51 protein-coding genes, 1 tRNA gene and 1 pseudogene (1 of these 53 running past the window's edge) are annotated in these 56,431 nt (G+C 67.1%); 32 read left to right on the forward strand and 21 right to left on the reverse strand.

What is annotated here, in order from left to right; all coding sequences use genetic code 11:
* Positions 1–129 carry the 5' end (the start) of a DUF6665 family protein gene (locus tag JHW45_RS05520; protein ID WP_272859934.1) on the reverse strand. Its footprint begins 207 nt before the window's first position, so only the first 129 of its 336 coding nucleotides appear in the window; its start codon is at positions 127–129; the stop codon falls past the left edge of the window.
* Between the two features lie 82 nt (positions 130–211).
* Positions 212–796, reverse strand: a complete 585-nt coding sequence (locus JHW45_RS05525) for a sulfotransferase family 2 domain-containing protein (RefSeq protein ID WP_272859935.1) — start codon at positions 794–796, stop codon at positions 212–214.
* Positions 797–1,041: 245 nt separating this feature from the next.
* Here JHW45_RS05525 and recA point away from each other — a divergent pair, with 245 nt between their 5' ends.
* From recA to JHW45_RS05540, 3 genes are all read left to right on the forward strand, one after another.
* The gene (recA, locus tag JHW45_RS05530) at positions 1,042–2,112 is read left to right on the forward strand and encodes a recombinase RecA (RefSeq protein ID WP_272859936.1); all 1,071 of its coding nucleotides are present in this window, start codon (positions 1,042–1,044) and stop codon (positions 2,110–2,112) included.
* A gap of 258 nt (positions 2,113–2,370) precedes the next feature.
* Positions 2,371–5,028, forward strand: coding sequence for an alanine--tRNA ligase (gene alaS, locus JHW45_RS05535; RefSeq protein WP_272859937.1), 2,658 nt, complete (start codon positions 2,371–2,373; stop codon positions 5,026–5,028).
* Positions 5,025–5,318: a DUF1330 domain-containing protein gene (locus JHW45_RS05540; RefSeq protein WP_272859938.1), complete on the forward strand. Its 294-nt coding sequence runs from the start codon at positions 5,025–5,027 to the stop codon at positions 5,316–5,318. The genes alaS and JHW45_RS05540 overlap by 4 nt, the downstream gene beginning before the upstream one ends.
* A gap of 26 nt (positions 5,319–5,344) precedes the next feature.
* Here the strand turns inward: JHW45_RS05540 and JHW45_RS05545 are convergent.
* Both JHW45_RS05545 and JHW45_RS05550 read right to left on the reverse strand, forming a co-directional pair.
* Positions 5,345–5,429 (reverse strand) — tRNA-Leu (locus JHW45_RS05545).
* A complete protein-coding gene (locus tag JHW45_RS05550; RefSeq protein ID WP_336385805.1) occupies positions 5,408–7,108 on the reverse strand; it encodes an NAD(P)H-hydrate dehydratase in 1,701 nt (566 codons plus the stop codon). Before JHW45_RS05550 ends, JHW45_RS05545 begins: the two co-directional genes overlap by 22 nt.
* Before the next feature lie 158 nt (positions 7,109–7,266).
* On the opposite strand from JHW45_RS05550, the gene JHW45_RS05555 reads away from it, so the two are divergent.
* From JHW45_RS05555 to JHW45_RS05595, 9 genes are all read left to right on the forward strand, one after another.
* Complete coding sequence (locus tag JHW45_RS05555) at positions 7,267–7,605, forward strand: P-II family nitrogen regulator (protein WP_272859939.1); 339 nt, start codon at positions 7,267–7,269, stop codon at positions 7,603–7,605.
* Positions 7,606–7,671: 66 nt separating this feature from the next.
* Positions 7,672–9,078 (forward strand): type I glutamate--ammonia ligase, encoded by a 1,407-nt coding sequence (gene glnA / locus JHW45_RS05560; RefSeq protein WP_272859940.1) that lies wholly within the window; start codon positions 7,672–7,674, stop codon positions 9,076–9,078.
* Positions 9,079–9,259: 181 nt separating this feature from the next.
* Positions 9,260–11,779, forward strand: a complete 2,520-nt coding sequence (locus JHW45_RS05565; RefSeq protein ID WP_272859941.1) for a cation:proton antiporter — start codon at positions 9,260–9,262, stop codon at positions 11,777–11,779.
* A 58-nt stretch (positions 11,780–11,837) separates the two neighbouring features.
* The gene (locus JHW45_RS05570; RefSeq protein WP_272859942.1) at positions 11,838–14,156 is read left to right on the forward strand and encodes a Tex family protein; all 2,319 of its coding nucleotides are present in this window, start codon (positions 11,838–11,840) and stop codon (positions 14,154–14,156) included.
* A gap of 14 nt (positions 14,157–14,170) precedes the next feature.
* Positions 14,171–15,430, forward strand: a complete 1,260-nt coding sequence (locus tag JHW45_RS05575; RefSeq protein WP_272859943.1) for an AGE family epimerase/isomerase — start codon at positions 14,171–14,173, stop codon at positions 15,428–15,430.
* A 112-nt stretch (positions 15,431–15,542) separates the two neighbouring features.
* A complete protein-coding gene (locus JHW45_RS05580; RefSeq protein WP_272859944.1) occupies positions 15,543–16,331 on the forward strand; it encodes a transglutaminase-like domain-containing protein in 789 nt (262 codons plus the stop codon).
* 111 nt (positions 16,332–16,442) lie between these two features.
* Entirely contained in the window at positions 16,443–17,435 is a 993-nt protein-coding gene (locus JHW45_RS05585) for a Bug family tripartite tricarboxylate transporter substrate binding protein (RefSeq protein ID WP_272859945.1), read from the forward strand.
* A 6-nt stretch (positions 17,436–17,441) separates the two neighbouring features.
* Positions 17,442–17,885, forward strand: coding sequence for a tripartite tricarboxylate transporter TctB family protein (locus JHW45_RS05590; RefSeq protein ID WP_272859946.1), 444 nt, complete (start codon positions 17,442–17,444; stop codon positions 17,883–17,885).
* A 1-nt stretch (position 17,886) separates the two neighbouring features.
* The gene (locus JHW45_RS05595) at positions 17,887–19,386 is read left to right on the forward strand and encodes a tripartite tricarboxylate transporter permease (RefSeq protein ID WP_272859947.1); all 1,500 of its coding nucleotides are present in this window, start codon (positions 17,887–17,889) and stop codon (positions 19,384–19,386) included.
* Here the strand turns inward: JHW45_RS05595 and cbiB are convergent.
* Positions 19,364–20,269 (reverse strand): adenosylcobinamide-phosphate synthase CbiB, encoded by a 906-nt coding sequence (gene cbiB, locus JHW45_RS05600; protein WP_272859948.1) that lies wholly within the window; start codon positions 20,267–20,269, stop codon positions 19,364–19,366. The two genes, JHW45_RS05595 and cbiB, sit on opposite strands and share 23 nt — an antisense overlap.
* Entirely contained in the window at positions 20,266–20,808 is a 543-nt protein-coding gene (locus tag JHW45_RS05605; protein ID WP_272859949.1) for a histidine phosphatase family protein, read from the reverse strand. Before JHW45_RS05605 ends, cbiB begins: the two co-directional genes overlap by 4 nt.
* 183 nt (positions 20,809–20,991) lie before the next feature.
* Here JHW45_RS05605 and JHW45_RS05610 point away from each other — a divergent pair, with 183 nt between their 5' ends.
* From JHW45_RS05610 to JHW45_RS05645, 8 genes are all read left to right on the forward strand, one after another.
* A complete protein-coding gene (locus JHW45_RS05610) occupies positions 20,992–22,152 on the forward strand; it encodes an isovaleryl-CoA dehydrogenase (protein WP_272859950.1) in 1,161 nt (386 codons plus the stop codon).
* Between the two features lie 137 nt (positions 22,153–22,289).
* Positions 22,290–23,816, forward strand: coding sequence for an AMP-binding protein (locus tag JHW45_RS05615; RefSeq protein ID WP_272859951.1), 1,527 nt, complete (start codon positions 22,290–22,292; stop codon positions 23,814–23,816).
* Positions 23,813–24,283 carry a lysozyme inhibitor LprI family protein gene (locus JHW45_RS05620; protein WP_272859952.1) on the forward strand — a complete coding sequence of 157 codons (471 nt, stop codon included), beginning with the start codon at positions 23,813–23,815 and terminating at the stop codon, positions 24,281–24,283. Before JHW45_RS05615 ends, JHW45_RS05620 begins: the two co-directional genes overlap by 4 nt.
* Positions 24,284–24,410: 127 nt before the next feature.
* Entirely contained in the window at positions 24,411–26,015 is a 1,605-nt protein-coding gene (locus JHW45_RS05625; RefSeq protein WP_272859953.1) for a carboxyl transferase domain-containing protein, read from the forward strand.
* A gap of 61 nt (positions 26,016–26,076) precedes the next feature.
* Positions 26,077–26,562 (forward strand): O-acetyl-ADP-ribose deacetylase, encoded by a 486-nt coding sequence (locus tag JHW45_RS05630; RefSeq protein WP_272860555.1) that lies wholly within the window; start codon positions 26,077–26,079, stop codon positions 26,560–26,562.
* A gap of 79 nt (positions 26,563–26,641) precedes the next feature.
* Positions 26,642–28,576: an acetyl-CoA carboxylase biotin carboxylase subunit gene (locus JHW45_RS05635; RefSeq protein ID WP_272859954.1), complete on the forward strand. Its 1,935-nt coding sequence runs from the start codon at positions 26,642–26,644 to the stop codon at positions 28,574–28,576.
* 84 nt (positions 28,577–28,660) lie between these two features.
* Positions 28,661–29,512 (forward strand): hydroxymethylglutaryl-CoA lyase, encoded by an 852-nt coding sequence (locus JHW45_RS05640; RefSeq protein WP_272859955.1) that lies wholly within the window; start codon positions 28,661–28,663, stop codon positions 29,510–29,512.
* 39 nt (positions 29,513–29,551) lie between these two features.
* Positions 29,552–30,334 carry a crotonase/enoyl-CoA hydratase family protein gene (locus JHW45_RS05645; RefSeq protein WP_272860556.1) on the forward strand — a complete coding sequence of 261 codons (783 nt, stop codon included), beginning with the start codon at positions 29,552–29,554 and terminating at the stop codon, positions 30,332–30,334.
* 4 nt (positions 30,335–30,338) lie between these two features.
* Here the strand turns inward: JHW45_RS05645 and JHW45_RS05650 are convergent, their stop codons facing one another.
* Together JHW45_RS05650 and glyA are read right to left on the reverse strand one after the other, a co-directional pair.
* Positions 30,339–31,232, reverse strand: coding sequence for a DMT family transporter (locus tag JHW45_RS05650; RefSeq protein WP_272859956.1), 894 nt, complete (start codon positions 31,230–31,232; stop codon positions 30,339–30,341).
* Between the two features lie 155 nt (positions 31,233–31,387).
* Positions 31,388–32,683 carry a serine hydroxymethyltransferase gene (gene glyA / locus JHW45_RS05655; RefSeq protein ID WP_272859957.1) on the reverse strand — a complete coding sequence of 432 codons (1,296 nt, stop codon included), beginning with the start codon at positions 32,681–32,683 and terminating at the stop codon, positions 31,388–31,390.
* A gap of 174 nt (positions 32,684–32,857) precedes the next feature.
* Between glyA and JHW45_RS05660 the strand changes: the two genes are divergently transcribed.
* Both JHW45_RS05660 and JHW45_RS05665 read left to right on the forward strand, forming a co-directional pair.
* Complete coding sequence (locus JHW45_RS05660; protein WP_272859958.1) at positions 32,858–33,619, forward strand: NAD kinase; 762 nt, start codon at positions 32,858–32,860, stop codon at positions 33,617–33,619.
* Between the two features lie 400 nt (positions 33,620–34,019).
* The gene (locus tag JHW45_RS05665) at positions 34,020–34,817 is read left to right on the forward strand and encodes a hypothetical protein (protein ID WP_272859959.1); all 798 of its coding nucleotides are present in this window, start codon (positions 34,020–34,022) and stop codon (positions 34,815–34,817) included.
* On the opposite strand, the gene JHW45_RS05670 is transcribed toward JHW45_RS05665, so the two are convergent.
* The 4 genes from JHW45_RS05670 to JHW45_RS05685 form a co-directional block, all read right to left on the reverse strand.
* The gene (locus tag JHW45_RS05670; RefSeq protein WP_272859960.1) at positions 34,808–36,262 is read right to left on the reverse strand and encodes an amidase; all 1,455 of its coding nucleotides are present in this window, start codon (positions 36,260–36,262) and stop codon (positions 34,808–34,810) included. The two genes, JHW45_RS05665 and JHW45_RS05670, sit on opposite strands and share 10 nt — an antisense overlap.
* A gap of 35 nt (positions 36,263–36,297) precedes the next feature.
* Positions 36,298–37,320, reverse strand: coding sequence for a hypothetical protein (locus tag JHW45_RS05675; protein ID WP_272859961.1), 1,023 nt, complete (start codon positions 37,318–37,320; stop codon positions 36,298–36,300).
* Positions 37,321–37,404: 84 nt separating this feature from the next.
* On the reverse strand, positions 37,405–38,313 hold the full coding sequence (rpoH, locus tag JHW45_RS05680) for an RNA polymerase sigma factor RpoH (protein ID WP_272859962.1): 909 nt from the start codon (positions 38,311–38,313) through the stop codon (positions 37,405–37,407).
* A 150-nt stretch (positions 38,314–38,463) separates the two neighbouring features.
* Positions 38,464–39,489 carry an RluA family pseudouridine synthase gene (locus tag JHW45_RS05685; protein WP_272859963.1) on the reverse strand — a complete coding sequence of 342 codons (1,026 nt, stop codon included), beginning with the start codon at positions 39,487–39,489 and terminating at the stop codon, positions 38,464–38,466.
* Between JHW45_RS05685 and JHW45_RS05690 the strand changes: the two genes are divergently transcribed.
* Entirely contained in the window at positions 39,488–39,799 is a 312-nt protein-coding gene (locus JHW45_RS05690) for a DUF6476 family protein (RefSeq protein WP_272859964.1), read from the forward strand. The genes JHW45_RS05685 and JHW45_RS05690 overlap by 2 nt on opposite strands.
* Here JHW45_RS05690 and JHW45_RS05695 read toward each other — a convergent pair whose 3' ends face one another.
* Positions 39,800–40,051, reverse strand: a complete 252-nt coding sequence (locus tag JHW45_RS05695) for an accessory factor UbiK family protein (protein WP_272859965.1) — start codon at positions 40,049–40,051, stop codon at positions 39,800–39,802.
* A gap of 209 nt (positions 40,052–40,260) precedes the next feature.
* On the opposite strand from JHW45_RS05695, the gene lgt reads away from it, so the two are divergent.
* Genes lgt through pgeF form a run of 3 tightly spaced genes read left to right on the forward strand, consistent with a single transcriptional unit; the run spans position 40,261 to position 42,951 of the window.
* Positions 40,261–41,148 carry a prolipoprotein diacylglyceryl transferase gene (gene lgt, locus JHW45_RS05700; protein WP_272859966.1) on the forward strand — a complete coding sequence of 296 codons (888 nt, stop codon included), beginning with the start codon at positions 40,261–40,263 and terminating at the stop codon, positions 41,146–41,148.
* Positions 41,145–42,203 (forward strand): class I SAM-dependent methyltransferase, encoded by a 1,059-nt coding sequence (locus JHW45_RS05705; protein ID WP_272859967.1) that lies wholly within the window; start codon positions 41,145–41,147, stop codon positions 42,201–42,203. The genes lgt and JHW45_RS05705 overlap by 4 nt, the downstream gene beginning before the upstream one ends.
* On the forward strand, positions 42,187–42,951 hold the full coding sequence (pgeF, locus tag JHW45_RS05710; protein ID WP_272859968.1) for a peptidoglycan editing factor PgeF: 765 nt from the start codon (positions 42,187–42,189) through the stop codon (positions 42,949–42,951). Before JHW45_RS05705 ends, pgeF begins: the two co-directional genes overlap by 17 nt.
* 199 nt (positions 42,952–43,150) lie before the next feature.
* Here the strand turns inward: pgeF and JHW45_RS05715 are convergent, their stop codons facing one another.
* Positions 43,151–44,239 carry a DUF4062 domain-containing protein gene (locus JHW45_RS05715; RefSeq protein WP_272859969.1) on the reverse strand — a complete coding sequence of 363 codons (1,089 nt, stop codon included), beginning with the start codon at positions 44,237–44,239 and terminating at the stop codon, positions 43,151–43,153.
* 16 nt (positions 44,240–44,255) lie between these two features.
* The gene (locus tag JHW45_RS05720) at positions 44,256–44,756 is read right to left on the reverse strand and encodes an Lrp/AsnC family transcriptional regulator (RefSeq protein WP_272859970.1); all 501 of its coding nucleotides are present in this window, start codon (positions 44,754–44,756) and stop codon (positions 44,256–44,258) included.
* A 149-nt stretch (positions 44,757–44,905) separates the two neighbouring features.
* Between JHW45_RS05720 and trxB the strand changes: the two genes are divergently transcribed.
* Together trxB and JHW45_RS05730 are read left to right on the forward strand one after the other, a co-directional pair.
* Positions 44,906–45,904 (forward strand): thioredoxin-disulfide reductase, encoded by a 999-nt coding sequence (gene trxB, locus JHW45_RS05725; RefSeq protein ID WP_272859971.1) that lies wholly within the window; start codon positions 44,906–44,908, stop codon positions 45,902–45,904.
* 201 nt (positions 45,905–46,105) lie between these two features.
* Positions 46,106–47,815, forward strand: coding sequence for a bifunctional sulfate adenylyltransferase/adenylylsulfate kinase (locus JHW45_RS05730; protein ID WP_272859972.1), 1,710 nt, complete (start codon positions 46,106–46,108; stop codon positions 47,813–47,815).
* 127 nt (positions 47,816–47,942) lie between these two features.
* Here the strand turns inward: JHW45_RS05730 and JHW45_RS05735 are convergent, their stop codons facing one another.
* Both JHW45_RS05735 and JHW45_RS05740 read right to left on the reverse strand, forming a co-directional pair.
* Positions 47,943–48,170 (reverse strand): DUF1150 family protein, encoded by a 228-nt coding sequence (locus tag JHW45_RS05735; RefSeq protein WP_272859973.1) that lies wholly within the window; start codon positions 48,168–48,170, stop codon positions 47,943–47,945.
* Between the two features lie 10 nt (positions 48,171–48,180).
* Entirely contained in the window at positions 48,181–48,591 is a 411-nt protein-coding gene (locus JHW45_RS05740; RefSeq protein ID WP_272859974.1) for an Hsp20 family protein, read from the reverse strand.
* Between the two features lie 232 nt (positions 48,592–48,823).
* Between JHW45_RS05740 and JHW45_RS05745 the strand changes: the two genes are divergently transcribed.
* Genes JHW45_RS05745 through JHW45_RS05755 form a run of 3 tightly spaced genes read left to right on the forward strand, consistent with a single transcriptional unit; the run spans position 48,824 to position 50,617 of the window.
* Positions 48,824–49,042 carry a YdcH family protein gene (locus tag JHW45_RS05745; RefSeq protein WP_272859975.1) on the forward strand — a complete coding sequence of 73 codons (219 nt, stop codon included), beginning with the start codon at positions 48,824–48,826 and terminating at the stop codon, positions 49,040–49,042.
* A 59-nt stretch (positions 49,043–49,101) separates the two neighbouring features.
* A complete protein-coding gene (gene purE / locus JHW45_RS05750; protein ID WP_272859976.1) occupies positions 49,102–49,587 on the forward strand; it encodes a 5-(carboxyamino)imidazole ribonucleotide mutase in 486 nt (161 codons plus the stop codon).
* On the forward strand, positions 49,580–50,617 hold the full coding sequence (locus JHW45_RS05755; RefSeq protein ID WP_272859977.1) for a 5-(carboxyamino)imidazole ribonucleotide synthase: 1,038 nt from the start codon (positions 49,580–49,582) through the stop codon (positions 50,615–50,617). Before purE ends, JHW45_RS05755 begins: the two co-directional genes overlap by 8 nt.
* A gap of 107 nt (positions 50,618–50,724) precedes the next feature.
* Here JHW45_RS05755 and purF read toward each other — a convergent pair whose 3' ends face one another.
* From purF to JHW45_RS05775, 4 genes are all read right to left on the reverse strand, one after another.
* Positions 50,725–52,215 (reverse strand): amidophosphoribosyltransferase, encoded by a 1,491-nt coding sequence (gene purF / locus JHW45_RS05760; protein ID WP_272859978.1) that lies wholly within the window; start codon positions 52,213–52,215, stop codon positions 50,725–50,727.
* A gap of 166 nt (positions 52,216–52,381) precedes the next feature.
* Positions 52,382–52,981 carry a CvpA family protein gene (locus JHW45_RS05765; protein WP_272859979.1) on the reverse strand — a complete coding sequence of 200 codons (600 nt, stop codon included), beginning with the start codon at positions 52,979–52,981 and terminating at the stop codon, positions 52,382–52,384.
* Between the two features lie 42 nt (positions 52,982–53,023).
* Positions 53,024–54,388, reverse strand: a complete 1,365-nt coding sequence (gene radA / locus JHW45_RS05770; RefSeq protein WP_272859980.1) for a DNA repair protein RadA — start codon at positions 54,386–54,388, stop codon at positions 53,024–53,026.
* 69 nt (positions 54,389–54,457) lie between these two features.
* Positions 54,458–54,937 (reverse strand): Lrp/AsnC family transcriptional regulator, encoded by a 480-nt coding sequence (locus JHW45_RS05775; RefSeq protein WP_272859981.1) that lies wholly within the window; start codon positions 54,935–54,937, stop codon positions 54,458–54,460.
* A 246-nt stretch (positions 54,938–55,183) separates the two neighbouring features.
* Between JHW45_RS05775 and JHW45_RS05780 the strand changes: the two are divergent.
* Positions 55,184–56,176, forward strand: a pseudogene (locus tag JHW45_RS05780) (TRAP transporter substrate-binding protein); the annotation flags it as partial.
* Between the last annotated feature and the right edge of the window lie 255 nt (positions 56,177–56,431).

Below are 56,431 nucleotides of genomic sequence, written 5' to 3' on the forward strand. Positions count from 1 at the left end.
GCGTTCCAGCCGCCGCCCGGCCAGCCCCAGTGCCGAGGCGCGTTCGGCCTGCAATTCGTGCTGCAGCGCCTCGTCGCCCCCTTGCGCCAGCGCGGTGGCCCACTCGATGCGGCTGTGAAACCCCTTCATCCGGTCGCCTCCTGTCCAGAGGCGACCAGTCTAACGCGCGGCGGGACGTGGGTGAAGCGCGGGATGCCGGCTGCGCCGCGTCCTACAGCGTGGCGTAAAGCGCCGCGTCGGCCGCCATGCCGGTGCGCAGCCGGGCTTCCTGATCCGCCGCCAGATCGACATCGACCGAGGGCGGGACGTTGATGCGCGGCAGCTCGATCGCGCAGTCCAGCCGGTCTTCCAGAAACTCCACGAAGGCGGCGATATCCTCGTAGCGAAAGATCCGGTCCACCTGCGTCGCGCCATCGGTCAGAAAGCCCGACTGGGTCCCGACCATCAGCCGGGACGGCCCGTCGGGCGTCATGTAATCGTCCGCGAATCGCGAAAAGCTGACCCCCTCCATCCGGTGCAGCGGGTCCTCGTGATCGTCGCGCAGCTTGAAGCGATACCAGCTGCGCAGCCAGTCCACCGGTTCGCGCATCAACGCCATGGTGGTGAAATCCTCGCCGGTGCTGGCGCGCAGCCAGGGACCGACATGCCGGCGATAGGCGGCGATATCGGTGTGCTTCAGGGTCGGCGGGCGCTGGATCGAGACCGAGGCCAGCGGCTCCAGCGCCGCGGCGATGGCCGTTGAGCCGGCCTTCGGCGTGGCCAGGAACACCAGTCTCTGGTCCCAGAATATCAGCATGCGCGGCCGTGTCCCCGTGTCGTGATCGTCAGGCGGGGCCCCGATACCCATGTGGTCGGGCGATGTAAACGCTTTCTTAATCGGTTCGGCCGGATGATGCGTGACAGAAACACCGGCGAATCGCGCGGTTCGGGCTTGAAAACCTGCGTCGGATGGCGCATTGATGTGAAGAACAAGAAGTGAACACATTTCCGGTCCAACAGATTGCCCCGTCCCGAGGGCTGTGAAATAACAATGAGGACGACATGGCACAGGCGAGCATTTTCGACATGAAGGACAAACGCAGCGCGGACAGGCAGAAGGCGCTGGACAGTGCGCTGGCGCAGATCGAGCGTCAATTCGGCAAGGGCTCGATCATGAAGCTGGGCAAGGACAACCCGGTGACCGAGATCGAGTCGACCTCGACCGGCTCGCTGGGGCTGGACATCGCGCTGGGCATCGGCGGATTGCCCAAGGGCCGGATCATCGAGATCTATGGTCCCGAAAGCAGCGGCAAGACGACGCTGACGCTGCACGCCGTGGCCGAGGAACAGAAGAAGGGCGGTGTCTGCGCCTTCGTCGACGCCGAACACGCGTTGGACCCGCAATATGCGCGCAAGCTGGGCGTCAATCTGGATGAATTGCTGATCAGCCAGCCCGATACCGGCGAACAGGCGCTGGAAATCGTCGATACGCTGGTGCGGTCGGGGGCGGTCAGCATGGTCGTCATCGATTCGGTCGCCGCGCTGACGCCCAAGGCCGAGATCGAGGGCGACATGGGCGATCACCAGGTCGGCGCCCAGGCCCGGCTGATGAGCCAGGCGATGCGCAAGCTGACCGCCAGCATCGGCCGGTCGAACTGCATGGTGATCTTCATCAACCAGATCCGCATGAAGATCGGCGTGATGTTCGGCAGCCCCGAAACCACCAGCGGCGGCAACGCGCTGAAATTCTATGCCTCGGTGCGTCTGGACATCCGCCGCACCGGCTCGATCAAGGATCGCGACGAGGTGGTCGGCAACTCGACCCGCGTCAAGGTGGTCAAGAACAAGGTCGCGCCTCCGTTCCGGCAGGTCGAGTTCGACATCATGTATGGCGAAGGCATCAGCAAGATGGGCGAGTTGGTCGATTTGGGCGTGAAGGCCGGCGTGGTCGAAAAGTCCGGCGCCTGGTATTCCTATGGCGACGAGCGGATCGGACAGGGGCGCGAAAACGCCAAGCAGTATCTGCGCGAACATCCGGACCTGGCCTATGCGATCGAGGACAAGATCCGCGCCAGCCACGGCCTGGATTTCGGCGTCTCCGGCGGCGAGGAAGAGGCGCTGACCGAGGAGTGAAGCCGGGATGGCCTGCTGCCGCGTCCGGCACTACGGCTGCCGGCTGACCCTGCGGAGCGCCGGGGCGATGCCCCGGCGCGCGGTTTTTCCTCCGGGGGGCTTTGCCCCGTCCGGCGCGGCGCGCCGGACCCTCCAAGGTATTTGCCAAAGAGCGCGAGGGGCGGGGCGCGGGATTGCTGGACAGCGCCAGGCGCCAAGGTTAGACCGGCGGCAGCCCGGCCCGCGGCCGGACGGCATGCTTTGCGATGAAGGCCCCCGATGCCCAGTCTGAACGATATCCGATCGACCTTTCTCGGCTTTTTCGAGAAGAACGGACACCGCGTGGTGGACAGCAGCCCGCTGGTGCCGCGCAACGATCCGACGCTGATGTTCACCAATTCCGGCATGGTTCAGTTCAAGAACCTGTTCACCGGCGTCGAGACGCGCGATTACACGCGCGCCACCTCGGCGCAGAAATGCGTGCGCGCCGGCGGCAAGCACAACGATCTGGACAATGTCGGCTATACCGCCCGCCACCACACGTTTTTCGAGATGCTGGGGAATTTCAGCTTCGGCGATTATTTCAAGTCCGAGGCCATCGCGTTCGCGTGGGAATTGCTGACCCGGGATTTCGGCATCCCCAGGGACAGGCTGCTGGTCACGATCTATCACACCGACGATGAGGCCGCCCGAATCTGGAAACAGGTCGCGGGCCTGCCGGACGACCGGATCATCCGCATCGCCACCGCCGACAATTTCTGGCAGATGGGTCCGACCGGCCCCTGCGGCCCCTGCACCGAGATCTTCTTCGACCACGGCGAGGATATCTGGGGCGGTCCGCCGGGCAGCGCCGAGGAAGACGGCGACCGATTCATCGAGATCTGGAACCTCGTCTTCATGCAGAACGAGCAGTTCGAGGACGGCAGCATGCGGGCCCTGGACATGCAGTCCATCGACACCGGCATGGGGCTGGAACGGATCGGCGCGCTGTTGCAGGGCAAGCACGACAATTACGACACCGACCTGATGCGCAGCTTGATCGAGGCCAGCGCCCACGCCACCAGCAGCGAACCCGACGGTCCGGGCAAGGTGCATCACCGCGTGATCGCCGATCACCTGCGCTCGACCGGTTTTCTGATCGCCGACGGGGTGATGCCGTCGAACGAAGGCCGCGGCTATGTGCTGCGCCGGATCATGCGGCGCGCGATGCGGCATGCGCATATGCTGGGCGCGCAGGACCCGGTGATGCACCGGCTGGTGCCGGAACTGGTGCGGCAGATGGGCGACGCCTATCCCGAGCTGAACCGCGCCCGGCCGCTGATCGAGGAGACGCTGCGCAGCGAGGAGACGCGGTTCCGCCAGACGCTGGATCGCGGGCTGCGCCTGCTGGACGACGAGCTGGCCAAGCTGCCCGACGGCGCGGCGCTGCCGGGCGAGGCGGCGTTCAAGCTGTATGACACCTATGGTTTTCCTTTGGACCTGACGCAGGATGCGCTGCGCGAGAAGGGCCGGGCGGTCGATAGCGCGGGCTTCGACGCGGCGATGGCCGAACAGAAGGCCAAGGCGCGGGCGGCGTGGGCCGGCAGCGGCGAAACCGCGGATGCGGCGATCTGGTACGATCTGGCGGACCGGCACGGCGCGACCGAATTTCTGGGCCACGACACCGAAGAGGCCGAGGGTCAGATCCTGGCGCTGGTCGCCCAGGGCTGCGAAGCCGAACAGGCTGAAACGGGCGAGGCGGTCCAGATCGTGGTGAACCAGTCGCCGTTCTATGCCGAATCGGGCGGGCAGGTCGGGGATACCGGGCTGATCCGCACCGAAACCGGCGCCGCGCGCGTCACCGACACCAGAAAGATCGCCGGCGTCTTCGTCCACATGGCCGAGGTCACGATGGGCACGATCCATCGCGGACAGGGCGCGCAGCTGTCGGTCGATCACGCCCGCCGCAGCACGATCCGTGCCAACCATTCCGCCACCCATCTGCTGCACGAGGCGTTGCGGCGCATCCTGGGCGAACACGTGGCGCAGCGCGGTAGCCTGAACGCGCCCGACCGGCTGCGTTTCGATTTCAGCCACAACCATGCGGTGACGCCCGAGGAAATGGCCAAGATCGAGGCCGAGGTGAATGAGTTCATCCGCCAGAACTCTCCGGTCGAAACCCGGATCATGACCCCCGACGATGCCCGCGCCCTTGGCGCGCAGGCCCTGTTCGGCGAGAAATACGGCGATGAGGTGCGGGTCGTGTCGATGGGCCGGCAGGGCAATTCCGGCAAGGGCGCCGACGGCCAGACCTACTCGATCGAGCTGTGCGGCGGCACCCATGTCGGGCGGACGGGCGATATCGGCGCATTCGCGGTGCTGGGCGACAGCGCCTCCAGCGCCGGGGTCAGGCGGATCGAGGCGTTGACTGGACAGGCCGCGCTGGATCATCTGCGCGACGCGGATCGCCAGTTGGGCGAGATCGCGGGGTTGCTGAAGGCGCAGTCGAAGGACGTGGTTAACCGCGTCCGCGCCCTTGCCGACGAACGCAAGGCGCTGGCAAACGAGGTGGCGCAGCTGAAACGCCAGCTGGCGATGGGCGGCGGCAACGCGGCCGAGGCGAAAGAGATCGGCGGCGTCAAGTTCGTGGCGCGCAAGGTCGAAGGCGTCGGCGGCAAGGAGCTTGGGCCCCTGATCGACGAGATGAAGGCGCAGCTTGGCAGCGGCGCGGTGCTGGTTCTGGCCGAGGCCGACGGCAAGGCCACGGTCGCGGCCGGCGTGACGCCGGATTTGACCGACCGGCTCAGCGCCGTGACGCTGGTGCAGACCGCCACCGCGGCCCTTGGCGGCAAGGGCGGCGGCGGGCGTCCCGACCGCGCCCAGGGCGGCGCGCCCAGTCTGGACGCGGCCGACGCGGCCTTTGCCGAGGTCGAGAAACTGATCGGAGAGTCCGCATGACCGCGCTTTGGATCGCCCATGTTCATGTCACCGACGCGGATGCCTATGGCCGCTATGCCAAGGCGGCGGGTCCGGCCATCGCGGCACATGGCGGCGAGTTTCTGGCCCGGGGCGGGCGATACCGGCAGATGGAGGGCACCGACCGGCCCCGCAATGTGGTCGCCCGCTTTCCCAGTTTCGAGGCGGCCGTGGCCTGCTATGAAAGCGAGGCATACCAGGCCGCGTTACAGCACGCGAAAGGCGCGTCCGAGCGCGATCTGGTGATCGTCGAGGAAACGCCCCCGACCTGATGGCTGCGCCCCGATTCTGTGTCTGATGGTGCGGGTGGAGGGACTTGAACCCCCACGCCTTGCGGCGCCAGAACCTAAATCTGGTGCGTCTACCAGTTCCGCCACACCCGCAACGGCCGCGCTTCTAGCAAAGCTGCGGGCCGGGTGCGAGGGGAATCTCGGCGCGGCAGATCGCGCAGCACAGCGGCCAGCGATTGCGGCAGATCGTCCGCCGTCAGGCCCGGCCCGAAACGACGCGCGGCGCGCGCGTGCATCAGGACGCCGATACTGGCCGCGTCGCAGGGGGGCAGGCCGCGGGCCAGCAGACCGGCGATGATTCCGGTCAGCACGTCGCCCGCGCCGGCGGTGGCCAGCCAGGGGATATCCGTGGCGGAATGGATCACCGCCTGACCCTGCGCGTCCGGCTCGTCGCGCGGCGGTCGCGCGATCACCGTGTCGGCACCTTTCAGCAGGACCGTGGCACCCGAACGCGCGGCGGCCGCGCGCACGGCATCAAGGCGCGACCATGCCGGGCCGGATTGAGGCACCGTCTCAAGCTGTCGGGCCAGATCGGGGAACAGCCGCGCAAATTCCCCCGCATGAGGGGTCAGCACGCAGTTGCCGTGCAGCCCCTTGAACCCGCGCGCGGCCAAGGCTGTCAGCGCATCGGCGTCCAGCACGCAGGGGCGTCCGGAGTCCAGCACCGCCGGCAGCAGATCGCCCGCGCGATCCACGCCGCAGCCCGGCCCCAGGCCAACCGCGCCGATCCGCCGGTCCTGCAACAGATCGGCCAATGCATTCGCGTCCTCGACGGGGCGCCGCATCAGCGCATCGGGCGGGCCGAGATGTTCGATCAGCGCCGATTTCGGCGGGCAGATCGTGACCAGCCCGGCCCCGATCCGCAGGGCCGCGCGCGCCGCCAGCCGCGCCGCCCCGCCCTGGCCCAGCCCGCCGGCCAGGATCAGCGCGTGACCGTGATGGAACTTGTGGCCCTCGACGCTGTGACGTTTGGTCAGCCAGGCGTTGCGGTCGCGCGTCGCGTCCGGCGGTCGTCGCCCGTCTTCGATGTCGAATTCGGGCCAGATCGCGGACAGATCGGCCGGGCGCCGCCCGTCCTTCGTGCCGATTCCGGTGCGCCACGGGTGCAGCCCGATATCCGCGATCACCAGCCTGCCGCAGCAATCGGGTCCGCGTTCCAGCAGATGTCCGGGTTTGGGGCTGTCGAAGGCGACCGTCAGGGCGACCCGCAGATCGTCAGGGTGCGGGCCGCGCGGACGGCCCAGAAAGGCGCCGCTGTCCATGCACAGGCCACTGGGACAATCGACGGCAACCAGCCGGGACCGATAGAACGCGCCGTCGCCGTCGGACCCGCCCATGTGGCGCAGCAGCGCGTCAATCTCGCCCTGAACCGGGCGCGTCAGCCCGGTGCCGAAGATCGCGTCCACGAACACATCGCTGTCGCGGGCGCGGTGCAGGTCCGACAGGCTCAGCGGCAGGATCGGGCCGATTTCGCGCCAGCGCCGCTTCATTTCGGCGGCGTCCGCGCCCGGGGTGCTGTCCATGCCCAGAACCCGCACGCGCCAGCCTGCGCGCGCCAGATGGCCCGCGATCACGAACCCGTCGCCGCCATTGTTGCCCGGACCGCATAATACCGTCGCCGTACCCGCGCGCGGCCAGCGCAGGCGGATCTGGCCGGCCACCGCCGCGCCCGCACGCTCCATCAGGTCCAGCCCGGACACCGTGCCGCTGTCGATGGCGGCGGCCTCGATCGCGCGCATCCGGGCGGTTGTCAGGATTTCGGTGCCGATCAACCTATCATCTGCCTGAATTCTGAACATCGTGCCTGTTTTTCATGCAGAACGCCGGGGTCGCGTCCGTTCCCCGCGCGATCCGCAGCCTGCGTCATTTACCCTGCCAAGGAAAGCCGCCAATCAGACCGCAGGCAAGCCGCGAAGAAGGATCAATTGCGATGAAGAAGGTCGAGGCGATCATCAAGCCGTTCAAGCTGGACGATGTGAAAGAGGCCTTGCAGGAGGTCGGCGTGCAGGGATTGTCCGTCACCGAGGTCAAGGGTTTCGGCCGTCAGAAGGGGCATACCGAACTGTATCGCGGCGCGGAATATGTCGTCGATTTCCTGCCCAAGGTGAAGATCGAGATGGTGCTGCCCGACGATCAGGTCGAAGCCGCCATCGACGCCATCATCGGCGCCGCCCGCACCGAGAAGATCGGCGACGGCAAGATCTTTGTGTCGCCGGTGGAACAGGCGATCCGCATCCGGACCGGCGAAACCGGCGACGACGCGCTTTAGGCAGGCGACGCGCACCCGGCCCCCGGGCGGGTGCCGCGCGACAAGGGACAGGAAGAAAGGAAAGACATGGAAATCAATGACGTCTTGAAGCTGATGCAGGAAGAGGAGGTCGCCTATGTCGATGTCCGCTTTACCGACCCCAACGGCAAGCTTCAGCATGTGACGCTGGACGTGGATCTGGTGGACGAGGAGTTTTTCGAAGAAGGGTTCATGTTCGACGGCAGCTCGATCGCGGGCTGGAAAACCATCGACCAGTCGGACATGAAGCTGATCGCGGACACGTCCTCGGTCTATATCGACCCGTTCTATGCCGAAAAGACCCTGTGCGTGCATTGCAACGTCGCCGAACCGGACACGGGCGAACCCTACAGCCGCGATCCGCGCGGCACCGCCGTCAAGGCCGAGGCGTATCTGAAATCCTCGGGGATCGGGGATGCGGCCTATTTCGGCCCCGAGGCCGAGTTCTTCCTGTTCGATGACGTGCGCTATTCGATCACCCCGCAGAAAGTGGCGTTCCAGATCGACGCGGTCGATGCCGCCTGGAACACCGACACCGAATACGAGATGGGCAACCAGGGCCATCGCGCCGGTCACAAGGGCGGCTATTTCCCGGTCAATCCCATCGACACCGGCCAGGATATCCGCGGCGAGATGCTGTCCACGATGAAGCGGATGGGCATGAAGGTGGACAAGCACCACCACGAGGTCGCCAGCGCGCAGCACGAGCTGGGCCTGATCTTCGGCAGCCTGACCGAGCAGGCCGACAACATGCAGAAATACAAATACGTCATCCACAACGTCGCCGCCGCCTATGGCAAGTCGGTCACGTTCATGCCCAAGCCGATGAAGGGCGACAACGGCAGCGGCATGCATGTCAACATGTCGATCTGGAAAGAGGGCAAGCCGCTGTTTGCCGGCGACAAATACGCCGATCTCAGCCAGGAGGCGCTGTGGTTCATCGGCGGCATCCTGAAACATGCCAAGGCGCTGAACGCGCTGACCAACCCCTCGACCAACAGCTACAAGCGGCTGATCCCCGGTTTCGAGGCACCGGTGCTGCGCGCCTATTCGGCGCGCAACCGGTCTGGCTGCGTGCGCATCCCGTGGACGGAAAGCCCCAAGGCCAAGCGGGTCGAGGCGCGCTTTCCCGACCCCTCGGCCAACCCCTATCTGTGCTTTGCGGCGCTGCTGATGGCGGGTCTGGATGGCATCCGCAACAAGATCGACCCCGGCCCCGCCTCGGACAAGGATCTTTACGATCTGCCGCCCGAGGAACTGGCCGAGATCCCGACCGTCTGCGGCAGCCTGCGCGAGGCGCTGGAAGAGCTGGAAAAGGACATGGATTTCCTGCTTCAGGGCGATGTCTTCACCCGCGACCAGCTGGAGGGATACATGGCTCTGAAATGGGAAGAGGTCTACGCCTACGAACACACGCCCCATCCGGTCGAATACCAGATGTATTACAGCTGCTGACGGGCGGGCCGAAAGGCCGGTGAACCGACAGGACGGGCGCCCCGGGGCGCCCGTTTTTCATGCGGCGCGTCGGCCTGCTGCGCGCCGCGCGCAAGGCCCGGTTCGCGGAATTCGCGAAAATGCGTCGCAGAATGATGCGGGCAATATTCCCTGACGATGTTTTTCCAGCTATCGCAAGCCCATGGACATCGTTCTTCTGACCACAATCGTCGCATCGCTGTTCGTGGTGATCGGGGTGGCCGAGCCTTTGGCGGCGCGGCTGGCCTTGCCCTATACCGTCATTCTGGCCGTGCTGGGCATGATGATCGGGACGGGCGCGATCTTTCTGCTGCGCACCGACCTGACCGACGCGCTGAACCCGGTGGCGGAATCGATCCTGGCGCTGCCGATCCGGTCGAACGTGTTCCTGTATGTCTTTCTGCCGACCCTGATCTTTCAGGCGACGTTGGGCATGAACGCGCGGCGGATGGCCGATGACTGGGTGCCGATCCTGGTTCTGGCGGTGGTGGCGGTGTTCGTGGCCACGATCACCATCGGCTATGCCCTGGCCTGGACCAGCGGGCTGCCGCTGGTCGTGTGCCTGCTGATCGGGTCCATCGTGTCGACCACCGATCCCTCGGCCGTGGTCAGCATCTTCCGGTCGCTTTCGGCCCCGCGGCGGCTGGCGCGAATCATCGAGGGCGAAAGCCTGCTGAACGACGCCGCCGCCATCGCGCTGTTCGGCCTGTTCATGGGGTTCGTGATGCTGGGCGTGCCCAGCCCCGATCTGGGCACCGCGATCCGCGGCTTTCCGTGGCTGCTGGCCGGCGGGGCGGCGGGCGGATGGGCGGCCGCGCGGGTGGCACTGGTGCTGATGCAATGGCTTGCGCGGTATGAACTGGCGCAGCTTTCGGTGTCGGTCGCCTTGCCCTATCTGGCCTATATCGGCACCGAATACGTGGTCGAGGCGTCGGGCGTCATCGCCGTTGTCGCCTCGGGGCTGACGCTGAGCCTTGCGGGTCCGGCGCGGCTGGCCCCCGCCTTCTGGACCAACCTGCGAGAGATCTGGAACCTGCTGGCGCATTGGGCCGGCGCGCTGATCTTCATTCTGGCCGCGCTGCTGATCCCGCGGCTTCTGGGCGAGATGCGGGTGGGCGACTATGCCCTGATCCTGGTCGTGATCCTGGCAGCCATCGTGGCGCGCGCGGCGATCCTGTTCCTGTTGCTGCCGGTGATGACACGGCTGAAGCTGTCGCCGACGGTCGAACGCCCGTATCGCGTGGCGATCCTGTGGGGCGGGCTGCGGGGCGCGGTGACGCTGGCGCTGGCGATGGCGGTGACCGAAAGCCTGCGCGTGCCGGTCGAGACGAAGCGGCTGGTCGGGATCGTCGCCACCGGATTCACGCTGTTCACGCTGCTGGTGCAGGGCACGACGCTGCGATGGGTGATCGGCCGGCTTCGGCTGGACCGGCTGTCGCCGCTGGACGAGGCGCTGTCCAATCAGGTCATCGCCGTGGCGCTGCAGACCGTGCGCGAAGAGGTGGCGCGCACCACCGAAAGCTATGACCTGACGCGCGAGACGGTGCGATCCGAGGCCAAGCGTTTCGCCGAACGGCTGGACCGCGCCGTGGAACGCGCCGAGGCCGAGGATAACGCCCAGATCCTGGACCGCGACCGCATCACCCTGGGTCTCATCGCGATTGCGGCGCATGAGCGCGAAACGATTCTTGAACGGTTCCGCGAACGCGCCATCAGCGCGCGGCTGTCGGAAACCATGCTGACCGATGCCGACCGCCTGATCGAGGGGGCGCGCAGCGGCGGGCGGACCGGCTATCAGCGGGCGGCGCGGCGCGGGCTGCGCTATGGCACGATGTTCCGGATCGCGTCGTTCCTGCGCAACCGGCTGCGGATCGCGGGGCCATTGGCGCGCATGACCGCCGACCGGTTCGAGGCGCTGCTGGCCAAGCGGCTGATCCTGCGGGATCTGCACGGGTTTCTGGACACCCGCATCCGCCGCATCCACGGGCGGCGCGTGGCCGATCTGCTGCACGAATTGCTGACCCGGCGGCAGGAGGCTGTCGAAACCGCGCTGGAGGGTCTGCGGCTGCAATATCCGGGCTATGCCGAAAAGCTTGAGCGTCGGTTCATCCGCCGGACCGCGCTGCGGCTTGAGGAACACGAATACAACGCCATGCGCGAGGACGGGCTGATCGGGGCCGAACTGCACACCGCGCTGATGGCCGACATCACCCGCCGCCGCCAGCAGGCCGAGGGGCGGCCGCATCTGGATCTGGCGCTGCGCCGGGACGAGCTGATCCGCCACTTCCCGCTGTTCGCCGATCTGGACGAAAGCGAACTGCGGCAGTTGGCGCGGGTGCTGCGGACGCGCTATGTCAATGCGGGCCAGGTCATCGCGCGCAAGGACAGCCCGTCGCGCAGCGTCTATTTCGTGTCGTCGGGCGCGGTCGAGCTGGAAATCGCCGGGCAGACGACGCGGCTTGGCCGGGGCGACATGTTCGGCCAGATGGGGGTGCTGCTGAACAAGCCGCGCCGGGCCCAAGTCACGGCGATCACGCCCACAAGCCTGCTGATGCTGGACGAAACGGCGTTTCGCCGGGTGCTGAAACGGTCCCGCGCGCTGCGGCAGGCGGTGCGCGACAGCGTTGCGGCCCGGTCCATGCCCGAGGAAATGGCGCGGCTGCCCGAACTGGCGCGCGACTGATCGCTTGGCGCGCGGGCCGGGCGGGGCTACACCGCTGACCGAGAAGCAAGAGGATCGCATGGACACCGCCCACCGCATCGCCCGCATCATTGCCACCGAAATCGACGCGCAGCCGGCGCAGGTCGCCGCCGCCACGGCGCTGCTGGACGGCGGCGCGACGGTGCCTTTCGTCGCCCGCTATCGCAAGGAGGCGACCGGCGGGCTTGACGACACGCAGCTGCGCAACCTGTCCGACCGGCTGACCTATCTGCGCGAGATGGAGGCGCGGCGCACGGCGATCCTGGGCGTGGTCCGCGATCAGGGCAAGCTGACCGACCACCTTGCGCGCGCCATCGCCGCGGCCGACACCAAGGCCGCGCTTGAGGACATCTATCTGCCGTTCAAGCCCAAGCGCCGCACCAAGGCCATGATCGCGCGCGAAAACGGGCTTGAACCGCTGCTGCGCGCGATCCTTGCCGACCGCGCCGCCGAACCCGCGGCGCTGGCGCGAACCTATCTCACCGACAAGGTTGCGGACGTGAAATCCGCACTGGAGGGCGCGCGCGACATCCTGGTCGAGGAACTGTCCGAAAACGCCGCGCTGCTTGGGCGTCTGCGGCAGTTCATGCAGGACGGGGCGTTCATCTCGGCCCGGGTGGTGTCCGGCAAGGAAGAGGCCGGGGCGAAGTTCAGCGACTATTTCGATCACCGCGAGAAATGGGCCGACATTCCGGCCCACCGCGCGCTGGCGATCCTGCGCGCCGCGCGGGAAGAGATCGTGACCATCGACATCGCGCCCGACCCCGACACCGGCGCCGCGCAGGCCGAAGGGATCGTGGCGCAGGCCATCGGCATTGCGGGCGAGGGGCCGGGCGATCATTGGCTGCGTCAGGTCGCGGGGTGGGCATGGCGCGTGCGTCTGTCGAACAGCATGTATATCGAATTGCTGAGCGATCTGCGCAAACGCGCCCATGACGAGGCGATCCACGTCTTCGGCCGCAATTTGCGGGATCTGCTGCTTGCCGCGCCGGCGGGGGCGAAGGTGACCATCGGTCTGGACCCGGGCATCCGCACCGGGGTCAAGATCGCCGCGATCGACGCCACCGGCAAGCTGGTCGAGACCGCGACGATCCATCCCTTCCAGCCCAGGAACGATCTGCGCGGGGCCGAATCCACCCTGCTGACGCTGATCGCGCGTCACGGCGCAGAACTGATCGCCATCGGCAACGGCACCGCCAGCCGCGAGACCGAACGACTGGTGACCGAGGTGCTGAAACGGCTGCCCAAGGGCACGACGGTGCCGAAGAAGGTGGTGGTGTCCGAGGCCGGAGCCTCGGTCTATTCGGCGTCGGAACAGGCGGCGAGGGAGTTTCCCGATCTGGACGTGTCGCTGCGCGGTGCGGTGTCGATTGCGCGGCGGTTGCAGGACCCGCTGGCCGAGCTGGTCAAGGTGCCGCCGGAAGCGATCGGCGTCGGGCAGTATCAGCACGACGTGGATCAACGGCAACTGGCCCGCAAGCTGGAGGCGGTGGTCGAGGATGCGGTTAACGCCGTCGGCGTCGATCTGAACACCGCCTCGGCCTCGCTGCTGGCGCATGTGGCGGGGCTGGGGCCGTCGCTGGCGGCCGCGATCGTGGCCCATCGCGATGCGACGGGCGCATTCCGGTCGCGGGCGGCGCTGAAGAAGGTGACGGGGCTGGGGCCGCGGGCGTTTCAGCAATGCGCGGGCTTTCTGCGCATCCGCCAGGGCGACGAGCCGCTGGACGAATCGGCCGTCCATCCCGAAGCCTATGGCGTGGCGCGCCGGATCGTGGCCGCCTGCGGGCGCGATCTGCGCCAGGTCATGGGCGACGCCGGCGCGCTGAAGGGCATCAGCGCCGAGAGGTTCGTGGACGAGAATTTCGGTTTGCCGACGATCCGCGACATCCTGTCCGAGCTGGAAAAACCCGGCCGCGACCCAAGGCCCGATTTCGTCACCGCCAGCTTTGCCGACGGCGTCGAAGAGATCGGCGATCTGCGGCCCGGCATGTCGCTGGAGGGCACGGTGACCAATGTCGCGGCCTTCGGCGCGTTCGTCGATATCGGCGTGCATCAGGACGGGCTGGTCCATGTCAGCCAGCTTGCCGACCGGTTTGTGAAGGACCCGACCGAGATCGTGAAGGTGGGCGATGTCGTCCGCGTCCGCGTGACCGAGGTCGATATCCCGCGCAAGCGTATCGGCCTGACCATGCGCAAGGATGGCGGCGCACAGGGCGGCCGCGCGCCGCACAAGGCGGCGGGGACGGCGCAACCCGGCAAGGCGGCGCGGCCCGCAAAACCCGGCGCACCCGCGCGCGGCAAGGGCGGCGGGCAGGGATCGTTCGGCGCCGCGTTGCAGGACGCGATGCGCAAACGGTAAGGGGGACGGGCGGAATGACCGAGAAACCGGGCAATCCGGACGCCTGCGGCCATTGGCTTGAGGATCCGGCCCATCGCGCCTTTCTGGTCCGCGACGCGCATCGCGCACTGGATTTCTTCGATGCCAGCCCGCGCGCGGCGGGCGGCTTTCACACGCTGGATAATGCCGGCCGGCCGCTGCCCTCCGCGTTGCAGGAACTGCACACGACGACGCGGCTGGTTCATTCCTATGCGCTGGCGCAGATTGCCGGGCGCGACGACCGGGCGGGGATCGTCGATCGCGGGATGGACTATCTGTGGCACGCGCATCGCGACCGGCGGTTCGGCGGCTATGTCTGGTCGCTTGACGGCGAGGGGGTGGCCGACGGAACCAAGCTGGCCTACGGCCATGTCTTCGTGCTGCTGGCCGCCGCCTCGGCGAAACTGGCCGGGCACCCGGACGCGGATCGCCTACTGGCCGATATTTCCGAGGTTCTCGACCGGCGTTTCTGGGACGACAGCGCCGGGCTTTTCCGGGATGAGTTCACGCGCGACTGGCAGCCCTTTTCGACCTATCGCGGGATGAACGCCAACATGCACGGGGCCGAGGCGCTGCTGGCCGCGCATGAGGCGACGGGCGAGGGTGAATACCTGTCGCGCGCGCGCCGCATCCTGGATTTCTTCATCGCCGGGCAGGCGGCTTTGCACGGCTGGCGGATTCCCGAACATTACGACGCCGACTGGCGACCCGATCACGGCTATTGCGGCAATCCGATGTTCCGGCCCGCCGGCACCACGCCCGGCCATTCGTTCGAGATGGCGCGCCTGCACCTGCAATGCTGGGACCAGTCGCAGCGACCGGGGGCCGAGGCGCCGGCCCAGGCGCGGGCATTGGTGGAGACCGCGCTGGCGGATGCGTGGGATTGCGACCGGGGCGGTCTGGCTTATACGCTGCACCTAGATGGGTCGGTCGATATCGGCACCCGCTTCTGGTGGCCGGTGACCGAAGCCATCGGCGCACTGGCCGCGCTGATCAAGCTGGACGGGCAGGCGGCGGACGAGGCGTGGTATCGCCGGATGTGGCAATTCGCCGACCGCTGCTTGATCGACCACGAAGCCGGCGGATGGTTTCCCGAAGCGGGCGCGGAAGACCGGCATGCTTCGGGACAGTTCACCGGCAAGCCCGACATCTATCACGCGTTGCAGGCCGATCTGTTCCCGTTGGTCCGCGGCTTGTCGCGGCCGGCGCGGGCGCTGGCCGATCTTTCGCCGCTGGCCGATCCGCAGCCGGGCTGAGGGTGGGCGCGGCGGCTGACGTCCCGTTCGCGTGTGCGGCCTACGCGGCGGGTTGCGCTGACCGCCACGCTCTGCGATCAGTCGGCGGTTCCCGGATTGATGGAGAGTGACGATGCGCATCAGTATCGATGTCGAACTGGATTATGCGCTGTCCGAACCCGGTCCCGCGATCCTGATGCTGGAGGCGGCGGGCGCCAGCGGTCAGGAACTGCACCGCACCTCGATCGATTTCGGCCCGGTCGACCGCTTTGCCCGCGTGCCGGGCGAGGAAGGGATCGGGGAACGCATCGTGCTGCGCGCACAGGACCGGATCACCTGCCGCTATTCCGCGCAGGTGTCGATCACCCGCGATTGTCCCGATCTGGACGCGCTTGCCGCCGACGAGGTGGACGAGATGCCGGGCGACGCGCTGCGCTATCTTCTGCCGTCGCGCTATTGCCAGGCCGAACGCTTTACCGCCTTCGCCAATCGCCGTTTCGGAGAGTTGCGGGGCGGACGCAAGGTCGCCGCGATACGCGCATGGGTCGAGGATCGGCTGGACTATGTGGCCGGGATCAGCACGCCCGACACCACCGCGGCGGATACGTTCCTGCAACGTCAGGGCGTGTGCCGCGATTACGCGCACATGATGATCGCGCTGTGCCGGGCCGCGCAGATCCCCGCCCGCATCGCCAGCGTCTATGCGCCCTCGGTCAACCCGCCGGATTTCCACGCCGTGGTCGAGGTCTATCTGCAGGGCGGCTGGCATCTGGTCGATCCGACCGGCATGGCGCGCGCCGATGAAATGGCGCTGGTCGCGGTGGGGCGCGACGCGACCGACGTGGCCTTCATGACGACGATGAGCTTTGCCCATATGCGCCGCCAGTCGGTGCAGGTCCGGCGCGATGCGGACGCGTCCTAAACCGCGCCGTTTCAGGACCTTGGCCCCAATACCGCATCCGGCGTGGCAGGTCGCTTGACCTTGACTGCGCGGGGCGCAAGACTGCCGCGCAATCGGATCATGGAGGATAAGATGGCCGCAACAGATCGCCGCAGCCTGCTGGCTGCCTCGGCGCTGGCAATGCTTGCGACAGGCATTCCGGCGCTGTCCGCCGCGCAGGATGCCGAATGGCCCAGCCAGCCGGTGCATGTCTATGTGGGCTTTCCCGCCGGGTCCTCGCCCGACGTGCTGGCGCGGCTGGTGACCGAACCGCTGGCCGAAAGGCTGGGCCAGCCGGTCGTGGTCGAGAACAAGCCCGGCGCGGGCGGGGTGATCGGCGTGCAGCAGATGCTGGCCGGTCAGCAAGACTATTCCTTCGGGACCACGATCAACGGTCCGCTGACGACCTCGCCCCGGCTGGTCGAGGATATCAGCTATGACGTCGAAACCGACATCGCGCCGGTGACGCTGATGGCGACCTCGCCTCTGGTTCTGGCGGTGTCGGCCGATGCCGCGCCCGACGATCTGGCCGGGTTCATTGAGGCCGCGGGCGCCGAACCCGGCGCGATCAGCTATGGCTCGGTCGGGCAGGGATCGGGCGCGCATCTGACGGCGGAACTGTTCGCGGACGCGGCCGGCATCGAGATGCTGCATATCCCCTTCACCAGCTATGCCGAGGTCACGACCTCGATCATCGGAGGAGAGATCGACGCGGGCTTCATGGCGCCTTCCGCAGCGCTGCCGCAGGTCGAGGCGGGCAAGATGAAGATCTTCGGCATCACCTCGCAGGAACCGTTCGCGCAGGTGCCCGACGTGCCGCCCATCGCCGGCAATGCCGGGATGCCGCAGGATTTCCGGGCCGAGCTGTGGAACGCCTTCATCGCGCCCGCCGGCACCGATCCCGCGATCGTCCAGCGGCTGAACGCCGAGGTGAACGAGATCCTGCAAGATCCGCAGGTGCGCGACCGGATGCTGGCCATGGGCTGGCAGGCGCAGGGCGGAACGCCCGAGGAACTGGCGCAGCGGATCGCGGACGACACCCGGGTCTGGGGCGACGTGCTGGACCGGATCGAAGACCGGCAGTAACGGGCGGTGCGGCGCGACTGGCACGATATCTGGGGCGGCGCGGCCATGGCCGGCATCGGTGCCGCCGTCGCGTTCTATGCGGCCGGCCAATACGATTTCGGCACGCTGCGCCGCATGGGGCCGGGGTTCTTTCCGACCGTGCTGGGCGTGCTGCTGGCCGGGCTGGGCCTGCTGATCGCGCTGCCCGCGTGGCGCCGCGCGGGCGAGGCGCGGCCCTTTGCCGCGCGCGAGGCGTTGGCGGTGCTGGCCGCCATCGCGCTGTTCGGTCTGGGGCTGCAACGTCTGGGGCTGATCCCGACCACCGCCGCCGCCGTCCTGACCGCCAGCCTGCCCGCCCCGCGCGGCGGCGTTCTGTGGCGGGTCGTGCTGGCGGCGGTCATCACCGCGCTGACCTGGCTGGTCTTCAAGCAGGGGTTGCAGATGACCATGCCGCTGTGGCCGCGGCTGTGACATGACGACGCTGGAAGGACTGGCCTACGGGCTTGGCGTGGCCCTGCGGCCCGACATCCTGATCTATTGCTTTCTGGGCGTGGCAATGGGCACGTTCATCGGTGTTCTGCCGGGGATCGGGGCGATGGCCGCGATCTCGCTGCTGCTGCCGATCACCTATTATATCAGCCCCGAGGCGGCGCTGATCATGCTGGGCGGCGTGTATTACGGCGCGCAATATGGCGGGGCGGTCGCCTCGATCCTGCTGCGCCTTCCGGGGACGCCGCAATCGGCGGTGACGACGCTGGACGGCTATCCGATGGCGCGGCAGGGGCGCGCGGGGGTGGCGCTGTTCGCGTCGATGGTGTCGTCGTTCTGCGGGTCGATGATCGGCATCGCGGTGCTGGTCCTGCTGGCCGGGTTCCTGTCGCGCGTCGCGACCAGCTTCGGCGCGGCCGATTATGCCGCGATGATGGTGCTGGGGCTTGTCGCCGCCTCGACCATCGGGTCGAAACGTCCCGCCAAGGCGTTCGCGATGGTCGTGCTGGGGCTGATCCTGGGATGCGTGGGAACCGATGTGAACAGCGGTGTGCAGCGTCTGACCTTCGGGCAGACCCAGCTTCTGGACGGGATCAATCTTGTGGCGCTGGCGATGGGGCTGTTCGGCGTGGCCGAGATCATCGGCAATATCCGCACCGCCGAACGCGAGGGCAGCCCGCCCCATGTCAGCCTGCGCCAGTTGCTGCCCACGCGCGACGATCTGCGCCGGATGCCCGGCCCGATCGCGCGCGGCGGCGCGTTGGGCAGTTTTTTCGGCGCATTGCCCGGCACCGGATCGACGATCTCCTCGTTTCTGTCCTATGCGATGGAACGTCGCATCGCGCGCCGTCCCGACCGCTTCGGCGAGGGCGCGATCGAAGGCGTGGCCGGTCCCGAGGCCGCCAACAACTCGGCCGCGATCTCGGCCTTCGTGCCGACGCTGACCCTGGGCATCCCCGGCGATCCGATCATGGCGCTGATGCTGGGGGCGCTGGTCATTCACGGCGTCCAGCCCGGCCCGCTGATGCTGGAGGCGCGGCCCGAGATGTTCTGGGGCCTGGTCGTCAGCTTCGGCATCGGCAACCTGATCCTGCTGATCCTGAACCTGCCGCTGATCGGCATCTGGGTGTCGATGCTGCGGATTCCGTTCTGCTGGCTTTACCCGGCCATCGTGGTGTTCGTCTGTCTTGGCGTCTATTCCGTGCGCGGCGCGGGGTTCGACATCGCCGCCGTCGCGGTGATCGGGGCGGCGGGCTATCTTCTGTCGCTGGCGCAGTTCAGCCCGGCGCTGCTGCTTCTGGGTTTCGTGCTGGGGCCGCTGATCGAGACCAATCTGCGCCGCGCCCTGCTGATTTCGCGCGGCGATCCGATGGTGTTTCTGGAACGCCCGATCTCGGCCGTGTTCGTCGTCGCGACGGCGGGGCTGATCGTCGCGTCGCTGTGGGGCGCGTGGCGGCGCATCAGACCAGCACCAGCAGGATAAGCCCCCCGGCCATCAGCCAAAGCGTGCGGCGATAGACGGCCAGCGCGCGGTCGATATCGGCGACGGCCGGATCGCGTGCGGCGGCGTTCAGCCACGGCTCGTCCGCGATGCGGTCGGCATAGACGCGCGGCCCCGACAGGCGCACGCCAAGCGCACCGGCCATCGCCGCCTCGGGCCATCCGGCGTTCGGCGACCGGTGCGCGCCCGCGTCGCGCCGTGCGACCGCCCATGCCGCGCCCCCGCAGACCGTCGCGATCAGCACCGCCGTCAGCCGCGCCGGCAGCCAGTTGGCCACGTCGTCCAGCCGCGCGGCGATGCGCCCGAATTCGCCGTGCCGCTCGGTGCGGTGGCCGATCATCGAATCCAGTGTGTTGATCGCCTTGTAGGCGGCGATGCCCGGCAACCCTGCCAGCAGCGCCCAGAACAGCGGCGCGATCACCCCGTCCGAGGCGTTCTCGGCCAGGCTTTCGATGCTGGCCCGCGCCAGCCCGGCCTCGTCCGCGCGGCTGACGTCGCGGCCGACGGTCATCGCCGTCGCCCGGCGCGCGGCGGCCAGATCGCCGGCCAGCAACGGTGTGGCGACCGCCCGGACATGATCGTGCAGCGACCGCGCCGCGACCAGCGGCCAGGCCAGCACCCCGGCGATCCAGCCGCCCAACGCCTCTTGCAGGATGGCGGCGGGGATCGTTGCGGCGGCGATGACCAGCAGGCTGGCCGCCGCGCCGCGCGCCACACGCGCCCGGCCCACGTTCAGCCGCGCATCAAGCGCCGCGATCAGCCGGCCCAGCCACGTCACCGGATGCCCGATCCGGCGGTAAACCGCATCCGGCCAGCCGATGGCCGCATCCAGCGCCAGTGCGATCAGCGCGATCAGCGGCGTCATGGCGCGGTGATGTTGACGGCCTCGACCGCCCAGTCCGCGCCGGCGCGGCGCAGGACGGTCAGCGACAGGGGCGCCACCGAAAAGGACAGCGCCGCAGGGCCGACCACCATCGACAGGGCGGCGCGCACCGTGCCGGCATGGCCGACGATCAGCGTATCCCGGGCCAGCCCCTGCAACAGGGGCAGGGTGCGCGCGACCAGGTCGTCGAAACTTTCGCCGCCCTCGGGACGGTGCCGGGCCAGTTCGGCGGGCGGCAGCCGGCCCAGATCGGGCAGCGCGTCATAGGCCAGCCCTTCCCACGCGCCGTAATCCTGTTCCCACAAGGCCGCGCTTGTGGCATCTGGCAGCAACTTCAGCGCCCCGGCCGTTTGCAGGCAGCGCCGCGCCGGGCTGCTGAGGACGTGCTGGACCGGGCCGATCCGCGCCCGCATCCAGTCGAACGCATCGACCGCGCTGCAATCGGCATCGACATCGGTTCGCCCCGCAAGGCATCCGTCGGTCAGCGGAACGGCATGGCGCAGGATCAGCAATCGGGTCACGGCGGGCGTTTGTCCCTTCGTCGGATGTTTGCGCGCGACCATGTCGCGGCGGCGGCGCAAGGGCAAGCCAAGGTTATTGACCCGAAAACCGTTCCAGCGCAGGGTTTGCTTGACGAACGGGATGCGGTCGCCGTAAAAGCGCGAAATGAACGTGCGTTCAATAAACCGGGAGGAGGTTTCGCGATGTTCACGCAGGGCATGGAGTTCGATCTGGGCGAGGACGTGAACGCGCTTCGCGACATGGTCCACCGTTGGGCGCAGGACCGCATCAAGCCCATCGCGGCCGAGGTGGATCGCAGCAACGAATTCCCAAACGATCTGTGGCCCGAGATGGGCGAGCTTGGCCTTCTGGGCATCACCGTCCCCGAGGAATGGGGCGGCAGCGGCATGGGCTATCTGGCGCACGTCATCGCGGTCGAGGAAATCGCCCGCGCCAGCGCCAGCGTCAGCCTGTCCTATGGCGCGCATTCGAATCTGTGCGTGAACCAGATCAAGCTGAACGGCACCGACGAACAGCGGGCGAAATACCTGCCCGATCTGTGCTCCGGCAAGGCCGTCGGCGCACTGGCCATGTCCGAGGAAGGCGCGGGCAGCGACGTGGTCGGCATGAAACTGCGGGCCGAGAAGAAGAATGACCGATTCGTGCTGAACGGCAACAAGTACTGGATCACCAACGCACCCGAGGCGCAGACGCTGGTCGTTTACGCCAAGACCGATCCGCAGGCCGGCAGCAAGGGGATCACCGCCTTCATCGTCGAACGCGGGATGAAGGGGTTCTCGACCTCGCCGCATTTCGACAAGCTGGGGATGCGCGGGTCTAACACGGGCGAATTGATCTTCGAGGATTGCGAGATCCCGTTCGAGAATATCCTGGGCGAGGAAGGCCGGGGCGTCCGGGTGCTGATGTCGGGGCTGGATTACGAACGCGTCGTGCTGTCGGGCATCGGCACCGGCATCATGGCCGCGTGCCTGGACGAGGTCATTCCCTATCTGAAGGAACGCAAGCAGTTCGGCCAGCCGATCGGGAATTTCCAGCTGATGCAGGGCAAGATTGCCGATATGTATGTCGCGCTGAACACGTCGCGCGCCTATCTCTATGACGTCGCGCGGGCCTGCGATGCGGGCAAGGTGACGCGGCAGGACGCGGCCGGCGCGGTGCTGTATTGCAGCGAACAGGCGATGGTGCAGTCGCATCAGGCGGTGCAGGCGCTTGGCGGGGCCGGGTTCCTGAACGACAGCGTCGTCAGCCGGCTGTTCCGCGACGCCAAGCTGATGGAGATCGGCGCCGGCACAAGCGAGATCCGGCGGATGCTGATCGGCCGCGAACTGATGGCGCTGGCCTGATTGCCGCGGGACCGCGCCATGATGCTGCGCCGCGCAACCCTGGCCGCCCTGCCGCCCGCCCTCGGAATTGCGGGCGACGCAACGGGCGTAGATTTGGCGTTGCGGAACGCGCGGCTGCCGAACGGAAAGGGCGGACCATGCTGACCGGCCATGATTACGACACGATGCGCGACAGGTTCCGGTGGGACCTGCCGGCGCAGTTGAACATGGCCGATCAGTGCCTGTCCCATGACGGCGCGCAGGTGGCGCTGATCGAATATGACGGCGCGCCCCATCCCGTCACCTTCGCCGAACTGGGCGCGATGACGGACCGGCTGGCCCACGCGCTTGCGGCGGCGCGCGGGGATCGGGTGGCGGTGCTGCGGACGCAGTCGACGTGGACCGCCGCCGCGCATCTGGCGATCTGGAAATCGGCCGCGATCTCGATCCCGCTGTTCAAGCTGTTCGGTCCCGAGGCGCTGGAATTGCGGCTGCGCGACGCAGGCGTCAGGACAGTGATCGCCGATCCGCAGGGCCGCGACATGCTGGCGGGCTTTCCCGATCTGCATGTGATCGTGCCCGAGGACGGGCTTGACGACGCGCCTTCCGTCCCGGCCCGCACGACCGGGCCCGAAGATCCTGCGGTCATCATCTATACCTCCGGCACGACCGGGCCGCCCAAGGGGGCGCTGCACGGCCATCGCGTGCTGACCGGCCATCTGCCCGGCGTCCAGATGAGCCACGATCTTCTGGGCCAGCCGGGCGACTGCCTGTGGACGCCCGCCGACTGGGCATGGATCGGCGGGCTGTTCGATGTGCTGATGCCGGGGCTTGCCCTGGGCGTGCCGGTGGTGGCCGCGCGGATGTCGAAATTCGACGCGCAGCAGGTGGCCGCGCTGATCGCCGATTGCGGCGTCCGGAACGTGTTCTTCCCGCCCACCGCGCTGAAGATGCTGAAGGCCGCCGATGTCTCGGTCCCCGGCCTGCGCAGCGTCGCCAGCGGCGGCGAGACCCTGGGCGCCGAGATCCTCGACTGGGGCCGGCGCGCCTTTGGCCTGACCATCAACGAATTCTACGGCCAGACCGAATGCAACATGGTCGCAAGCTCGGCCGCCTCGCTGTTTCCGCCGCGCCCCGGCGCCATCGGCAAGCCGGTTCCGGGCTTCGATGTCCGCGTGATCGACGAGGATGGCCAGCCCACCGACGACGAGGGCGACATCGCCATCCGCCGCGGCGCGGCCAGCATGATGACGGAATACTGGAAACGCCCCGACGACACCGCCCGCAAATTCCGCGGCGACTGGCTGGTGACGGGCGACCGGGGCGTGATCGAGGACGGCTATATCCGCTTTGTCGGCCGCGACGACGATGTCATCACCTCGGCCGGATACCGCATCGGCCCCTCCGAGATCGAGGATTGCCTGCTGAAACACCCGTCCGTCGCGCAGGTCGGCGTGGTCGGCAAGCCCGACAGGCTGCGCACCGAGATCGTCAAGGCCTATGTTGTGCTGCGCGAGGATGTCGAGCCGACCGACGAACTGGCGGCGGAACTTGCCGCGCATGCCCGGCGTCTTTGCGCCGCCCATTCCTATCCGCGTGAAATCGCGTTTCTGGACAGCCTGCCGATGACGGTGACAGGCAAGGTGATCCGGCGCGAACTGCGCAGGCTGGCGGAAAGCGAATGACGCGGATCGGTCTTTTTCTGGCGCTGGCGATCCTGCTGCCCGCCCCCCTTGCCGCGCAAGATGCGCAGGTGGATGCCGGCGCGGTCGCGGCCTGTTTCGCGGGCACAGAGTGCGGTGACGTCGATCCCGACTGCATCGGTGCGGCCGCGGAGGCCTGCCAGCAGACCCATCCGCAGGGCCAGACGACACTGGGGATCAGCGAATGCCTGATGGCCGAGGCCGGGGCGTGGGACGATCTGCTCAACCTCGAATACCGGCTGACCCGCGACGGTTTCACCGATCAGCCGGGCCTGCCCGACACTCTGCTTGCGGCGCAGCGGGCGTGGATCGCGCTGCGCGATGCCGATTGCGCGTTGGCCTATGACCGCTATGGCGGCGGCTCGATGCGGGTGATCGCGGCGGCGGATTGCCGGCTGCGCCACACGGCGCGGCGCGCGCTGGAACTGCGCGACATGCGGGGGATGTGATCATGCTGAGCCATGCCCGAACCTGTTGCCCGACCGGCCCGGCCCTGCCGGATCGCACACGGCTTTCCGCCCGAAAACGCCTGGCGGCGGCACATTGTCGCGCGCGCATGACTTCAAGGACGCACCTATGAAACTGAAAAGTCTCGCCTTGACCAATTCCGACGCGTTCCGCGCCAACCGCAAGGCGCATCTGGCGCTGCTGGACACCGCCCGACAGGCGGCCGAGGCGGCGGCGGCGGGCGGCGGGGCGCGCGCGATGGACCGTCATGTCGGCCGCGGCAAGATGCCGCCGCGCGAACGGGTGGCCAACCTGCTGGACCCCGGCTCGCCGTTTCTGGAAATCGGCGCGACCGCCGCCCATGACATGTATGAGGGCGCGGCCCCCGGCGCGGGCGTGATCGCGGGGGTGGGGCGCGTGCACGGTCAGGACGTGATGGTCGTGGCCAACGATGCCACCGTGAAGGGCGGCACCTATTACCCGATGACCGTCAAGAAACATCTGCGCGCGCAGGAAATCGCCGAACAGTGCAATCTGCCCTGCGTCTATCTGGTCGATTCCGGCGGCGCCAACCTGCCCCAGCAGGACGAGGTGTTTCCCGACCGCGACCATTTCGGCCGCATCTTCTTCAATCAGGCGCAGATGTCGGCCAAGGGCATCCCGCAGATCGCGGTGGTGATGGGGTCGTGCACCGCCGGCGGCGCCTATGTGCCCGCCATGTCGGATGTGACGATCATCGTGCGCAATCAGGGCACGATCTTCCTGGCCGGCCCGCCTCTGGTCAAGGCCGCGACCGGCGAGGTGGTGACGGCCGAGGATCTGGGCGGCGGCGACGTCCATACCCGCCTGTCCGGCGTCGCGGATTACCTGGCCGAGGACGATGCCCACGCACTGGCCCAGGCGCGGCGCACGATTGCGAACCTGAACCGGCGCATGCCCGACACGGTCGTCTGGCAGACCCCGGAACCTCCGGCCTACGACCCCGACGAGATCCTGGGCGTGGTGCCCGCCGATCTGCGCACCCCCTATGACATCCGCGAGGTGATCGCCCGCACCGTCGATGCCAGCCGCTTCGACGAATTCAAGGCGCGCTTCGGCGAAACGCTGGTCACGGGGTTTGCCCATGTCGAGGGTTGCCCCGTCGGCATCGTGGCCAATAACGGCGTGCTGTTTTCGGAAGCCGCGCAAAAGGGCGCGCATTTCATCGAACTGTGCAGCCAGCGCGGCATCCCGCTGATCTTTCTGCAGAACATCACCGGCTTCATGGTCGGCCGCAAATACGAGAACGAGGGCATCGCCCGCCACGGCGCCAAGATGGTCACGGCCGTCGCCACGACCAGCGTGCCCAAGATCACCATGCTGGTCGGCGGCAGCTTTGGCGCCGGCAATTACGGCATGGCCGGCCGCGCCTATTCGCCGCGCTTCCTGTGGACCTGGCCCAACAGCCGCATCAGCGTGATGGGAGGCGAACAGGCGGCGGGCGTGCTGGCCACGGTGAAACGCGACGGCATGGAACGCGCGGGCGAGACCTGGACGGCCGAGGCCGAGGCCGAGTTCAAGCGCCCCACCATCGAGATGTTCGACCGCCAGTCCCACCCGCTTTACGCCTCGGCGCGGCTGTGGGACGATGGCATCGTCGATCCCCGCAAGACCCGCGATGTGCTGGCACTCAGCCTGCGCGCCTCGCTGAACGCGCCCATCCAGCCGACGCGCTTCGGCGTCTTCCGGATGTGAGGATGCAGATGATGTATGCCTCCGGCGGGGATATTTGGACACCGAAGATGCAGAGGGCGGCATGATCCGGGTCTGGCAGGGCGACATCACCACGCTGAAGGTGGACGCCATCGTGAACGCGGCCAACGAGACGCTTCTGGGCGGCGGCGGCGTCGACGGCGCCATCCACCGCGCCGCGGGTCCCGGCCTGCTGGCCGAATGCCGCAGGATCGGCGGCTGTCCGACGGGTGAGGCGCGGATCACCGGCGGCCACGATCTGCCCGCACGCCACGTGATCCATACGGTCGGGCCGGTCTGGCGCGGCGGCGATGCGGACGAGGACGCGCTTCTGGCGTCAGCCTATCGCAACAGCCTTCAGCTTGCTCGCGACCACGGGCTGACATCCATCGCCTTCCCCGCCATCTCGACCGGCGTCTATGGATTCCCGCCGGACCGCGCCGCCCGGATCGCCGTCACGACCATCGCGGAACACGGCGACGATCTCGATGTCACATTGGTGGCATATGACGACAAGGCCGCCGCCATCCTTGCGGATGCGCTGCCATGATGTCTTCGGTGTTCAAATATCCCACGGGGGTCCGGGGGTGTGAAACCCCCGGCCTTTCCCATTGCAAGCAGGGGCTGCCATGTTCCAGAAGATCCTGATCGCCAATCGCGGCGAAATCGCCTGCCGCGTCATCGACAGCTGCCGCCGCCTTGGCGTGGCGACGGTCGCGGTGTTCTCGGACGCGGACCGGGCGGCGCGGCATGTGGCGATGGCGGACGAGGCCGTGCATCTGGGCGGCGCCGCACCCTCGGACAGCTATCTTCGGGGCGACGCGATCATCGCGGCGGCGCAGTCTACCGGCGCGCAAGCCATCCATCCGGGCTATGGTTTCCTGTCCGAAAATCCCGATTTCGTGCAGGCGGTCGAGGCGGCCGGGCTGGTCTTCATCGGTCCGTCGCCGCAGGCGATCCGGGCCATGGGGCTGAAAGACGCCGCGAAGGCGCTGATGGAAGAGGCCGGGGTGCCGGTCGTGCCCGGCTATCACGGCGAAAACCAGGACCCGGACCACCTTGCGTCCGAGGCCGAGGGAATCGGCTATCCGGTGCTGATCAAGGCCGTCGCGGGCGGCGGCGGCAAGGGGATGCGCCGTGTCGACGATCCGGCGGATTTCGCCGACGCGCTGGCCTCGGCCCAGTCCGAGGCCCGAAACGCCTTTGGCAACGCCGCCGTGCTGATCGAGAAATACATCCTGCGCCCGCGCCATATCGAGGTTCAGGTCTTCGGTGACGGCGATCGGGCGGTGCATCTGTTCGAACGCGACTGTTCGCTTCAGCGCCGGCACCAGAAGGTCATCGAAGAGGCGCCGGCCCCCGGCATGACGCCCGAGATGCGCAAGGTCATGGGCGCCGCCGCGGTCAGGGCGGCCGAAGCCATCGGCTACAAGGGCGCGGGCACGATCGAATTCATCGTCGATGGCAGCAAGGGTCTGCGCAAGGACGGGTTCTGGTTCATGGAGATGAACACCCGGCTTCAGGTCGAACACCCCGTGACCGAGGCGATCACCGGCGTCGATCTGGTCGAATGGCAGTTGCGCGTCGCATCGGGCGAGAAGCTGCCGGCGAAACAGGAAGATCTGCACATCACCGGCCACGCCTTCGAGGCGCGTCTGTATGCCGAGGATGTGCCGGCCGGATTCCTGCCCGCGACCGGGCGGCTGGCGCATCTGGCCTTTCCCGACGGCGCGCGGATCGAGACCGGCGTGCGGCAGGGCGACACAATCAGCCCGTGGTACGACCCGATGATTGCCAAGATCGTCACGCACGGCCCCACCCGCGCCGTCGCGTTGCGCGCGCTGGAGGCCGCACTGGTCGATACCGAGGTGGCGGGGTCGGTCACCAACCTGGATTTCCTGATCGCGCTGACTCGGCACGACGGTTTTCGCAACGGCGATGTCGATACTGGCCTGATCGCGCGCGATCTGGACGATCTGGTCGCCGCCGCCGAACCCGATCCGCGCGCCCGGGCGCTGGCCGTGGTGGGGCTGGCCGGTCTGGCCGATCCGTCGGTTACCGGCGGCATGACGCTGTGGCAGCCGCTGCGCCGCACGATTGCCTGGGATGGCGGCGAGGCGGTGCTGGAGGTTCTGGGCCCCGGTGCCGCGCGGGTGACGATGGACGACACGGCCTACGAGGTGCGCTGGCAGGGCGACCGCTGGTGGGTCGATGACGGGCTGCGCCGCAACCGCATCGTGCGGCATGAGGCCGGCATCAGCGTCTTTGGCGGGCGTCCCGTCACGCTTGTGCCGCTGGACCCGCTGGCGCGCGATTCGGCGGCGGCGGGCGGCGACGCGCTCAGCCTGTCGCCGATGCCGGGGCTGGTGAAATCGGTCCATGTCACCGCCGGCCAGCAGGTCAAGGCCGGAGACCGGCTGGCGGTGCTGGAGGCGATGAAGATGGAACACAGCCTGACCGCTGCGCGCGACGGGGTCGTGGCCGAGGTCCTGGCCGCCGCGGGCGATCAGGTCGAGGCCGGCGCGCCCCTGATCCGCCTTGAGGAGGAAGAGGAGGCCGCATGATCCGCCCGCATCACGTTCCGGTCTCGCGCCGGCTTCGCACGCGCGCGGGCGGCATCCACAGTCAGGTTTTCCATGAGGTTGCCGATGCCTGAGACTGTCGAGATCTTCGAGATGGGTCCGCGCGACGGGCTTCAGAACGAAAAGCGTCTGATCCCCGCGCAGGACAAGATCGCACTGGTCGATCTGCTGTCGCAGGCCGGTTTTCGCCGGATCGAGGTGACCAGTTTCGTGTCGCCGAAATGGGTGCCGCAGATGGCCGATGCGGCGCAGGTGATGGCCGGGATCGAACGGGTGCCCGGCATCAGCTATGCGGTGCTGACCCCGAACATGAAGGGGTATGAAGCGGCAAAGGCCGCGCGGGCCAGCGAGGTCGCGATCTTCGCCAGTGCCTCGGAAGGGTTCAGCAAGGCCAATCTGAACGCGACCATCGCCGAAAGCCTTGCGCGGCTGGCGCCGGTGGCGCAGGCGGCGCAGGCCGACGGCATCCCGGTGCGCGGCTATGTCAGCGTCGTCACCGATTGCCCGTTCGACGGGTCGACGCCGCCGGGAAACGTGGCCCGCGTCGTCGCCGCGCTGCGCGACATGGGCTGTTATGAGATCAGCCTGGGCGACACGATCGGGCAGGGAACGCCCGAGTCCATCGACGCCATGCTGTCGGCGGTTCTGGACGAAGTCCCGCCCGGGCGGCTGGCCGGTCATTATCACGACACCGCCGGACGCGCGCTTGACAATGTCGACGCCAGTCTGGCGCGCGGTTTGCGCGTCTTCGATGCGGCGGTCGGCGGGCTGGGCGGCTGCCCCTATGCGCCCGGCGCCAAGGGCAATGTCGCGACGGAAAAGGTGGCGCGGCATCTGAAGGCAGCGGGACACGAGACGGGGCTGGACATGGGCGTCGTGCAGCAGGCGGCGGAATTGGCGCAACGACTGAGAGGGTGACGAATTTTCGCAGAAGATTCGCGCAGGAAAAGGATGGCGATGTTCGAAACGATCCGGATCGAGACCGACAGCCGCGGTGTGGCCACGCTGTGGCTTGCGCGCGGCCAGAAACACAACGCCCTGTCACAGACAATGATGGAGGAGGTGACGCACGCCGCCCGCGCACTGGGCGATGATCCCGCCGTGCGCGTCGTGGTGCTGGCGGCCGAGGGCGCCAGTTTCTGCGCCGGCGGCGATCTGGCGTGGATGAAGGCGCAGATGGGGGCCGATGCCGCGACACGGCGGGCCGGGGCGCGTATTCTGGCGGGGATGCTGTCAGCGCTGAACACCCTGCCCAAGCCGCTGATCGGACGGGTTCACGGCAACGCCTTTGGCGGCGGGGTCGGGATGATGGCGGTGTGCGACATCGCCCTGGTCGCAACTGACGCCAAGTTCGGCCTGACCGAGGTGAGGCTGGGCCTGATCCCGGCGACAATAGGCCCCTATGTTCTGGCCCGGATGGGAGAGGACAAGGCGCGGCGGGTCTATTTCTCGGCCCGGATCTTCGGCGCGGCCGAGGCTGTGGCGCTGAACCTGGCCGCGCGCACGGTCGAGGGCGGCGATCTGGACGCGGCGGTCGAGGCCGAGGTGTCGCCGTTCCTGCAGGGCGCGCCCGGTGCCATCGCCGCCGCCAAGGCGCAATGCCGCGCCTTGGGCCCGGTGATCGACGAGGCGGTGATCGAGGACAGCATCGACCGGCTGGTGGCCGCATGGGAAGGCGACGAGGCACCCGAGGGCATCGCCGCATTCTTCGACAAGCGCAAGCCGCGCTGGCAAAGCTGACGCCTTAACGCGGCCGCGCCTCGGCCCGGATATTGATCCAGTTGCCGGTCAGGATGAGCGCCGCGCCCAGGATGATCGCAAGGCCGACAGGCTCGTCATAGAACAGCAGCCCGATCAGCGCGGCGACCGGCAGGCGCAGGAAATCGAACGGCATGACCACGGTGGCCGGCGCGACGCTGAGCGCGTTGGCGATGCAGAAATGCGCGCAAAGCCCCGCCGCGCCGATCAGCGCCACCCACGGCCATGCCGCCGCCGACGGAAACGCCACGCTGCCGTCGATGCCGGCACCGACGAACCCGAACACGGTCTGCATGACCGTCATCCAGAACATGATGCACAGGATATGGGTCATGCCGGTCAGCCGTTTGGTCACGATGTAGGTAAGCGCGAACCCGATTGCGGCCACCGCCGCCGCGACCAGCCCGGGCGACAGCGGCGTGACGCCGGGCTGCGCGACCAGCAGGATACCGATGAAACCCAGAAACGCGGACAGGACCCGGGCGCGCGTCAGCCTTTCGTCCAGAAACAGCGGCGACAGCAGCAGCGCCCACAGGGGAGAGCTGAACTCCAGCGCGAAGACCTGCGCCAAGGGGATCGAGGCAATGGCAAAGAACCACAGGTTCTGTGCGGTGAAGTGCGCAAGGTTGCGGCCCAGATGCAGCAGCGGGTGGCGAAAATCCACCACGTGCCAGCGCCGGCGCAGGGTCAGGACCGACACCACGATCAGCACGCCCACGATGGACCGCCACGCCATGATCTCGAACGTGTCCAGCTCCAGCGACACGGCCCGCCCGGCCACCGCCATCGATGTGAACGAGGCGACGGCCCCGATCATCCAGATCGCCGCGATCAGCGGCTTGCTGTCCTGATGGGGCATGTCCGATGCGGTTGTGGTCATGGTCTGCCTCGACGATCCGGTGGGCCTGACCCACATATCGCGCAAGTTGCACGTAATGCAAATCGGGTCGGCCACGCTGAGGAAGAATCGGCGCGCGGCGATCCCCGGTCAGGCGATGCCGCACCGGGCCGCCGCGGCAGGGGCGGGACGGGCGTTCACATGCCGGCGTAAAGCGGGAACCGGGCGCACAACTCGCCCACCTGCGCCTTGACCCTGTCCTCGACCTCGGCGTTGCCATCCTCGCCGTTCCGGGCCAGCCCGTCGACGACCTCGACGATCCAGCGGGCGATCTGGCGGAATTCGTCCTCGCCGAAGCCGCGGGTGGTGCCCGCCGGGCTGCCCAGACGGATGCCCGAGGTGACGAAGGGTTTTTCGGGGTCGAACGGAACGCCGTTCTTGTTGCAGGTGATGCGCGCGCGGCCCAATGCCGCCTCGGTCGCCTTGCCGGTCACGCCCTTGGGGCGCAGATCGGCCAGGCACAGATGGTTGTCGGTGCCGCCCGAGACGATGTCGATGCCGCCCTTCATCAATTCGTCGGCCATGGCCTGCGCGTTGCGGACCACCTGCGCGGCGTAATCCTTGAACGACGGGTCCAGCGCCTCGGCAAAGGCGACTGCCTTGGCGGCGATCACATGCATCAGCGGGCCGCCCTGAAGGCCGGGAAACACCGCGCTGTTGATCTTCTTGGCGATGTCGGCATCATTGGTCAGCACCATGCCGCCGCGCGGACCGCGCAGCGATTTGTGGGTGGTCGTGGTCACGACATGCGCGTGCGGCACGGGCGAGGGGTGCTGACCGCCCGCCACCAGACCCGCGATATGGGCCATGTCGACCATCAGCCACGCGCCGACCTCGTCCGCGATCCTGCGGAACGCCGCCCAGTCCCAGACCCGGCTATAGGCGGTGCCGCCGGCCACGATCAGCTTGGGCCTGGTCTTGCGCGCGCTTTCCGCAATCGCCTCCATGTCCAGCAGCTGATCCTGCTGGCGCACGCCATAGCTGACGACGTTGAACCACTTGCCCGACATGTTGACCGGGCTGCCATGGGTCAGGTGCCCGCCGGAATTCAGGTCCAGCCCCATGAACGTGTCGCCCGGCTGCAACAGCGCCAGAAACACCGCCTGGTTCATCTGGCTGCCGCTGTTGGGCTGGACGTTCGCAAACCCGCAGTCGAACAGCTGCTTGGCCCGCTCGATCGCCAGTTCCTCGACGACATCGACATACTGGCAGCCGCCGTAATACCGCTTGCCGGGATAGCCTTCGGCATATTTGTTCGTCAGAACCGACCCCTGCGCCTCAAGCACGGCGCGCGACACGATGTTTTCCGATGCGATCAGTTCGATCTCGTCGCGCTGGCGACCAAGTTCCTTCGTGATCGCGTCGGCGATATCGGGATCGCGGCTGGACAGGCTTTCGGTAAAGAAACCGGTCTCGCGGGTGGGAGCGTTCATGTCTCGCGTCCTCTCAGGCTGGGGGCGGCTGGAATTGGCCTTTCATACCCCAACGAAGCGCCGGTCGAAAGCGTCAAAGCGATGGGCTGCCGCGTGGGCGTCGCCCGTGCCGGGCTTGCCATCGGCGCGGCCCCGTCCGATGCTGCGCGCCGGTCGAGGGGGGAACCAGCCAGCATGAAGCCTGCCGTTCATTTTACCGCCAGCCATGCCGCATCCGCGCAAGAGGCGTTGAAACGGCTGATCGCCCGTTATGGCGACACGGCGCTGGCGCAGGCCGAAACGGTCGTGGCCTTGGGCGGGGACGGGTTCATGTTGCAGACGCTGCACGCGATCCAGGGCCGCGATCTGCCGGTCTATGGGATGAATCGCGGGACCGTCGGCTTTCTGATGAACCGCTATTCCGAGGAATTGCTGCCGCAGCGCCTGATGGCCGCGGAAGAGGCGGTGATCAGCCCGCTGCGGATGACGGCCGTCTGCGCCGATGGCTCGGTTCAGGAGGCGCTGGCCATCAACGAGGTCAGCCTGCTGCGCGAGGGTCCGCAGGCCGGCAAGCTGCGCATCCATGTCGACGGCAAGCTGCGGATGGCCGAACTGGTCTGCGACGGGGCACTGGTCTCGACGCCGGCCGGCTCGACCGCCTATAACTATTCCGCGCACGGGCCGATCCTGCCCATTGGCTCCGAGGTGCTGGCCCTGACCGCCATCGCCCCGTTCCGGCCCCGGCGCTGGCGCGGCGCGCTGCTGCCCAAATCGGCCGAGGTCGATATCGAGGTGCTCAGCCCCGAGCGCCGGCCGGTCATGGCCAACGCGGATTCGCGCGCGGTGCGGCACGTGACGCGCGTCACCGTGCGCAGCGCCGCCGATATACGCCACCGGCTGCTGTTCGACAGCGGCCACGGGCTGGAAGAACGGCTGCTGCGCGAACAGTTCGTCTGATTGCGGCGCGCTTGCGGCGTCTGCCACCGGGTCGCGGGGCCGGTCCGCATGATGTTTATCCCGAGTTGAGGATAATCCGCGCCGGCGAATATATTTGCCAGCTGATTATTTATTTATTACATTATCCGGACTGAAGCGGTTATCGAATCGGTTTCGATAACCGGAATTCGTAGATGTTAATCAGTAAATTCAGCAACCTTGGGAGGTCGCGATGGGTAACGATGGCGAAATCAGCGAAAACACCGAGACTTTGCAAGAAACCGAACTGGACCCGTGTTCGGACCATTGCACAGAAATTCCGCGCGGACGGCGGCGCGTCATACCGCCATTCTCGCGTGCAAACTTTTCGGATTACACGTGGAGCCCGATTGACGAGGCGTCCCTGGCCCAGCTTGTGACCATGGACCCGGACTCGCGATGCGCCTATGAAAAACTGGGCTATCTGCCCGATCTGCGGCGCTTTTCGCTTGGAGAGTTCCGGGTGGACGACCGGCGCACCGTCGCGTTCGAGGTGATCCCGGAACTGGGCGAGGTCAGCTATTCCGAGCTGTCCGAATTTCCTGCCGGAACCGCCAGCAGCCCGGAAGAGGATGGCGAGTCCTCGCCGTCGCCGCTGCTGCGGTTCTTGCAGGTGACCGACAGGTCGGTGCCGGTTCCGCTGGCGCTGCGCGAGTTCGAGGATCGCGAGGATGACGAAACCGCGAAACTGCTTGTCGGGCGCGATCTGGTCGATTCATTCGACGATCACGGACGACAGCTTTCCCTGACTGCCGCGCCGGCACAGGCGGCGTCGGAGCCCGGAACGGTCTGGACATGTTTTACCGGCGGGCTGGATACTTTCAGCGATATATATTGCGAGAACAAGGATATTTCATATTGCGACAACGGGGCATGGATCGACCTGACGCGAAGCAGCGGCAGTAAAAGACGATATGCCTCTCATTCGCGTGTCGCCTGCTGTTCAAATTATTCGGTCCATGTCGAACATCAGTTTCGATACTGGTCCTGGACGTATTGGAAATGGAAATGGACGACGGTCAAATATCCGCTACCGCCGGCGGCGTGGTTGCAGACGCTGTCCTATGGCGATGTGAAATACTGGAAACATGTCGGCGGCAGAAAGCGGCGCCGGAAGGTGCGGATCTGGACCGGGGGCGGATCCGGTTATTTCCGGGCGTGGACGGCGTTCTACAACTGACGCGGTGCATCGGCCTCGGCGTGCGGCGGCAAGGGCAGGCGCGGCTTGCGCCGCGCCGGCCAGTCCGTCGCCACATGCCAGGCCTGCCCCAGATTGAGGATCGCGGCGTCCGATCCGGTCGATCCGGCAAGCTGCATCCCCATCGGCAGGTCGTTGCCGCCGAACCCCACCGGCACCGACAGGCAGGGCAGCCCGGCCAGACTGACCGGCACCACGATCTCCATCCAGCGGTGATAGGTGTCGGCGGGCCGGCCGCCCACCGTTTCGGGCCAGCGCCAATCGACCGGAAACGGCCAGACCTGCGCCGAGGGCAGGGCGACCGCGTCCACATCCTCGAACAGGCGCGCGGCGCGGCGATACCATTCGCTGCGGATCGTGCTGGCCTCATGGATCTGTGCGGCCGACAGGGCAAGACCCTGTTCGATCTCCCACCGCGCTTCGGGTTTCATCAGCGCGCGTTTGTCCGGGTCGTCGTAAAGGGCGCGTCTGGCCCCGGCATTCAGGAAGGCGCGCAACGTGGTCCAGCTGTGCCACAGCCTTTCGGCGGGAAAGGGCGGGGGCAACCTGACGATGCGGCAGCCCAGATCCTCGAACCGCGCCAGTGCCGCCTCGCACAGGGACAGGATGCCGTCCTCGCACGGATAGGCGCCGCCCCAGTCGCCCAGCCAGCCGATGCGCGTCCCGGCCACGTCACCGTCCAGCGCCGCGCCGAAATCGCGCGATTCGCGGCCGAACGGCACGGCTGGATGGGGGCCGGCCAGCGTCGTCAGCAGATGCGCCAGATCGCGCGGCGAGCGCGCCATCGGGCCGGCTGTCGTCAGCGTCGTCACGAAGCTGTCGCCCACCGGATCGCCCGGCACCAGCCCCCAGCTTGGCCGGAATCCGTAGACGTTGCAGAACGCGGCCGGATTGCGCAGGCTGCCCATCATGTCCGATCCGTCGGCCACCGGCACCAGCCGCGCGGCCAGCGCCGCCGCGGCCCCGCCGGACGAGCCCCCGGCGCTGCGGCCAAGGTCATAGGGGTTGCGCGTCGCCCCGAACACGGCGTTGACGCTGTGCGAACCCAGGCCCCATTCCGGCGTGTTGCTCTTGCCGATGAAGATCGCGCCGGCGGCGCGCATCCGGGCCACGACCAGATCGTCGGCGGCGGGCACGTGATCGGCGAAGATGGGCGAACCCCAGGTCGTGCGCAGCCCCTTGACCGCCGCAAGATCCTTGACCGCGATCGGCAGCCCGTGCAGCCAGCCCTTGCGCGGGGTGCGGTCGGCCTGTCGCGCCTGATCCAGCAGCTCGTCGCGCGGCCGCAGGCTGACGATGGCGTTCAGGTGCGGGTTCAGCGCCGCGATCCGGTCCAGAAACGCGGTCATCACCGTGACGGCGTCCAGGCGTCCGTCGGCGATGCGGCCGGACAGATCGAGGGCAGACAGGTCGGTGATCTCGGTCATCTGCGTGGTCCCGGTGCGGTCTGCATGGCGCGTCCTCAGCCGGCGCAGATCTGTTGCAGCGCCAGCCATTGCTCATCCGTCAGCAGCGGTTTTTCGGGCGGACCGGACCGGAACGGATCGCCTTCGATCAGCGGCAGCACGGTCTGGCCGGTCGGGTCCAGCGTGCGGGCATAGGCTTCGCTGCCGAACCCCGCCTGTTTCAGCGCCGCCAGCAGATCGGCGTCATCGGGGCGCGGCAGCGGGTCCGACAGCAGCCGTTCGCCGAACCCCTTCAGCGCGTCGGGCGACAGGCTGCCAAGCGTCATCAGCCGCAGCACCGTGCGCAGGCCGGCATGGCGCAGCGCCTGTCGCCGGACGGATTCGGGATCGGTCGCCAGCCGCGCCGCGACCAGATGTCCCGCCGCCGCCTCGGGTCCCGGCGCGCCTTGCAGCAGATCCGCGCCCAGAACGTAAAGATCGCCGGGCAGACGCAGCGCGCCGTTCAGCGGGCCGGGCACCACGCGGATCAGGGCGTTCTGGCCCACAAGCGCGGGCGTCAGCCAGTCCAGCACCGCCTGACCCGAGGCGCGGGTGCAGACCGGCCCGGTGCTGCGTTCGATATCTTCCAGCACCGCGGCCCCGATCTGGCGCGCCTGCGCGGGCGGGGCGATGCCGGCGGCGTGGCGGATGATCGCGTCGGGCAGCCAGACGATGACGGCGACCAGCATGGCAAGGCCCGCGAGGATCGTCAGCCCGCCGCGCAGCCGTCCGGGATGGGCGCGGCGCGTTTCGATGGCGTGATGGACACGCTCGATCGCCTCGATCATCAGCGGATCATCGATCTCGACCGTCTCGTCGCTGCCGTCGGGGGCGGGGGAATAGATCGCGGGCAGCTTGCCGGGGTTCAGCCGGGTCACGGCGGGCAGGGACCAGTGCGACAACGGCACGTCGGATTTCGGATCGGTCAGGATCAGCGTCGCGTCCCCGACCGCCACCACCACCTCGCGCAGCCGCGCCTCGGGGCTGTCGCGCCACGAGCCCTGAGCCTCGAGCCGTTGAAATTCCGTCAGCGCGGTCATGGATGTCTGGTCTGCCTGCCTGTCAGGCGACCATAGCGCAGCCGCGCATCACGTCAATCTTGCCGCGCGGCGGCCGGCTGTCGGTCAGTCCGCCGGCTCGGGCACCCGCATCCCCTTTTCGCGGGCCAGTTCGCGCATCCGTTCCTGGATTTTCTTGAACGCGCGCACCTCGATCTGGCGGATGCGTTCGCGGCTGACATCGTATCGGCCCGACAGATCCTCCAGCGTGATCGGATTGTCGCGCAGGCGGCGTTCCATCAGGATGTCCTTTTCGCGGTCGTTCAGCACGTCCATCGCCTCGATCAGCATCTGCCGGCGCGTGTTCAGCTCTTCGGTCTCGGCATAGGCTTCGGCCTGGTCGGCATCCTCGTCTTCCAGCCAGTCCTGCCATTGTGCCGTCGAATCGCCATCCGCCGACCCGACCGTGGCGTTCAAGGACGCATCGCCGCCGGACATGCGGCGGTTCATGTCGATGACTTCCTTTTCGGTCACGTTCAGTTCGGTCGCGATCCGGGCCACGTTTTCCGGGCGCAGATCGCCATCCTCCAGCGCGCCGATCTTGGACTTGGCCTTGCGCAGGTTGAAGAACAGCTTTTTCTGCGCGCTGGTCGTGCCCATCTTCACCAGCGACCACGACCGCAGGATATATTCCTGGATCGAGGCGCGGATCCACCACATCGCATAGGTCGCAAGGCGAAAGCCGCGTTCGGGATCGAACCGCTTGACCGCCTGCATCAGGCCGACATTCGCCTCGCTGATGACCTCGGCCTGCGGCAGGCCGTAACCGCGATATCCCATCGCGATCTTGGCGGCCAGACGCAGATGGCTGGTGACCAGCTTGTGGGCCGCCTCGCTGTCCTCGTGATCGGCCCATGCCTTGGCCAGCATGTATTCCTCTTCGGGTTCCAGCAGCGGGAACTTGCGGATTTCCTGCAGATACCGGTTCAGGCCCTGCTCGGGGCTGGGCGCCGGAAGATTGCCATAATTTGCCATATCGGTCGCCTTTCGAAGAGTTCGGGAAACGCAGGCGGCAGGATCGCGGTTCCGCGCCGCCACGGCCCCCCGGATGATGGAAGCTGCGCGTTGCAAGCTATTCTGTCGGGATTTCAGGGCCGGGTAACTTAAGAAAAGATCACATTCATGTCAAGGCCCCGCCTTGCGCAGCGCGTCCAGCAAGGTCTGCATGTCGCGGGGCAGGGGGCTGTCAAAGGCCAGCGCCACATTACTGCGCGGGTGGACAAAACCCAGATGCGCCGCATGCAGCGCCTGACGCGGAAAACCGGCCGCCGCCTGCGCCCCGGCCCCAAGCGCGCGGGCCGAGGCGCGCCGGGCGCCGCCATAGACCGGATCGCCGATCAGCCCCAGCCCCGCATGTGCCATATGAACGCGGATCTGGTGGGTGCGTCCGGTTTCAAGGCGACATTCGACCAGCATCGCCGCCGGCGGCGCGCCCAGGCTTTCCAGCATCCGCGCCCGCGTCACGGCGTGCCGGCCCTTGTCGAAATAGACCGCCTGCCGCTGGCGGTCGGTCGCGTGCCGCGCCAGTCGGGAGGTGATTTTCATCACGCCGCCATCCTCGAAACTGACGCCCGGCGTGCCGCGCAGGCGCGGATCGCCCGGGTCGATCACGCCATGCGCCAGCGCCAGGTATCGCCGCTGCGCCGTATGCGCCTCGAACTGTGCGGCCAGGCCGTGATGGGCGCGGTCGGACTTGGCCGCCACCAGAAGACCCGAGGTGTCCTTGTCGATCCGGTGCACGATCCCCGGCCGCCTTTCGCCGCCGATCCCCGACAGCGAGTCGCCGCAATGGGCCAGCAACGCGTTCACCAGCGTTCCCGCCGGGCTGCCGGGCGCCGGATGGACGACCATGCCGGCGGGCTTGTCGATCACGATCAGGTCGTCATCCTCATAGGCGATGGTCAGCGGGATGGCTTCGGGGCAGGTGGCGACGGGTTCCGGTTCCGGCACGACGATCCGGTATTCCTCGCCCGCCGACACGCGCGACTTGCCGTCGCGCACCACGCCGCCCGGCCCGCTGACCGCGCCATCGGCGATCAGCCGCGACAGGCGCGACCGCGACAGGGCCGCCTGCTCTGGCACAGCCTGCGCAAGCGCCTTATCAAGCCGGTCAGGCGGGTTCGCGTGAATCGTGACGACAAGGTTCGACATGGACGACGACAATAGCGACTGGAAGAACGCGGCGAAAGCGGTGCCCGAACTGCGTTTCCTGAAAATGCTGGTCACCGGCCTGTCGCTGGTGATGGGGCTGGGGATGATCGCCCTGGTCGTGCTGCTGTGGCTGCGGCTGGACCGGCCGATGCTGCCGGACCTGCCCGACGCCATCGCCCTGCCGCAGGGCGCGCAGGCCGAGGCGGTGACCTTTGCCCGCGATCTTGTCGTCGTCGTCACGGACGAGGACGAGGTGCTGATCTATGACCGGTCGGGCACGCTGCGCAACCGGATACGGATCGGCCCCTGATCAGTCCTGACGCTTTTCCGCCTCAAGCGCGTCCAGCCGCGCCTTCAGTTCGCTGTTTTCGGTCCGCGCCTTGATCGCCATCTCGCGCACGGCCTCGAACTCCTCGCGGGTGACGAAATCGCGGTCGGCAAGCCAGCGATCGACCCAGCCCTTCATCGCGGTCTCGGCCTCGGTCCTGGCGCCCTGGGCCACGCCCATCGCGTTCGTCATCAGTTTCGACATGTCGTCGAAGAACTTGTTCTGCGTCGTCATCTGATCGGGTCCCCAAATCTTGCCTGCGCCCAATATGGGTCGGCAGGCGGCGGGGTTCAATCCGCGCCGCTCAAGCAGGCTTGCGCGTGGCGCCCCGGCAGGCGCGCGGCCCCGGTGTCGGCGGTTTGCTGCCGTGACCGCGTCAGATCGCGCGTTGACACCGCCCGCCCCACGGCTAGCTTGCGCCGCGATATCCACGCCGAGGCCGCATGATCCCGTTTCCCGACATCTCGCCCGAGATCTTCACCCTGCATCTGGGCGGGCTGTCGCTGTCGCTGCGGTGGTATGCGCTGGCCTATCTGGCGGGGCTGCTGATCGGCTGGCGGATCATGGTGCGGATGATGCGCCGCGACGCGATCTGGGGCGACCGCGCGCCCATGCGGCCCGATGGCGTGGACGATCTGCTGACCTGGGTGATCCTGGGCGTGATCCTGGGCGGCAGGCTAGGTTTCGTGCTGTTCTACGAGCCCGGATTCTACCTGTCCAACCCGGCCGAGATCGTCAAGGTCTGGCAGGGCGGGATGAGCTTTCACGGCGGGTTCGCCGGGGTGATCGTGGCGGCGTGGCTGTTTTGCCGGGCGCACGACATTCCGCCGCTGCGGCTGGCCGACGCGATGGCGGTCGTGGCGCCGATCGGGCTGTTCTTCGGCCGCGTCGCCAATTTCATCAATGCCGAGCTTTGGGGCCGGCCCACCGATCTGCCCTGGGGGGTGATCTTTCCGGGCGAGGCGGCGCAGACCTGTCCGGGCGTCATGGGCCCCTGCGCACGCCATCCCAGCCAGCTTTACGAAGCCGGGCTTGAGGGGCTGGTGCTGGGCCTGATCCTGTGGGCGGTGGTGCGCGCAGGCGGGCTGCGCCGCCCCGGCCTTGCATTCGGCATCTTCCTGTCGGGATACGGGCTGGCGCGGATATTCGTCGAGTTGTTCCGCGTCGCCGACCCGCAATTCATCACCCCCGACAACCCGCTGGGGCATGTGCTGGGCGGGCCGGTATTCGGGCTGACGATGGGCCAGCTTCTGTCGCTGCCGATGCTGATTCTGGGGCTGTTCTTTATCCTGCGCGCAAGGCGGCGGGCACCGGCTGCCGCAGGCGCATGACGGCGCTGGAGCGCATCATCGCCGCGCGCATCCGCGCCACCGGTCCGATGACGCTGGCCGACTACATGGAGACCTGCCTGTTGCATCCGCAGCACGGATATTACGCCACGCGCGATCCGTTCGGGCGCGCGGGCGATTTCACCACCGCGCCCGAAATCTCGCAGATCTTCGGCGAGATCTGCGGTCTGGCGCTGGCGCAGGCGTGGATGGACCAGGGCCGACCGGCGCCCTTCACCCTGGCCGAGCCGGGGCCGGGGCGCGGCACGCTGATGGCCGACATGCTGCGCGCTTTGCGCGTCGCGCCGGGCATGCGCGAGGCGGCCCGGATCGCGCTGATCGAGGCGTCGCCGCATCTGCGTAAGATCCAGCGCGACAGGCTGGGCCATGTGCAGCATCTGGACCGCGCCGACGATCTGCCGCAACAGCCGCTGTTCCTGATCGCGAACGAGTTTTTCGATGCCCTGCCGATCCGCCAGTTCCAGCGCGTCGAGGACGGCTGGGCCGAGCGCGTGGTGACGCTGGGCCCGGACGGGCTGCGCATGGCGCTGGCGCCGCCGGTCGATCTGCCGCGTCCGGGGCAGCCAGGCGACGTGGTCGAGGATCGCCCCGCCGCGCCCGCGATCGTCGCCGCCATGGCCGGCCGGATTGCCGCCCATGGCGGTGCCGCGATCATCGTCGATTACGGCGGCTGGAACGGATATGGCGATACGTTTCAGGCACTTCGCGCGCATCGTTCCGAAGATCCGCTGGCCTCTCCGGGCGAGGCGGACCTGACCGCGCATGTCGATTTCGCGGCCCTTGCCGCGGCGGCGGTCGGGGCGGGGGCCGTGGTTTCCCGGCCGGTCCATCAGGGCGACTGGCTGCTGTCGCTGGGGGCGGCCGAACGGGCCGGGCGTCTGGCGCAGGCGGGGGACGGGGGGGCGTGGCCCGCGCTTCACCGCTTGACCGACGCAGACAAAATGGGTCACCTGTTCAAGGCGATGGCCATCTGGCCCCAAGGGGCGCCGCCGGTGCCCGGATTCGACGCGCTGAGGCTTCATGCAGACGACGCTTGAGATCCTGACCCATCCGCTGCTTCACGACGTAAGGCACGGATTCTTCACGCGAAAGGGCGGCGCATCGTCCGGTCTGTTCGCCGGGCTGAACTGCGGCCGGCGGTCCAGCGACCAGACCGACATGGTGACCGTCAACCGCGCCCGCGTGGCCGAGGCGATGGGCGTTCCGCCCGATGCGCTGGCGACGGTGAAACAGGTTCATTCGGCGGATGTGGTGACGCTGCGCGACGGCGACGAGATCGAAAATATCCGGGATATTCAGGCAGATGCCATCGTGACCGCGCGACGCGGCGTGGCCCTGGGCGTGCTGACGGCGGATTGTCAGCCGATCTTGCTGGCCGACCCGGATGCAGGCGTGATCGGCGCCTGTCACGCGGGCTGGAAAGGCGCGCTGGACGGGGTGATCGAGGCCACGGTGGCGGCGATGCGCAATCTGGGCGCGACCGGGATCCGCGCCGTGATCGGTCCCACGATCAGCCAGCGCAACTATGAGGTCAGCGAGGATTTCATGGAAGATTTCCTGATCGAAGACCCTGAATATCATCGCTTTTTCAGCGGCGGCCCGAACGGGCGGCCGATGTTCGACCTGCCCTCGTTCGGGCTGTTCCGCCTGCGCGGGCAAGGGGTCGAGGCGGAATGGTCGCGGCACTGCACCTATTCCGACCCGGACCGCTTTTTCAGCTATCGCCGCGCCACGCATGAGGGGCAGGCGGATTACGGGCGGCTGATTTCGGCCATCGCGCTGTAACCTGCAACAGGCGCGCAACAGGACCGTGCGTTGCGTGATGCCGCAGGCGGCGGGGTGGTGGCGTTCCGGTCAGCAAATGCTGTATTTTTGGCTGCACAATGGGTGCACCGGCGCGGCACCGCGTGTGCACAGGGCGTACACCGACAACGCGCGGTTGGGGGGTGATGTCTGGTGCCTGAAAGAATTCGGCTTTAGGTGGCTAGAACGGTATTTCATCATCGAAGTCGCTCCGGGAGACCCGACTAATTTTCAGCTCGCCACTAGCAAGTCCGATGTCGCCATTAGATTGGCCTGAAATCTGGTATCGGCGGGCCACTTTTTCAGCGAGCGGCGTGAATGGATTCGGGCCTTCAGCGTTCATTAAGCCAGATTCACTATAGTAGCTCCTTAATTTTTCAAATGTCACCAAGGTTATCTCAAAAAGTCCATCTGTATCTTCGTTCATCAATTCGCCTGCCAAGGCCGAGCCGATCTTTATGCAAGACTCACGTTCATCAATACTAAAGAAAAAATCTCCATCCCAATCGCCTCTAGAAAATTTCAGGCCGAAGAAGAAAGATGAAAAGGCTCTTATCCACGTAGTCTTAATCCTGGCCGGGCTGCCGCGTCGTGTTCCGAGAGAGTTAGTAACCATACCTGGGATCAAATCAATGTTTAGAATCTCATGCGTTTCAGGAAGTTTTGGAAGCGACAGTCCCACCTCCGGGTGACCGAAGGTCGCTCGGTACTGCTCGATCTCCTTCCGAACATTGTTGAGTTCTTCCAGAGTATCGGCGCTGGCGACACTATTGCCTCTAACCCAGCCTGTTCTAGGTTTTGTTGCTTTCGCGTGATCGAGCGCCTCTCTTACACAAAGCTTGAGTTCATCAGCAGTTTTCCAGCTACGCCGCAGCCTGCCGGTTTCCGCCTCTTCGATAAATTTCTGAAGAAGATCTTGGGCTTCTGGAGTTCGTTCTGTCTGATCGGCTCTAAGGCTCCCGGGGTCTGAGTGAACCATCACCAAAACCGGAACATCCTTCTGAATAGCGTATCTAAATTCCTTATGAGTGTAACTTAAGCCGTCTGGAGCAACGCTTCCGTATCTTCCGGCGATGATAAGAAAATAGTAATCGCATTGATCAATCAATGATTTAATAAATTCAAATTGATCTTCGTCAGCGGCCGGGAAATTCTCCATTTGAATTGGAAAATCTCCGGTGCTGATAATGATGTCCTGAACCGCCCGGCGCTCTGCGCGTAGATCTTCGAATGTAGAGCTAATAAATACTTGATAACGCTTTTCGTGCAAAGATTTACCTCGGAATCTACCCCGCCACCCTGATCCGCTCCTCCACAACCTCGAACGGCACCGCGGGTTCGTCCTTGGCGGCGCGGATCACCAGCGAGGTCTTGACGCTGGCGACGTTGGGGGCGGCGGTCAGGCTGTCGGTCAGGAAGCGCTGGAAGGTGGACAGATCGGGCGAGACGCATTTCAGGATGAAGTCGATCTCGCCGTTCAGCATGTGACATTCGCGGACCAGCGGCCAGGCGCGGACGCGATCCTCGAACGCCGACAGGTCGCGTTCGGATTGCGAGGCGAGGCGGACCATCGCGAAGACCTGCACCTCGAAGCACAGGGCGCGGGCGTCGATATCGGCGTGGTAGCCGCGGATATAGCCAAGTTCCTCCAGCGCGCGGACGCGGCGCAGGCAGGGCGGGGCCGAGATGCCGACCCGGCGCGCAAGTTCGACATTGGTCATCCGGCCATCCGCCTGAAGCTCGGCCAGGATCTTGCGGTCGATGTCGTCCAGTTTTGCGCCAGCCATGCTGCTCTTTCTTGTCGTCGGGTTGCGGCGTTGCCGGAAACTACAATGCGGGTCCGGGGGGCGCAACATTCTTTCGGCGGACCGCCGATACGTTGCACAAGCCGCGCCAAAAGATTACCTGAGGCGGCGAACCGCAGATGGGGCAGGATATGACCGACCGCACGCATGTGAAACTTCTGATCGTCGGGTCCGGGCCGGCGGGATACACCGCCGCCGTCTATGGCGCGCGCGCCATGCTGGAGCCGATGCTGATCCAGGGGATGCAGCCGGGCGGGCAGCTGACCATCACCACCGAGGTCGAGAACTGGCCGGGCGATATCGAGATCCAGGGTCCCGAGCTGATGGTGAAGATGGAGGCGCATGCCAAGGCCATGGGTGCCGAGATCGTGACCGACATTGTGACCCGGCTGGATCTGGGCCAGCGGCCTTTCGTGGCGGAATGCGACAGCGGGCGGCGGGTGACGGCGGATGCGGTGATTCTGGCGACCGGCGCGCAGGCGCGCTGGCTGGGTCTGCCGAGCGAGGAGAAGTTCAAGGGATTCGGCGTCAGCGCCTGCGCCACCTGCGACGGCTTCTTCTATCGCGGCCGCGAGGTTCTGGTGATCGGCGGCGGCAACACGGCGGTCGAGGAGGCGTTGTTCCTGACCCGGTTCGCCAGCAAGGTGACGCTGGTCCATCGCCGCGACAGCCTGCGGGCCGAGAAGATCCTGCAACAGCGGCTGTTCCGCAATCCCAAGGTCGAGATCGTGTGGGATCACGAACTGGCCGAGGTGAAGGGTGCCGACGATCCGATGGGCGTCAGCGGCGCGGTGCTGCGTTCGACCAAGGACGGCGCCTTGCGCGAGGTTCGGGCGGACGGCGTGTTCGTGGCCATCGGCCATGCGCCCTCCAGCGAACTGGTCCGCGATCAGCTTGAAATCCACGAGGGCGGCTATGTGAAGGTCGAGGCGGGGTCCACGCGCACCTCGGTTCCCGGAGTGTTCGCGGCGGGCGATCTGACCGACCGTATCTATCGCCAGGCGGTGACCAGCGCCGGGATGGGCTGCATGGCCGCGCTGGACGCCGAACACTGGCTGGCCGAGCAGGACGAGGCCGGGCCGCCGGACCCGTCGGCCGCCGAACTGCCCGAGGAGACGGCGGCGCAGTAGGCGTTATGGTCTGCGGACCTGCGGCGCGCCGCCGATGGTGGCGGCATTCCTGCCGCAGCGCGCGGAATCGGCGCGTGGCGGGGCCGGGTGCGGTTGAATGTCCGGGACGCCGGGTCTATGGGCGTCGGCGGGGCGCGCGCCCCGGTCTGCGGGCCGGGGGCGGGCCGTGACATTTCCCGTTCAACCGCCGAGCATTTTCCGATGACATATCCGAACCAGACGCCGATCCCCGAACTTTACGTCTCTGACGAGGCTGCGGCATCGCTGAAGCACGAGGCGGGCAGCATGCCGAGCTGGGATCTGACCCAACGCCAGCTTTGCGATCTTGAGCTGCTGATGAATGGCGGGTTCAACCCGCTGAAGGGTTTCCTGACCGAGGCGGATTACAACGGCGTCGTCAACGACATGCGGCTGGAATCGGGCGCGCTGTGGCCGATCCCGGTGAACCTGGATGTCAGCGAGGCGTTCGCCGCCGGGGTCGAGCCGGGCACCGACATCGCGCTGCGCGATCAGGAGGGCGTGATCCTGGCGATCATGTCGGTGACCGACAAATGGTCGCCCGACAAGGCGCACGAGGCCGAACAGGTGTTCGGGGCCGACGATCTGGCCCATCCGTCGGTCAATTACCTGCACAACGTCGCCGGTCCCATCTATCTGGGCGGGCCGATCAAGGGGTTGCAGGCGCCGACGCATTACGATTTCCGCGCCCGCCGCAACAGCCCGAACGAGTTGCGCGCGCAGTTCCGCAAGCTGGGCTGGCAGCGCGTGGTGGTGTTCCAGACCCGCAACCCGCTGCATCGCGCGCATCAGGAACTGACCTTCCGCGCCGCGCGCGAGGCGCAGGCGAACCTGATGATCCACCCGGTCGTGGGCATGACCAAGCCGGGCGATGTGGATCACTTCACCCGCGTGCGCTGTTACGAGGCGGTGCTGGACAAGTACCCCTCGGCCACGACGACGCTGTCGCTGCTGAACCTGGCGATGCGGATGGGCGGGCCGCGCGAGGCGGTCTGGCACGGGCTGATCCGCAAGAACCACGGCGCCACGCATTTCATCGTCGGCCGCGACCATGCCGGGCCGGGCAAGAACAGCGCCGGCGAGGATTTCTATGGCCCCTACGAGGCGCAGGACCTGTTCCGCAAATACCAGGACGAGATCGGCGTTGAGATGGTCGATTTCAAGCACATGGTCTATGTCCAGGAACGCGCGCAATACGAGCCCGCCGACGAGATCGAAGAGGGCGTGACGGTGCTGAACATCAGCGGCACCGAGCTGCGCCGCCGCCTGCGCGAGGGGCTGGAGATCCCGGAATGGTTCAGCTTTCCCGAGGTGGTCCAGCAATTGCGCCGCACCTCGCCCCCGCGCGCGCAGCAGGGGTTCACGGTGTTCTTCACCGGCCTGTCGGGCAGCGGCAAATCCACCATCGCCAACGCGTTGATGGTCAAGCTGATGGAGATGGGCGGACGCCCCGTCACGCTGCTGGACGGGGACGTGGTGCGCAAGCATCTGTCGTCGGAGCTGGGGTTCAGCAAGGAACACCGCGACATCAACATCAAGCGCATCGGCTATGTCGCGTCCGAGATCACCAAGAACGGCGGCATCGCGATCTGCGCGCCGATCGCCCCCTATACGGCCACCCGGCGCGCGGTGCGCGAGATGATCGAGCAATACGGCGCCTTCGTCGAGGTGCATGTCGCCACCTCGCTGGAGGAATGCGAACGGCGCGACCGCAAGGGCCTGTACAAGCTGGCGCGCGAGGGCAAGATCAAGGAGTTCACCGGCATCTCGGACCCCTATGAAGAGCCGAAACAGCCCGAACTGCGCGTCGATACGCAGGATGTCGAGGTGGACAACTGCGCCCACCGCGTGCTGCTGACGCTGGAAAACATGGGGCTGATCGGCATGAATTGACCGGACATGGCGGCATCCCCGCCCGCGTGTGGGGCAGGGATGTCGTCGGGGCGGTCGTGTCAGGAAATGCCGGCATCGGTGGGTGCCGGCGCGCCCCGATCCCGTCGGGCGCGCCGGGCCGTCGGCGTCAGTGGACGCTGACCGGCGTCAGTTCGTTCTGCCGCGCCAGCACGAAGGCCAGCGACCGGTCGCGCACAAGCGCCAGACGTTCTCCGTCCGCGTCGTGGACCGCGTACATCGCCTCCATCTCGGGGATCTGTTCGCGGATTTCGTGGGGCAGCGTGCTGGTCGCGACGCGCCGGATATAGACGAGATTGGTGGTATCGGTATCGCCGAAATCGAATTTGGTATCCATGGTGATCCCCTTACTTGCGGCTGATCGGAATGGTCTGGACGACCTGTTGCGGTGCCACCCGCTTCAGATCCACATGCAGCAGGCCGTCTTCCAGCTGCGCGGCGGTCACCTCGACGCCCTCGGCCAGCACGAAACTGCGCTGAAAGGCGCGCGCGGCGATGCCGCGATGCAGAAAGACCCGGTCTTCGCCCGCCTCGGCCAGGCGGCCGCGTATGACAAGCTGGCGATCCTCGGTCGTGACGGACAGATCGTCCAGGGCGAAACCCGCCACGGCCAGCGTGATGCGAAACCCGTCGGGCGCGACATGTTCGATATTGCAGGGGGGATATCCTTCGGCGCCCTTCGCGGCGCGTTCGGCCATCCGCTCCAACCGGTCAAAGCCCAGCATGAAGGGATGCGCCCCCGGTGAAATCCTGTTCATCTTCAGCCCTTTGCGTTCAAGCGACTGCGTTTTGCGCGGGCCCCGTTCCGGCAACCCGTCACAGGGGAATATGTGAACCCGGACCCCGCTGTGCAAGTGCCGCGCCCCCGATCGGTGCGGCGGTGATGCAGGCGCAAGGAACGGCCCGCCCCCCACACGACGCTGTTAACAGGGGCGGAACAACCGGCTATAAGCAGGAACGGACCGATCCGCGTCCGGCAGGGCCAGCCAGATGAACATGCACCACGAAATGTCCCACGAGGAAATCGTCCGCGCCCGACTGGCGGCGCTGCGTTGCGAACATCGCGACCTGGACGAGGCGATCACGGCGCTGTCCGCGCAGCAGCTGACATCCTCGCTGACGCTGCAACGGCTGAAAAAGCAGAAGCTGGTGCTGAAGGACCGCATCGCCCGGCTGGAGGACGAACTGACCCCCGACATCATCGCCTGATTGCGGGCCGGGTCCGGTCGCGCTATGGCCTGAAGCCACGCGAGACAAGAGGATGCCGCATGGACAAGCCGGTCGGAATCATCATGGGCAGCCAGTCGGACTGGTCCACCATGCGCGAGGCGGCGCAGATTCTGGACGAGCTGGGCGTGGGCCACGAGGCACGGATCGTCAGCGCCCATCGCACCCCGGACCGGTTGTGGGAATACGGCCGCGACGCCGCCGCGCGCGGGCTGAAGGTGATCATCGCCGGGGCGGGCGGGGCGGCGCATCTGCCGGGGATGATGGCGTCCAAGACGCGGCTGCCGGTGATCGGCGTGCCGGTGCAGAGCCGCGCCCTGTCGGGCCTCGATTCGCTGTATTCCATCGTGCAGATGCCGCGCGGATACCCGGTCGCCACCATGGCCATCGGCGCGGCGGGCGCGGCCAATGCCGGGCTGATGGCCGCGGGCATCCTGGCGCTGTCGGACCCGGATCTGGCTGAACGGCTGGAGAGGTGGCGCGCGGCGCTGTCGGCCTCGATCCCCGAGACGCCGTCCGATGACTGAGATCGGCTGCATCGGAATCCTGGGCGGCGGCCAGCTGGGGCGGATGCTGTCGGTCGCGGCCAGCCGTCTGGGGCTGCGCTGCCACATCTATGAGCCGGGCGACGCCCCGGCGGGCGACGTGGCACACCGGCTGACGACCGCATCCTACGAGGATCGCGACGCGCTGACGCGGTTTGCCGAATCGGTGGACGTCATCACCTACGAGTTCGAGAACGTGCCGACCTCGGCGCTGGACCTGCTGGAATCGCTGCGCCCGATCCGGCCGAACCGGCGCGCGCTGGCCGTGTCGCAGGACCGGCTGACCGAAAAGACCTTCCTGAACGGGATCGGGCTGGCGACGGCGCCCTTCGTCGATGTGCCGGCGCAGGACGATCTGGCCGCGGCCATCGCGCAGATGGGCACGCCCGCGATCCTGAAGACGCGGCGGATGGGTTATGACGGCAAGGGCCAGATCCGGATCGAGGATGCGGGGCAGACCGGCTGGACCGGCGCGCCGTCGGTTCTGGAAGGGTTCGTGGATTTCTCGGCCGAGATCAGCGTGATCGTCGCGCGCGGCGCGGACGGGCAGGTGGCCGCGTTCGATCCGGGGCTGAACGTGCATCGCGGCGGCATCCTGCGCACGACGACCGTGCCCTGCGGCCTGCCGGCGCGGGTGGCGACCGATGCGGTGCTGATCGCCGGGCGGATCGTCAATGCGCTGGACTACGTGGGCGTCATGGGGGTCGAGCTGTTCGTGACCGAAACCGGGCTGATCGTGAACGAGATCGCGCCGCGCGTGCATAATTCCGGCCACTGGACGCAGGCGGGCTGCGCCGTCGATCAGTTCGAACAGCATATCCGCGCGGTGGCGGGGCTGCCCCTGGCCGATGGCCGGCGGCATGCCGATGTGGTGATGGAGAACCTGATCGGACACGACATGGACCGGGTGCCGGAATTGCTGGCGACGCCGCGCACGCAGCTGCATCTTTACGGCAAGGCCGACATCCGCGAGGGCCGCAAGATGGGGCATGTGAACCGGATCACCGGTTAGGCCGCCGTTCGTCTTCGCCCTCTTTCCAAATGCAGTGAGAAGGGTTTTTGGGGCAGGGGGTCCGGGGGGACGCAAAATCCCCCGGCGGTCGCGGGACGCAAACCCCCTTATTCGGCGGCGGTTGAGACGGCGGTTTCCGATCCGGGCCGCATCCGGAAACCGCGTTCGACCTGATCGAAGGGCGAGACCGGATAATCGCCGGAAAAACAGGCGTCGCAATATTGCGGGCACCCGGCGTTGCGTCCGCCGGCCTCGCCCACGGCGCGATACAGCCCGTCCAGCGACACGAAGGACAGCGAATCGACGCCGATCCAGTCGCGCATCTCCTCGGGCGTCATCTGCGCGGCCAGCAGCTTGTCGCGTTCGGGCGTGTCCACGCCATAGAAACAGGGCCAGGCGGTGGGGGGGCTGGCGATGCGGAAATGCACCTCGGCCGCGCCCGCGTCGATGATCATGTCCTTGATCTTGCGGCTGGTGGTGCCGCGGACCACGGAATCGTCGACCAGCACCACCCGCTTGCCCGCCACCAGCGAGCGGTTGACGTTCAGCTTCAGCCTGACGCCCATGTTGCGGATCTGTTCGGTGGGCTCGATGAAGGTGCGGCCCATATATTGGTTGCGGATGATCCCCATGCCATAGGGGATGCCGGATTCCTGCGCGTATCCGATGGCGGCGGGCGTGCCCGAATCGGGGACTGGGCAGACCAGGTCGGCCTCGATCGGTGCCTCGCGGGCCAGTTCGACGCCGATCTGGCGGCGGGTTTCATAGACCGACCGGCCGCCGATGATCGAATCGGGGCGCGAGAAATAGACGTGTTCGAAGATGCAGAACCGGCCGGTCGAGGGGCCGAAGGGGCGCGACGACTGCACCTTGCTGCCCGAGATCACGACCATCTCGCCCGGTTCGATCTCGCGCACGAAATCGGCGCCGATGATGTCCAGCGCGCAGGTCTCGGACGCCAGCGCAAAGCTGTCATCGCCCAGCTTACCCAGCACCAGCGGGCGCACGCCCAACGGATCGCGCACGCCGATCAGCTTGGTGCGGGTCATGGCGATGACGCTGAACGCGCCCTCGACCCGGCGCAGCGCGTCCTTCATCCGTTCGGGAATGTTGCGCTGGATCGAGCGGGCCATCAGATGGATGATGCATTCGCTATCCGACGACGACTGGAAGATGCTGCCGCGTTCGGTCAGCTCGCGCCGCAGGGCGGCGGCGTTGGTGATGTTGCCGTTATGGGCGATGGCGCAGCCGCCCATCGAGAATTCGCCGAAAAACGGCTGCACGTCGCGAATCGCGGTGTTGGCCTTGGTGCCGGTGGTGGAATAGCGCACATGCCCGATGGCCAGCGGGCCGGGCAGGGTGGCCATCACGTCGGCCTTGGTGAAATTGTCGCGCACATAGCCGAAGCGGTGGGCGCTGTTGAAGCCGTGTTCGGGGTCGTGGGTGACGATCCCGCCCGCCTCCTGTCCGCGATGTTGCAGGGCGTGCAGGCCAAGCGCCACGAAGCTTGCGGCGTCGGCCATGCCGATGGCGCCGAAGATTCCGCACTCCTCGTGCAGGCGGTCGGAATCGAACGGATCGGCCAGAAATGGTTGCATCACGGCATCCTGAATGGCGTTGGGCGGTCGGGGGCTATGTAGGGCCAAGGGAACACAAAGTCACGCCCCCGCGCAATCGCCCCGGTGGAATCGGGTCACGAACGCGTCACGTCACTTGGCGGCCGGGGCGGCCGGGGCGGCAGGACCGCGGGGCGGGGGGCGCGCCTCAGTCCGCGGCCGGGGGCGGGGTCTGGTCGGGGGCGACGGTTTCGGTCACGGTGCAGCCGCGCACCATCTGCTCATAGCGGCTGACGATCCAGCCCGGCGCGTCGTCGGGGATCTGTTCGTCCATCTGCCCGCGCATCCGTTCGAACACCTGCGCCGAGCGCGAATTCTCGACCATGGCGACCTGCTGGCTGGTCATCACGCGGTCATAGACGATGAAGGCGATGGCAACCAGCAGGATGCCGCGCGCCACGCCGAACAGGAAGCCGATGCCCTGGTCGATCCCGCCAAGGGCCGAACGCTGCACGACCGAGGAAAACAGCGGCGTGATGATCGAGAACACGACCAGCGCCAGCGCGAACACCACCGCGAACCCGGCGATGGTGGCCAGTTCGCAACTGTCGCCCAGAAACCGGTCCAGCACCGGCAGCTGCGCGATCATCGGGCGCACGGTGGCGGCGAACAGGAAGGCCAGGATGGCGGCGGCGATCCAGCCCAGAATCGCCAGCGATTCGCGCACGAAGCCGCGCGACCAGGCCAGGATGGCCGAAAGGATGATGACGGCGGCCACCACCGCGTCGATGATCGTGAAACCGTCCATAAGTCCTGCCCCTGCGCCTTGTTTCGTTTCGTTTCGGGCGGTTCAGCCGGCGCCGAAGATTTCGCCCACAAAGCCTGTCAGATCGGGGATGCGCCGCGTGCCCATTCCGCCTGCGCCCTCGACCTTCTGGCCGTCGGGCAAAATCGCCTGTGAAAAACCAAGTTTCTGCGCCTCTTTCAACCTGTTTTCGGCCTGCGCGACGGGACGCAGCGCGCCCGACAGGCTGATTTCGCCGAAAAGCACCGCGTCGGCGGGCAGGGCGCTGTCCTCGCGCGCCGACAGCAGCGCACCGGCGATGGCCAGATCGGCGGCCGGTTCGCTGACGCGCATGCCGCCGGCGACGTTCAGGAACACGTCCAGCCCGGTGAAGGGGATGCCGCAGCGCGCCTCCAGCACGGCCAGGATGGTGCTGACCCGGCCGCTGTCCAGCCCGACCACGGTGCGGCGCGGTGAGGCCAGGGTCGAGGGCGCGACCAGCGCCTGCACCTCGGTCAGGACCGGCCTTGTGCCCTCGATCCCCGCGAATACCGCGCTGCCGGGGCTGGGCTGGCCGCGTTCGGACAGAAACAGCGCCGAGGGATTGGCGACCTCGGCCAGTCCCGTGCCGGTCATCTCGAACACGCCGATCTCGTCGGCGGGACCGAAGCGGTTCTTGACGCTGCGCAGGATGCGGAACTGGTGGCCGCGCTCGCCCTCGAAATACAGAACGGTATCGACCATGTGTTCGACCACGCGGGGGCCGGCGATCTGGCCGTCCTTGGTCACGTGGCCAACCAGGATCACGGCGACGCCGCGGCGCTTGGCAAAGGTCACAAGCTCGTGCGCGGCGGCGCGGACCTGGGCCACGCTGCCGGGCGCGGCATCGACCGTGTCGGACCACAGCGTCTGGACGGAATCGATGATCGCCAGATCGGGGCGTTCGGTGTCCAGCGTGGTCAGGATGTCGCGCAGATTGGTTTCCGCGCCCAGCCGCACCGGCGCGTCGGCCAGTCCCAGACGCTGCGCCCGCATGCGGACCTGGGCGCTGGCCTCTTCCCCGCTGAGATAGACGGCGTCGCGCCCGCGCCGCGCGAAGGCCGCGGCCCCCTGCAACAACAGCGTGGATTTGCCGATGCCCGGATCGCCGCCGACCAGCACCGCCGAGCCGGGGACCAGCCCGCCGCCCAGCACCCGGTCCAGTTCCTCCATCCCCGACTGGCTGCGGGGCGGGGGCGGTTCGTCCGTGGCAAGGCCGGTCAGGGTCACGCTGCGGCCCTTGGCGGCGCCAAGGCCGCGCCCCGGACCCTGCGACAGCGGCGCCTCCTCGACGACGGTGTTCCAGGCGCCGCAGGCATCGCAGCGCCCGGCCCATTTCTTGTGGGCGGCGCCGCAGGCGGTGCAGGTGAAGGCAGAGACGGGTTTGGCCATGCCACATCTTGTGGCATCTGGGCGCGTGCGCCGCAATATGCGTAATCGCCGCCCGCCCGCCTTGCGCCGTCAGACGGCCAGCAGCGCCATCGCCGGCGGCAGGTCCTTGACCGGCTTGGTCACGATATAGCTGAAATAGCGGCGCACCCCGGCGCGGCTTTCCAGCAGCCCGTCCATCAGCGACTGGAACGCCGCGATGTCGGGGGCGACGACCTGCATCAGATAGTCATAGCCGCCGCCGATTCCCCAGCAGCCGGTGATCTCGTCCATCCGGGCGACGGTGCGTTCGAAGATCTGGAAGCTTTCGGTGCGGTGGCTGTCCAGCTCGACCGTCACGAAGACGCTGACATGCGGCCCCAGCCCGGTCAGGTCGATATCGGCGCGATAGCCGCGGATCAGCCCGGCCTGTTCCAGCCGCTTCATCCGTTCCCAGCACGGCGTCGGCGAAAGGTTCACCCGCGCCGCCAGATCGGTTTTCGAAATGCGCCCCTCGCGCGACAGGATCGCGAGGATGGCAATGTCCCGGTCATCGAGGCGCAAGGGGTTCATGGTCCGCTTGTTTCCGCCGCGCCCGGAATTGTCAATCTGGACAAGCGGCTGCGGGTTGGCGAATGCCGGGGGCAAGCGCGTTTGACTTGGACCGGCAGAATTGCCATGGTCTGATTTATGGATTGACTTGCGACCCGGTTCTTCCGGACTGTGCGAGTCGAACGGACCGGGCAAAACGACCCGGGTTCCGAAACCCCGAAGGATGCGGGCGCGTTGCGTCACGATGTCCCATAATCAGGAGGTAACATGACCTACAAGACGCTGACCGCCGCCAGCCTGTCCGCCCTTATCCTGGGCACGGGCGGAGCAATGGCCGACACGTGGCGCTATGCCTTTGAAGAGGCGATGGACGAGGTTCAGGGCGTCTTCGCCCAGAAGTTCAAGGAAGAGGTCGAGGCCAATTCCGATCACGAGATTCAGCTGTTCCCGTTCGGCACGCTTGGCGAATCCGCCGACACGATGGAACAGGCGCAATCGGGCATCCTGCAATTCGTGGACCAGTCGCCCGGCTTTACCGGCGCGCTGATCCCCGAGGCGCAGATCTTTTTCGTGCCCTATCTGCTGCCGCAGAACGAAGAGGCGTTGCAGAACTTCTTCCGCAACTCGAAAGCCATTCACGAACTGTTCCCGCCGCTTTACGCCGAACAGGGTCTGGAACTGCTGACCATGTTTCCCGAGGGCGAGGTCTGCATGACCACGCAGGAGCCGGTTCATTCGCCCGAAGACCTGGAAGAGGTGAAGTTCCGGGTGATGACCAACCCGCTGCTGGTCGAATCCTACAAGGCATTCGGCGCGACGCCGACGCCGCTGCCCTGGGGCGAAGTTTACGGCGCGATGCAGACCGGCATCATCCAGGGTCAGGAAAATCCGCGCTTCTTCCTGAACTCGACCAAGATGTATGAGGTGACGGATGTCATCACCTGCATCGGCCACAACAATTTCACCACTGCGGTGATGGCCAACAAGGATTTCTATGACGGCCTGTCCGATGAGGACAAGGAGGTCGTGAACAACGCCATCGACGCGGCCTTCGAATACATCCTCGATTACCAGGCCGAGCTGGATGCCGAAAGCTTCGACAAGATCAAGGAAGCCAAGCCCGACATGGAAATCAACATCCTGCCCGAGGAAGAGCGCAAGGCGTTCATGGAGACGGCCGACAGCGTCGAGCAGAAATTCCTTGAGATCGGCGGGCCGAACGCGCAGGAAATCCTGGACCAGATGAAGCAGGACCTGGCCGACGCCAGCGAGGCCGCATCGGGCGGTGCCGAGTCGGGCGAGGCTGCAACGGACGAGGCTGCAACGGACGGGGCTGCGACGGACGACGCCGCGACGGACGACGCTGCGACCGATGAAGCTGCGACGGACGACGCCGCATCGGATGAGGCTGCCGAGGGCGCCGAGGCCGAGCCGGCCGAGGAACAGCCGGCGGGGAACTGATCGGGTTCCGCGTTGAAGACCGGTGCCGGGGTGACGCGCGCATCCCGGCATCTT

This window comes from Paracoccus stylophorae, from assembly GCF_028553765.1.
In the GTDB taxonomy this organism is placed as follows: Bacteria; Pseudomonadota; Alphaproteobacteria; order Rhodobacterales; family Rhodobacteraceae; genus Paracoccus; species Paracoccus stylophorae.

What these genes read in the sequence shown, in the direction of transcription:
- JHW45_RS05650 (WP_272859956.1), bottom strand. Translation starts at nt 31,232, where the DNA reads ATGACCACAACCGCATCGGACATGCCCCATCAGGACAGCAAGCCGCTG.
- JHW45_RS05645 (WP_272860556.1), top strand. Translation starts at nt 29,552, where the DNA reads ATGTTCGAAACGATCCGGATCGAGACCGACAGCCGCGGTGTGGCCACG.
- JHW45_RS05755 (WP_272859977.1), top strand. Translation starts at nt 49,580, where the DNA reads ATGACTGAGATCGGCTGCATCGGAATCCTGGGCGGCGGCCAGCTGGGG.
- JHW45_RS05565 (WP_272859941.1), top strand. Translation starts at nt 9,260, where the DNA reads ATGGACATCGTTCTTCTGACCACAATCGTCGCATCGCTGTTCGTGGTG.
- JHW45_RS05595 (WP_272859947.1), top strand. Translation starts at nt 17,887, where the DNA reads ATGACGACGCTGGAAGGACTGGCCTACGGGCTTGGCGTGGCCCTGCGG.
- alaS (WP_272859937.1), top strand. Translation starts at nt 2,371, where the DNA reads ATGCCCAGTCTGAACGATATCCGATCGACCTTTCTCGGCTTTTTCGAG.
- JHW45_RS05775 (WP_272859981.1), bottom strand. Translation starts at nt 54,937, where the DNA reads ATGAACCCCTTGCGCCTCGATGACCGGGACATTGCCATCCTCGCGATC.
- JHW45_RS05705 (WP_272859967.1), top strand. Translation starts at nt 41,145, where the DNA reads ATGACGGCGCTGGAGCGCATCATCGCCGCGCGCATCCGCGCCACCGGT.
- JHW45_RS05745 (WP_272859975.1), top strand. Translation starts at nt 48,824, where the DNA reads ATGAACATGCACCACGAAATGTCCCACGAGGAAATCGTCCGCGCCCGA.
- JHW45_RS05690 (WP_272859964.1), top strand. Translation starts at nt 39,488, where the DNA reads ATGGACGACGACAATAGCGACTGGAAGAACGCGGCGAAAGCGGTGCCC.
- recA (WP_272859936.1), top strand. Translation starts at nt 1,042, where the DNA reads ATGGCACAGGCGAGCATTTTCGACATGAAGGACAAACGCAGCGCGGAC.
- JHW45_RS05660 (WP_272859958.1), top strand. Translation starts at nt 32,858, where the DNA reads ATGAAGCCTGCCGTTCATTTTACCGCCAGCCATGCCGCATCCGCGCAA.
- glnA (WP_272859940.1), top strand. Translation starts at nt 7,672, where the DNA reads ATGGAAATCAATGACGTCTTGAAGCTGATGCAGGAAGAGGAGGTCGCC.
- JHW45_RS05635 (WP_272859954.1), top strand. Translation starts at nt 26,642, where the DNA reads ATGTTCCAGAAGATCCTGATCGCCAATCGCGGCGAAATCGCCTGCCGC.
- rpoH (WP_272859962.1), bottom strand. Translation starts at nt 38,313, where the DNA reads ATGGCAAATTATGGCAATCTTCCGGCGCCCAGCCCCGAGCAGGGCCTG.
- JHW45_RS05720 (WP_272859970.1), bottom strand. Translation starts at nt 44,756, where the DNA reads ATGGCTGGCGCAAAACTGGACGACATCGACCGCAAGATCCTGGCCGAG.
- JHW45_RS05575 (WP_272859943.1), top strand. Translation starts at nt 14,171, where the DNA reads ATGACCGAGAAACCGGGCAATCCGGACGCCTGCGGCCATTGGCTTGAG.
- JHW45_RS05730 (WP_272859972.1), top strand. Translation starts at nt 46,106, where the DNA reads ATGACATATCCGAACCAGACGCCGATCCCCGAACTTTACGTCTCTGAC.
- JHW45_RS05740 (WP_272859974.1), bottom strand. Translation starts at nt 48,591, where the DNA reads ATGAACAGGATTTCACCGGGGGCGCATCCCTTCATGCTGGGCTTTGAC.
- glyA (WP_272859957.1), bottom strand. Translation starts at nt 32,683, where the DNA reads ATGAACGCTCCCACCCGCGAGACCGGTTTCTTTACCGAAAGCCTGTCC.
- JHW45_RS05615 (WP_272859951.1), top strand. Translation starts at nt 22,290, where the DNA reads ATGCTGACCGGCCATGATTACGACACGATGCGCGACAGGTTCCGGTGG.
- JHW45_RS05625 (WP_272859953.1), top strand. Translation starts at nt 24,411, where the DNA reads ATGAAACTGAAAAGTCTCGCCTTGACCAATTCCGACGCGTTCCGCGCC.
- JHW45_RS05525 (WP_272859935.1), bottom strand. Translation starts at nt 796, where the DNA reads ATGCTGATATTCTGGGACCAGAGACTGGTGTTCCTGGCCACGCCGAAG.
- JHW45_RS05735 (WP_272859973.1), bottom strand. Translation starts at nt 48,170, where the DNA reads ATGGATACCAAATTCGATTTCGGCGATACCGATACCACCAATCTCGTC.
- JHW45_RS05640 (WP_272859955.1), top strand. Translation starts at nt 28,661, where the DNA reads ATGCCTGAGACTGTCGAGATCTTCGAGATGGGTCCGCGCGACGGGCTT.
- purF (WP_272859978.1), bottom strand. Translation starts at nt 52,215, where the DNA reads ATGCAACCATTTCTGGCCGATCCGTTCGATTCCGACCGCCTGCACGAG.
- JHW45_RS05555 (WP_272859939.1), top strand. Translation starts at nt 7,267, where the DNA reads ATGAAGAAGGTCGAGGCGATCATCAAGCCGTTCAAGCTGGACGATGTG.
- JHW45_RS05585 (WP_272859945.1), top strand. Translation starts at nt 16,443, where the DNA reads ATGGCCGCAACAGATCGCCGCAGCCTGCTGGCTGCCTCGGCGCTGGCA.
- JHW45_RS05570 (WP_272859942.1), top strand. Translation starts at nt 11,838, where the DNA reads ATGGACACCGCCCACCGCATCGCCCGCATCATTGCCACCGAAATCGAC.
- JHW45_RS05610 (WP_272859950.1), top strand. Translation starts at nt 20,992, where the DNA reads ATGTTCACGCAGGGCATGGAGTTCGATCTGGGCGAGGACGTGAACGCG.
- lgt (WP_272859966.1), top strand. Translation starts at nt 40,261, where the DNA reads ATGATCCCGTTTCCCGACATCTCGCCCGAGATCTTCACCCTGCATCTG.
- JHW45_RS05630 (WP_272860555.1), top strand. Translation starts at nt 26,077, where the DNA reads ATGATCCGGGTCTGGCAGGGCGACATCACCACGCTGAAGGTGGACGCC.
- JHW45_RS05540 (WP_272859938.1), top strand. Translation starts at nt 5,025, where the DNA reads ATGACCGCGCTTTGGATCGCCCATGTTCATGTCACCGACGCGGATGCC.
- JHW45_RS05695 (WP_272859965.1), bottom strand. Translation starts at nt 40,051, where the DNA reads ATGACGACGCAGAACAAGTTCTTCGACGACATGTCGAAACTGATGACG.
- JHW45_RS05665 (WP_272859959.1), top strand. Translation starts at nt 34,020, where the DNA reads ATGGACCCGGACTCGCGATGCGCCTATGAAAAACTGGGCTATCTGCCC.
- JHW45_RS05670 (WP_272859960.1), bottom strand. Translation starts at nt 36,262, where the DNA reads ATGACCGAGATCACCGACCTGTCTGCCCTCGATCTGTCCGGCCGCATC.
- pgeF (WP_272859968.1), top strand. Translation starts at nt 42,187, where the DNA reads ATGCAGACGACGCTTGAGATCCTGACCCATCCGCTGCTTCACGACGTA.
- JHW45_RS05765 (WP_272859979.1), bottom strand. Translation starts at nt 52,981, where the DNA reads ATGGACGGTTTCACGATCATCGACGCGGTGGTGGCCGCCGTCATCATC.
- JHW45_RS05675 (WP_272859961.1), bottom strand. Translation starts at nt 37,320, where the DNA reads ATGACCGCGCTGACGGAATTTCAACGGCTCGAGGCTCAGGGCTCGTGG.
- cbiB (WP_272859948.1), bottom strand. Translation starts at nt 20,269, where the DNA reads ATGACGCCGCTGATCGCGCTGATCGCACTGGCGCTGGATGCGGCCATC.
- trxB (WP_272859971.1), top strand. Translation starts at nt 44,906, where the DNA reads ATGACCGACCGCACGCATGTGAAACTTCTGATCGTCGGGTCCGGGCCG.
- JHW45_RS05685 (WP_272859963.1), bottom strand. Translation starts at nt 39,489, where the DNA reads ATGTCGAACCTTGTCGTCACGATTCACGCGAACCCGCCTGACCGGCTT.
- radA (WP_272859980.1), bottom strand. Translation starts at nt 54,388, where the DNA reads ATGGCCAAACCCGTCTCTGCCTTCACCTGCACCGCCTGCGGCGCCGCC.
- JHW45_RS05620 (WP_272859952.1), top strand. Translation starts at nt 23,813, where the DNA reads ATGACGCGGATCGGTCTTTTTCTGGCGCTGGCGATCCTGCTGCCCGCC.
- purE (WP_272859976.1), top strand. Translation starts at nt 49,102, where the DNA reads ATGGACAAGCCGGTCGGAATCATCATGGGCAGCCAGTCGGACTGGTCC.
- JHW45_RS05580 (WP_272859944.1), top strand. Translation starts at nt 15,543, where the DNA reads ATGCGCATCAGTATCGATGTCGAACTGGATTATGCGCTGTCCGAACCC.